Origin of the sequence: Caldimonas caldifontis (assembly GCF_002930615.1) — a bacterium.
GTDB lineage: Bacteria > Pseudomonadota > Gammaproteobacteria > Burkholderiales > Burkholderiaceae_C > Caldimonas > Caldimonas caldifontis.
On the sequence record NZ_PSNX01000008.1, the window covers coordinates 111,446 to 166,781 of the forward strand.

Annotated in this window: 53 protein-coding genes (1 of these 53 only partly in view); 31 read left to right on the top strand and 22 right to left on the bottom strand. The window is 68.5% G+C overall.

All coding sequences use genetic code 11. The features are described 5' to 3' along the window. Positions 1-93 precede the first annotated feature (93 nt). From C1704_RS10035 to C1704_RS10075, 9 genes are all read right to left on the bottom strand, one after another. Positions 94-1,104, bottom strand: a complete 1,011-nt coding sequence (locus tag C1704_RS10035; protein WP_104302587.1) for a branched-chain amino acid ABC transporter permease — start codon at positions 1,102-1,104, stop codon at positions 94-96. Between the two features lie 12 nt (positions 1,105-1,116). Next, positions 1,117-2,001, bottom strand: a complete 885-nt coding sequence (locus C1704_RS10040; protein ID WP_104302588.1) for a branched-chain amino acid ABC transporter permease — start codon at positions 1,999-2,001, stop codon at positions 1,117-1,119. 56 nt (positions 2,002-2,057) lie between these two features. Beyond that, positions 2,058-3,260, bottom strand: coding sequence for an ABC transporter substrate-binding protein (locus C1704_RS10045; RefSeq protein ID WP_104302589.1), 1,203 nt, complete (start codon positions 3,258-3,260; stop codon positions 2,058-2,060). Between the two features lie 58 nt (positions 3,261-3,318). Next, positions 3,319-4,077: an ABC transporter ATP-binding protein gene (locus C1704_RS10050; RefSeq protein ID WP_104302590.1), complete on the bottom strand. Its 759-nt coding sequence runs from the start codon at positions 4,075-4,077 to the stop codon at positions 3,319-3,321. Further along, the gene (locus C1704_RS10055) at positions 4,077-4,856 is read right to left on the bottom strand and encodes an ABC transporter ATP-binding protein (protein WP_104302591.1); all 780 of its coding nucleotides are present in this window, start codon (positions 4,854-4,856) and stop codon (positions 4,077-4,079) included. Before C1704_RS10055 ends, C1704_RS10050 begins: the two co-directional genes overlap by 1 nt. Before the next feature lie 38 nt (positions 4,857-4,894). Next, positions 4,895-6,037 carry an ABC transporter substrate-binding protein gene (locus tag C1704_RS10060; RefSeq protein ID WP_104302592.1) on the bottom strand — a complete coding sequence of 381 codons (1,143 nt, stop codon included), beginning with the start codon at positions 6,035-6,037 and terminating at the stop codon, positions 4,895-4,897. Positions 6,038-6,358: 321 nt separating this feature from the next. After that, positions 6,359-7,450: a M14 family metallopeptidase gene (locus tag C1704_RS10065; protein WP_104302593.1), complete on the bottom strand. Its 1,092-nt coding sequence runs from the start codon at positions 7,448-7,450 to the stop codon at positions 6,359-6,361. An 11-nt stretch (positions 7,451-7,461) separates the two neighbouring features. Beyond that, entirely contained in the window at positions 7,462-8,655 is a 1,194-nt protein-coding gene (locus C1704_RS10070; protein WP_104302594.1) for a M20 aminoacylase family protein, read from the bottom strand. 129 nt (positions 8,656-8,784) lie between these two features. After that, positions 8,785-9,921: an ABC transporter substrate-binding protein gene (locus C1704_RS10075; protein WP_104302595.1), complete on the bottom strand. Its 1,137-nt coding sequence runs from the start codon at positions 9,919-9,921 to the stop codon at positions 8,785-8,787. A 102-nt stretch (positions 9,922-10,023) separates the two neighbouring features. On the opposite strand from C1704_RS10075, the gene C1704_RS10080 reads away from it, so the two are divergent. From C1704_RS10080 to C1704_RS10090, 3 genes are read left to right on the top strand one after another with little or no spacing between them, the layout of a single operon-like run. Then, positions 10,024-12,060, top strand: a complete 2,037-nt coding sequence (locus C1704_RS10080; RefSeq protein WP_419186792.1) for a molybdopterin-containing oxidoreductase family protein — start codon at positions 10,024-10,026, stop codon at positions 12,058-12,060. Between the two features lie 29 nt (positions 12,061-12,089). After that, positions 12,090-13,190, top strand: a complete 1,101-nt coding sequence (locus C1704_RS10085; RefSeq protein ID WP_104302597.1) for an aminopeptidase — start codon at positions 12,090-12,092, stop codon at positions 13,188-13,190. Beyond that, a complete protein-coding gene (locus C1704_RS10090) occupies positions 13,187-13,552 on the top strand; it encodes a polyhydroxyalkanoic acid system family protein (RefSeq protein ID WP_104302598.1) in 366 nt (121 codons plus the stop codon). The genes C1704_RS10085 and C1704_RS10090 overlap by 4 nt, the downstream gene beginning before the upstream one ends. A 46-nt stretch (positions 13,553-13,598) precedes the next feature. Here the strand turns inward: C1704_RS10090 and C1704_RS10095 are convergent, their stop codons facing one another. Beyond that, positions 13,599-13,853 (bottom strand): acyl-CoA-binding protein, encoded by a 255-nt coding sequence (locus C1704_RS10095; RefSeq protein WP_104302599.1) that lies wholly within the window; start codon positions 13,851-13,853, stop codon positions 13,599-13,601. 115 nt (positions 13,854-13,968) lie between these two features. Between C1704_RS10095 and C1704_RS10100 the strand changes: the two genes are divergently transcribed. From C1704_RS10100 to C1704_RS10110, 3 genes are all read left to right on the top strand, one after another. Then, positions 13,969-15,387 carry a wax ester/triacylglycerol synthase family O-acyltransferase gene (locus C1704_RS10100; protein WP_245876444.1) on the top strand — a complete coding sequence of 473 codons (1,419 nt, stop codon included), beginning with the start codon at positions 13,969-13,971 and terminating at the stop codon, positions 15,385-15,387. Between the two features lie 163 nt (positions 15,388-15,550). Continuing rightward, positions 15,551-15,844 (top strand): BrnT family toxin, encoded by a 294-nt coding sequence (locus C1704_RS10105; RefSeq protein ID WP_104302601.1) that lies wholly within the window; start codon positions 15,551-15,553, stop codon positions 15,842-15,844. Then, complete coding sequence (locus C1704_RS10110; protein WP_104302602.1) at positions 15,831-16,166, top strand: hypothetical protein; 336 nt, start codon at positions 15,831-15,833, stop codon at positions 16,164-16,166. Before C1704_RS10105 ends, C1704_RS10110 begins: the two co-directional genes overlap by 14 nt. Positions 16,167-16,426: 260 nt before the next feature. On the opposite strand, the gene C1704_RS10115 is transcribed toward C1704_RS10110, so the two are convergent. Then, positions 16,427-18,148 (bottom strand): tannase/feruloyl esterase family alpha/beta hydrolase, encoded by a 1,722-nt coding sequence (locus tag C1704_RS10115; protein WP_104302603.1) that lies wholly within the window; start codon positions 18,146-18,148, stop codon positions 16,427-16,429. 177 nt (positions 18,149-18,325) lie between these two features. On the opposite strand from C1704_RS10115, the gene C1704_RS10120 reads away from it, so the two are divergent. Next, a complete protein-coding gene (locus C1704_RS10120; RefSeq protein WP_104302604.1) occupies positions 18,326-18,826 on the top strand; it encodes a MarR family winged helix-turn-helix transcriptional regulator in 501 nt (166 codons plus the stop codon). A 6-nt stretch (positions 18,827-18,832) separates the two neighbouring features. On the opposite strand, the gene C1704_RS10125 is transcribed toward C1704_RS10120, so the two are convergent. Then, complete coding sequence (locus C1704_RS10125) at positions 18,833-19,696, bottom strand: amidohydrolase family protein (protein ID WP_104302605.1); 864 nt, start codon at positions 19,694-19,696, stop codon at positions 18,833-18,835. A 238-nt stretch (positions 19,697-19,934) separates the two neighbouring features. On the opposite strand from C1704_RS10125, the gene C1704_RS10130 reads away from it, so the two are divergent. The 9 genes from C1704_RS10130 (at position 19,935) to C1704_RS10170 (ending at position 29,908) form a co-directional block, all read left to right on the top strand. Continuing rightward, positions 19,935-20,750 carry a crotonase/enoyl-CoA hydratase family protein gene (locus tag C1704_RS10130; RefSeq protein ID WP_104302659.1) on the top strand — a complete coding sequence of 272 codons (816 nt, stop codon included), beginning with the start codon at positions 19,935-19,937 and terminating at the stop codon, positions 20,748-20,750. Beyond that, entirely contained in the window at positions 20,747-22,624 is a 1,878-nt protein-coding gene (locus C1704_RS10135) for a feruloyl-CoA synthase (protein ID WP_104302606.1), read from the top strand. The genes C1704_RS10130 and C1704_RS10135 overlap by 4 nt, the downstream gene beginning before the upstream one ends. Positions 22,625-22,635: 11 nt before the next feature. Next, a complete protein-coding gene (locus tag C1704_RS10140) occupies positions 22,636-23,400 on the top strand; it encodes an SDR family NAD(P)-dependent oxidoreductase (protein WP_104302607.1) in 765 nt (254 codons plus the stop codon). 48 nt (positions 23,401-23,448) lie between these two features. Then, positions 23,449-24,435, top strand: a complete 987-nt coding sequence (locus tag C1704_RS10145) for a Bug family tripartite tricarboxylate transporter substrate binding protein (protein WP_104302608.1) — start codon at positions 23,449-23,451, stop codon at positions 24,433-24,435. Positions 24,436-24,565: 130 nt separating this feature from the next. Further along, positions 24,566-26,353: an acyl-CoA dehydrogenase gene (locus tag C1704_RS10150; RefSeq protein WP_104302609.1), complete on the top strand. Its 1,788-nt coding sequence runs from the start codon at positions 24,566-24,568 to the stop codon at positions 26,351-26,353. Between the two features lie 47 nt (positions 26,354-26,400). After that, a complete protein-coding gene (locus tag C1704_RS10155; protein WP_245876445.1) occupies positions 26,401-26,874 on the top strand; it encodes a MarR family winged helix-turn-helix transcriptional regulator in 474 nt (157 codons plus the stop codon). A gap of 102 nt (positions 26,875-26,976) precedes the next feature. Then, entirely contained in the window at positions 26,977-27,741 is a 765-nt protein-coding gene (locus tag C1704_RS10160; protein ID WP_104302610.1) for an endonuclease/exonuclease/phosphatase family protein, read from the top strand. Beyond that, positions 27,738-28,934 (top strand): cardiolipin synthase ClsB, encoded by a 1,197-nt coding sequence (gene clsB / locus C1704_RS10165; protein WP_104302611.1) that lies wholly within the window; start codon positions 27,738-27,740, stop codon positions 28,932-28,934. Before C1704_RS10160 ends, clsB begins: the two co-directional genes overlap by 4 nt. Further along, positions 28,931-29,908 (top strand): lysylphosphatidylglycerol synthase domain-containing protein, encoded by a 978-nt coding sequence (locus tag C1704_RS10170; RefSeq protein ID WP_104302612.1) that lies wholly within the window; start codon positions 28,931-28,933, stop codon positions 29,906-29,908. The genes clsB and C1704_RS10170 overlap by 4 nt, the downstream gene beginning before the upstream one ends. On the opposite strand, the gene pcaQ is transcribed toward C1704_RS10170, so the two are convergent. Next, positions 29,905-30,855, bottom strand: coding sequence for a pca operon transcription factor PcaQ (gene pcaQ, locus C1704_RS10175; RefSeq protein ID WP_104302613.1), 951 nt, complete (start codon positions 30,853-30,855; stop codon positions 29,905-29,907). The genes C1704_RS10170 and pcaQ overlap by 4 nt on opposite strands. 101 nt (positions 30,856-30,956) lie before the next feature. Between pcaQ and pcaH the strand changes: the two genes are divergently transcribed. The 4 genes from pcaH to C1704_RS10195 are packed head-to-tail and all read left to right on the top strand — an operon-like array spanning position 30,957 to position 34,287. Next, complete coding sequence (pcaH, locus tag C1704_RS10180; RefSeq protein WP_104302614.1) at positions 30,957-31,670, top strand: protocatechuate 3,4-dioxygenase subunit beta; 714 nt, start codon at positions 30,957-30,959, stop codon at positions 31,668-31,670. Further along, the gene (pcaG, locus tag C1704_RS10185; RefSeq protein ID WP_104302615.1) at positions 31,667-32,257 is read left to right on the top strand and encodes a protocatechuate 3,4-dioxygenase subunit alpha; all 591 of its coding nucleotides are present in this window, start codon (positions 31,667-31,669) and stop codon (positions 32,255-32,257) included. The genes pcaH and pcaG overlap by 4 nt, the downstream gene beginning before the upstream one ends. Positions 32,258-32,284: 27 nt before the next feature. Further along, entirely contained in the window at positions 32,285-33,016 is a 732-nt protein-coding gene (locus C1704_RS10190) for a c-type cytochrome (RefSeq protein WP_104302616.1), read from the top strand. Beyond that, positions 33,013-34,287: a c-type cytochrome gene (locus tag C1704_RS10195; RefSeq protein WP_104302617.1), complete on the top strand. Its 1,275-nt coding sequence runs from the start codon at positions 33,013-33,015 to the stop codon at positions 34,285-34,287. Before C1704_RS10190 ends, C1704_RS10195 begins: the two co-directional genes overlap by 4 nt. Here the strand turns inward: C1704_RS10195 and C1704_RS10200 are convergent. Beyond that, on the bottom strand, positions 34,284-36,020 hold the full coding sequence (locus tag C1704_RS10200) for a sensor domain-containing diguanylate cyclase (RefSeq protein ID WP_104302618.1): 1,737 nt from the start codon (positions 36,018-36,020) through the stop codon (positions 34,284-34,286). The genes C1704_RS10195 and C1704_RS10200 overlap by 4 nt on opposite strands. Positions 36,021-36,107: 87 nt before the next feature. Here C1704_RS10200 and C1704_RS10205 point away from each other — a divergent pair, with 87 nt between their 5' ends. Further along, complete coding sequence (locus C1704_RS10205) at positions 36,108-36,323, top strand: hypothetical protein (RefSeq protein WP_104302619.1); 216 nt, start codon at positions 36,108-36,110, stop codon at positions 36,321-36,323. A gap of 12 nt (positions 36,324-36,335) precedes the next feature. Here the strand turns inward: C1704_RS10205 and C1704_RS10210 are convergent, their stop codons facing one another. Beyond that, entirely contained in the window at positions 36,336-37,508 is a 1,173-nt protein-coding gene (locus C1704_RS10210) for an MFS transporter (protein WP_170064674.1), read from the bottom strand. A 98-nt stretch (positions 37,509-37,606) separates the two neighbouring features. On the opposite strand from C1704_RS10210, the gene C1704_RS10215 reads away from it, so the two are divergent. Further along, on the top strand, positions 37,607-37,966 hold the full coding sequence (locus C1704_RS10215) for an ArsR/SmtB family transcription factor (RefSeq protein ID WP_104302621.1): 360 nt from the start codon (positions 37,607-37,609) through the stop codon (positions 37,964-37,966). A gap of 29 nt (positions 37,967-37,995) precedes the next feature. Next, the gene (gene arsH / locus C1704_RS10220) at positions 37,996-38,736 is read left to right on the top strand and encodes an arsenical resistance protein ArsH (protein WP_104302622.1); all 741 of its coding nucleotides are present in this window, start codon (positions 37,996-37,998) and stop codon (positions 38,734-38,736) included. Between the two features lie 6 nt (positions 38,737-38,742). Here arsH and C1704_RS10225 read toward each other — a convergent pair whose 3' ends face one another. The 4 genes from C1704_RS10225 to murU are packed head-to-tail and all read right to left on the bottom strand — an operon-like array spanning position 38,743 to position 43,073. Further along, on the bottom strand, positions 38,743-40,209 hold the full coding sequence (locus tag C1704_RS10225) for a sensor domain-containing diguanylate cyclase (protein ID WP_245876446.1): 1,467 nt from the start codon (positions 40,207-40,209) through the stop codon (positions 38,743-38,745). Continuing rightward, positions 40,206-41,624, bottom strand: a complete 1,419-nt coding sequence (locus tag C1704_RS10230; protein ID WP_104302623.1) for an aminopeptidase P N-terminal domain-containing protein — start codon at positions 41,622-41,624, stop codon at positions 40,206-40,208. The genes C1704_RS10225 and C1704_RS10230 overlap by 4 nt, the downstream gene beginning before the upstream one ends. Before the next feature lie 43 nt (positions 41,625-41,667). Next, positions 41,668-42,369, bottom strand: coding sequence for a PH domain-containing protein (locus tag C1704_RS10235; RefSeq protein WP_104302624.1), 702 nt, complete (start codon positions 42,367-42,369; stop codon positions 41,668-41,670). Next, positions 42,366-43,073, bottom strand: coding sequence for an N-acetylmuramate alpha-1-phosphate uridylyltransferase MurU (murU, locus tag C1704_RS10240; protein ID WP_104302625.1), 708 nt, complete (start codon positions 43,071-43,073; stop codon positions 42,366-42,368). The genes C1704_RS10235 and murU overlap by 4 nt, the downstream gene beginning before the upstream one ends. Positions 43,074-43,217: 144 nt before the next feature. Here murU and tkt point away from each other — a divergent pair, with 144 nt between their 5' ends. Then, positions 43,218-45,272: a transketolase gene (gene tkt, locus C1704_RS10245; RefSeq protein WP_211286920.1), complete on the top strand. Its 2,055-nt coding sequence runs from the start codon at positions 43,218-43,220 to the stop codon at positions 45,270-45,272. A 42-nt stretch (positions 45,273-45,314) separates the two neighbouring features. Beyond that, a complete protein-coding gene (gene gap / locus C1704_RS10250; RefSeq protein WP_104302627.1) occupies positions 45,315-46,316 on the top strand; it encodes a type I glyceraldehyde-3-phosphate dehydrogenase in 1,002 nt (333 codons plus the stop codon). A 55-nt stretch (positions 46,317-46,371) separates the two neighbouring features. Here the strand turns inward: gap and C1704_RS10255 are convergent, their stop codons facing one another. Genes C1704_RS10255 through C1704_RS10265 form a run of 3 tightly spaced genes read right to left on the bottom strand, consistent with a single transcriptional unit; the run spans position 46,372 to position 48,397 of the window. After that, complete coding sequence (locus tag C1704_RS10255; RefSeq protein WP_104302628.1) at positions 46,372-47,112, bottom strand: SPOR domain-containing protein; 741 nt, start codon at positions 47,110-47,112, stop codon at positions 46,372-46,374. Next, positions 47,106-47,891, bottom strand: coding sequence for a biotin--[acetyl-CoA-carboxylase] ligase (locus C1704_RS10260; protein ID WP_104302662.1), 786 nt, complete (start codon positions 47,889-47,891; stop codon positions 47,106-47,108). Before C1704_RS10260 ends, C1704_RS10255 begins: the two co-directional genes overlap by 7 nt. Next, positions 47,888-48,397 carry an SET domain-containing protein gene (locus C1704_RS10265; protein ID WP_104302629.1) on the bottom strand — a complete coding sequence of 170 codons (510 nt, stop codon included), beginning with the start codon at positions 48,395-48,397 and terminating at the stop codon, positions 47,888-47,890. Before C1704_RS10265 ends, C1704_RS10260 begins: the two co-directional genes overlap by 4 nt. Positions 48,398-48,543: 146 nt before the next feature. On the opposite strand from C1704_RS10265, the gene C1704_RS10270 reads away from it, so the two are divergent. The 6 genes from C1704_RS10270 to C1704_RS17780 all read left to right on the top strand — a co-directional run. Next, positions 48,544-51,150 (top strand): DNA topoisomerase III, encoded by a 2,607-nt coding sequence (locus C1704_RS10270; protein WP_104302630.1) that lies wholly within the window; start codon positions 48,544-48,546, stop codon positions 51,148-51,150. Continuing rightward, a complete protein-coding gene (locus C1704_RS10275; RefSeq protein ID WP_104302631.1) occupies positions 51,147-52,121 on the top strand; it encodes an AEC family transporter in 975 nt (324 codons plus the stop codon). The genes C1704_RS10270 and C1704_RS10275 overlap by 4 nt, the downstream gene beginning before the upstream one ends. Before the next feature lie 66 nt (positions 52,122-52,187). Continuing rightward, positions 52,188-53,441 carry a glutamate-5-semialdehyde dehydrogenase gene (locus tag C1704_RS10280; RefSeq protein WP_419186793.1) on the top strand — a complete coding sequence of 418 codons (1,254 nt, stop codon included), beginning with the start codon at positions 52,188-52,190 and terminating at the stop codon, positions 53,439-53,441. After that, the gene (gene queC / locus C1704_RS10285) at positions 53,434-54,138 is read left to right on the top strand and encodes a 7-cyano-7-deazaguanine synthase QueC (protein ID WP_104302633.1); all 705 of its coding nucleotides are present in this window, start codon (positions 53,434-53,436) and stop codon (positions 54,136-54,138) included. Before C1704_RS10280 ends, queC begins: the two co-directional genes overlap by 8 nt. A gap of 111 nt (positions 54,139-54,249) precedes the next feature. Beyond that, positions 54,250-54,843, top strand: coding sequence for a LemA family protein (locus C1704_RS10290; protein WP_104302634.1), 594 nt, complete (start codon positions 54,250-54,252; stop codon positions 54,841-54,843). Positions 54,844-54,872: 29 nt separating this feature from the next. Further along, a protein-coding gene (locus C1704_RS17780) for a M48 family metallopeptidase (RefSeq protein WP_245876448.1) crosses the window boundary here: on the top strand, positions 54,873-55,336 show its beginning. The gene runs 1,471 nt beyond the window's last position; only the first 464 of its 1,935 coding nucleotides appear in the window; it begins with the start codon at positions 54,873-54,875; its stop codon lies off the right edge, out of view.

The following is a 55,336-nucleotide window of genomic DNA, read 5'->3' on the forward strand; positions in this document are numbered from 1 at the left end:
GTCCAGGTGAACCTCCAGATCCCAGGAAGAAACTGAGGCGTCATTCATACATACATCGACCGGTGCGGCAATCCGTAGGGCTGCGTAATGCGCTCAGCTGGCATTCAGCGTTTTGGTGGAGCGGGGGCGGGGCGCGCGCCAGGTGGGCAGGCGGTGGATCAGCTCGCCCATGATGCCGCGCCGGAAAGCGAGCACGCACACCACGAAGATGGCGCCAGTCACGGTGGTCACCGATTCGCCCAGGGCTGCGAAAGCCTCGATGCCTGTCCAGGAGGCCAGGGTGTGACCGATTTCACCGAGCTTGTTTTCCAGCGTGATGATGACCAGGGCACCGATCGCGGGCCCGATGAGGGTGCCCAGTCCGCCCACCAGCGTCATCAGGATCACGAGACCTGACATGGTCCAGTGCACGTCGGTGAGGGTTTCGAAGCCCATCACCAGCACCTTGAGCGAGCCGGCCAGGCCGGCGAGCGCAGCCGACAGCACGAAGGCCAGCAGCTTGAAGCGCTTGGTGTCGTAGCCCAGCGAAATGGCACGCGGTTCGTTCTCGCGGATGGCTCGCAGGATCTGCCCGAAGGGGGAGTGCACGATGCGCGCGATGAAGGCGTAGGCCAGGACCACGATCACCAGGGCTACGTAATACAGCACCATGTCGTCGGCCAGGCTCAGCACGCCGAACAGCTCGCCACGCGGGACGCCTTGCAGGCCGTCCTCGCCGCCGGTGAAGGGGGCTTGCAGGCAGAAGAAGAACAGCATCTGCGCCAGGGCCAGCGTGATCATCGAGAAATAGATGCCTTCGCGGCGGATCGCCAGCGCCCCCATGCCCAGGCCCAGCAAGGCGCCGGCGCCCGTGCCCAGCAGCAGGCCGATCTCGGGCGTCACGCCCCACACCTTCAGGGCGTGGCCGGTGACGTAGCCTGCCCCGCCAAAGAAGGCTGCGTGCCCGAAGGACAGCAGGCCTGTGAAGCCGATCAGGAGATTGAAGGCACAGGCAAACAGCGCAAAGCACAGCACCTTGAGCACAAAGACGGGATAGGCACCGGCCAGCGGGGCCAGGACCAGGGCGGCGAGCAGCGCGCCGTACAGCAGTCGGGTCGGTTGCATTGCAGGTTTCCTTCAGCGCTGCTTGCCGAACAGGCCCGCGGGGCGCAGCAGCAGGACGATCACCATGATCACGAACACCACTGTGGTGGAGGCCTCGGGGTAGAACACCTTGGTCAGACCCTCGATCACACCCAGGCCCAGGCCGGTGACGATGGAGCCCATGATCGAGCCCATCCCACCGATGACCACGACGGCGAACACCACGATGATCAGGTTCTGTCCCATCAAGGGCGTGATCTGCATCACCGGCGCGGCCAGCACCCCGGCGAAGGCGGCGAGCGCCACGCCGAAGCCATAGGTGAGCGTGACCATCAGCGGCACGTTGACCCCGAAGGCCTCGACGAGCTTGGGGTTCTCGGTGCCGGCGCGCAGGTAGGCGCCCAGCTTGGTCTTCTCGATCATGTACCAGGTGCCGAAACACACGGCGAGGGCGGCCACCACCACCCAGGCGCGGTAGATGGGCAGCATCATGAAGCCGGTGTCGATGGCACCGGTGAGCAGTTCAGGCGCGGAATAAGACTGGCCCGAGACGCCATAGATGGAGCGGAAGACACCTTCGATGACGAGCGTGATGCCCAGCGTGAGCAACAAGCCATAGAGGTGGTCGAGCTTGTAGATCCAGCGCAGCAGCCCGCGCTCGATGGCCACGCCCAGCGCACCCACCAGCAGCGGCGCGGCGACGAGCATGACCCAGTAGCTCAGACCCAGGTAGTGGGCACCCATCCACGCGGTCAGCGCGCCCAGCATGAACAGGGCCCCGTGGGCGAAGTTGATGACGTTGAGCAGCCCGAAGATCACCGCCAGGCCCAGGCTCAGCACGGCATAGAAGGAGCCGTTGACGAGGCCCAGCAGCAACTGGCTCAGCATGGCCGGCAGGGGAATACCAAAGATGTCCATCTCGAAACCTTAGAGGGCTGCCCCTGCATCAGGGGCAGCCGCAGTCCACGGGGGAATTACTTCATCAGGGAGCACTTGGACTCGGCGGGCGTGGTGAACGCCTGGTCGCCAGGGATGGTGGCCACGACTTTCAGCAGATCCCACGGGCCCTTGGACTCGCTGGGGGCCTTGGCCTGGAGCAGGTACATGTCATGCACATAGCGGCCGTCCTTGCGGATGGTGCCCTTGGCATAGAAGTCGTTGAGCGGCGTGCTCTTGAGCTTGGCCATGACCTTGTCGGCGTCGTCGGTGCCAGCGGCCTTGACGGCGTTGAGGTAGGCCATCGTGGCCGAGTAGTCGGCGGCCTGCAGGCTGCTGGGCATGCGCTTGGTGCGCTCGAAGAAGCGCTGGGCGAACTTGCGCGTCTCGTCGTTCTGGTCCCAGTACCAGCTGTCGGTCATGAGCAGGCCCTGGGTGTTCTGCAGGCCCAGGCTGTGCACGTCGTTCAGGAACACCAGCAGGCCGGCCATCTTCATGGTCTTGCCGATGCCGAACTCGCGCGCGGCCTTGATGGCGTTCACGAAGTCACCGCCGGCGTTGGCCAGGCCGAGGATCTGGGCCTTGGAGGCCTGCGCCTGCAGCAGGAAGGACGAGAAGTCCGAAGCGTTGAGCGGGTGACGCACCGTGCCCACCACCGTGCCGCCCTTGGACTTCACGACGTTGGCGGTGTCGCTTTCGAGCGAATGGCCGAAGGCGTAGTCGGCGGTCAGGAAGAACCAGGATTTGCCCCCCTGATCGAGAATGGCCGAGCCCGTGCCGCGCGACAGGGCTACGGTGTCGTAGGCGTAGTGGACGGTGTAGGGGTTGCAGGCCTCGTTGGTCAGGCGGGCCGTGCCGGCGCCCACGTTGATGTACACACGCTTCTTCTCGGCGGCCAGGCCCGAGACGGCCAGCGCCGTGCCCGAGTTGGTGCCACCCAGGATCATGTCGACGTCGTTCTGATCGAACCATTCGCGTGCCTTGGACGCCGCGATGTCGGCCTTGTTCTGGTGGTCGGCGAAGACCAGGTCGATCTTCTTGCCCAGCACCGTGCCACCGAAGTCCTCGATGGCCATGCGGATGGCTTCCACGCCGTTGCGGCCGTCGATGTCGGCGTAGAGGCTGGACATGTCGGTCACGAAGCCGATGCGCACGACATCGCCCGAGACCTGGGACAGGGCCGGGGTGGCACTCAGGCCCAGGGTCAGTGCGGCTGCAGCGGCCAGCAGGGTTTGTCTCATGCTTGGTTCTCCTCTGGAATGAGGCGGCTCTGTGCCGCCGGTTGGGTGAAAGGTGGGGTCAGACCCCGAGAAGCTCGTGCAGGACGGGCAGCTTGTCCTGCAATTGACCGGCATCGAAGGCCTCGACGATGGAGCCGTGTTCCATCACATAGAGTCGGTCGGCCAGGGGGGCGGCGAAGCGGAAGTTCTGCTCCACCATTACCACGGTGTAGCCCTTGGCCTTGAGGGTGCGGATCATGCGGGCCAGGGCCTGCACGATCACGGGCGCCAGCCCCTCGGAGATCTCGTCGAGCAGCAGCAGCTTCGCGCCGGTGCGCAGGATGCGCGCGACGGCCAGCATCTGCTGCTCGCCGCCCGACAGCCGCGTGCCCTGGCTGTGGCGCCGCTCGAGCAGGTTGGGGAACATCTCGTAGATCTCGTCGAGCGACATGCCCGGGCCCTGGCCGTTCAGGCGCGGGGGCAGCAGCAGGTTCTCCTCGCACGAGAGGCTGGCGAAGATGCCGCGCTCCTCGGGGCAGTAGCCGACGCCGTGGTGGGCGATGCGATGGGTGGGCGCGGCGATGACTTCTGCGCCGTTCACACGGATGGATCCCGTGCGCGCGCCTGTCAGGCCCATGATGGCGCGCAGGGTGGTGGTGCGCCCCGCGCCGTTGCGGCCCAGCAGCGTCACCACCTCGCCCGGGTTCACCGTGAGGTTCACGCCGTGCAGGATGTGTGACTCGCCGTACCAGGCGTGCAGATCACGGATTTCGAGCGCCGGCGTGGCGGTGGTGGCGCGTGCCGCTGCGGGGCGCTCGGTGGTCGTCGTGGCGCTCATCAATGGGCCCCCTGGAGTTCAACCTCGGCGCTGCCCATGTAGGCCTCGATCACGAGGGGATTGGCCGAGACCTCGGCATAGGGCCCTTCGGCCAGGATGCTGCCGCGCTGCAGCACGGTGATGGTGTCGGCGATGGACGACACCACGTTCATGTTGTGCTCCACCATCAGGATGGTGCGGCCGGCGCTCACCTTCTTGATGAGCTGGGTGACGCGATCCACGTCCTCGTGGCCCATGCCCTGCGTGGGTTCGTCCAGCAGCATCAGCTCGGGCTCCATCGCCAGCGTGGTGGCGATCTCCAGGGCGCGCTTGCGGCCGTAGGGCAGGTTCACCGTCTGCTCGTGGGCGAAGTCGGCCAGGCCCACTTCGTCGAGCAGCGCCATGGCGCGCGGGTCGAGTGGCGAGAGCGTGTCCACGCTCTTCCAGAAGTGCATCGCGGTGCCCAGCTTGCGCTGCAGGGCGATGCGCACGTTCTCCAGCACCGTGAGGTGGGGGAAGACTGCCGAGATCTGGAACGAACGGATGATGCCGCGCCGCGCGATGTGGGCGGGCGACTCCCTTGTGATGTCGTGCCCGTTGTAGACGATGCTGCCCGAGGTCGGCTCCAGGAACTTCGTGAGCAGGTTGAAGCAAGTCGTCTTGCCGGCGCCATTGGGGCCGATGAGGGCGTGGATGCTGCCGCGGCGCACCGTGAGGTTCACGTCGCTGACGGCGGCAAAGCCCTTGAATTCCTTGGTCAGGCCTCGCACGACGAGGATGGGGGAGGTGGGATCCTTCATGGTTCCTGCAGGTCGGTGGGAAAGGGGCAGCGGGGCGTTCATTTCAGGAGCTTTCCGCTGCTGCTGATCACGGTGACTTCGACATAGCGCGAGCCGATGCGGTTGTCGGGCGAAAAGCTCACGGTGATGCCGCCCAGGTCGAAGGACTTCATCGACTCGAGCGCACGGATCACGCCGGCACGGGTGGGGCGGGGGCCCGCGCGTCGCAGGGCCTCCACCAGCACCTTGGCGCCGAGGTACTCCTCGAAGTTCGTGTAGTTGACCTCGGCACCGGGCGCGAACTGGCGCAGCCGCTGGTGGAATTCGCGCACCACCGGCAGCAAGGGCTGGTAAGGGAAGGGCACGACCTGGCTGATGCCCAGGCCACGCACATGCTGCAGGCCAGCCAGGCGCACCAGCTCGGCCGGATCCACGACCGAGATGTTGAAAAGCTGTCCGCCGCCGCCGGCCTCACGGTACTGCTTCACGAAGGCCGCGGCGGGGCGGTTCACCGCGATCATGATGACGGCCTGGGCCTGCGCCGCCAGCACCTGCTTCACTGCGGCGGCCACGTTGTCGGTGTTGCGCTCGTAGGGGGCCGCGGTGGCGACCTTGAGCTGCCGCCGCGCGAGGGCCGCTTCCACGCCGGCCAGGCCCGCCTGTCCGAAGGCATCGTCCTGGTAGAGCACGGCCACGCGTTCGACGCCTTGCGTGACGAGCTGCTTGATCATGTGCTCGGCCTCGTCGGCATAGCCGGCGCGCACATGGAAGATCCACGGGTTGAAGGGGGTGCGCAGCGGCTCGCCGCCGGTGTAAGGCGCCACCAGCGCAATGCCGGCGTCCTCCAGCACCTTGTCCTGCAGCAACTTGCTGATGTTGGCGGTGCCGGCAAAGCCGAAGAGCGCGACGATCTTCGGGTCGGCCACGAGCTCCCGGGTCAGGCGCACGGTCTCGTCCACCTTGTAGCCGTCATCGACCACCACGGTGCGGATGGGGGCACCGTGGATGCCGCCGTTCGCATTGACCCAGTCGAAGTAGACCTTGCCGCCCAGCACCATCTGCGCGCCGGTGGAAGCCAGCACGCCCGACAGCGGGGCGACCTGGCCGATGACGACCTCGGCGCGTGCCGGCGTCCACGCCAGCAGCACGGCCAGCAAGGCAGAGGTCGCCCAACGAATGCAACTGCTCAGCAGCGGGACCATCGATGTCTCCTTCTTGTGTACTGCACCGTCCGGCATCGAGGCCGGCGGTGCACCACGAAGCGCAAGGCCTGTGCCACGCGGTGGCATGCAGATCAAGTGCTTGTCAGAAAAGGAGAAAAGTCCCAGTCGCGGGTTGTCCCGCATGTCTCGCATGCGGGAAACTGTCCGCTTCAGAGTCAGTGTTTCCCCGAGGCGGTTGTCTCGTGGTCGAACACGGGCGCACCGCCGCCCTCAAAGGGGGGCGTGCAGACGCTGAACACCCACTGAGTGGGTGCTGAGAGCAGGCTGAAAAAGCCTGGGGCGAGGCTGAAAACCGGGGGCTCAGCGAGCGCCGTGCAGCCCCCGCAGGGCCTGGAGGCCGGCCTCCAGCGCCTGCGCCACGAGCTGCTCCTTCCAGGCGTCGGTATCGACGTAGAAGGCATCGCGCAGCTGTTGCTTGATGGCGGCGCGGCGCTCGTCGTCCACCTCGGGGTGGTTCTCGAGCCAGTGCTCGGCCCGCAGGGCGTTGAGCACGTCCAGCACCGGTCGCGTGCCGTACTCCAGCGCAATGCCGGTGTAGCGGGCCTGCGGGCATTCGTCGAAGATGGACAGCCACATCATGCCGGTGAGCTCGGCTGAACTGGACGAGCCATCGTAGATGGATGTGACGTCCGGCCCCCACCACTGCCGTGCGCGTTCGAGTTCGACCGCGTCGTTGCGCGAGGCGAAGATGCGCTCGCCGTGACCGCAGGGGCCCAGGCCGGTGTGCAGGTCGATCCAGGCGATGTCGGTGGCCTGACGGCCGTGATCGCGCAGCACCTGGCGCAACGTGACGTTGCTCCAGGTGGGGTTGCGCCCGCCGTAGTAGAGGCCGTCCTCGTGCGTGTGCTGGCCTTGCGAGACAGCGGCCTGGAAGGCCATCGGGCCGTGGCGCTCGATGTAGCCCTGGATGGCCGCCTCCACCTCGGGAGAAGGAGGCCAGTCCCGCGGCAGCACCCAGGTGTGGATCTCATCGTAGGCGTCGTTGCGGGGCAGGGGCCTGGAGAAGTCATGGAAATTGCGGTTGAGGTCCACGTTCTCCTGCGTCACGCGCCGCCACCACGAGAAGCCGTAGGGGTTGAGCGCATGGATGTAGAGCACGGCCACCCCCGACGCTTCCACGGCCTCGCGCCAGCGCGCATCGTTCAGCAGCGCGATCTGGATGCCCGAGCCGGCAAAGCCCTCCACACCATGGCAGGCGCTGGACAGGATGAGCAGCCGCTTGGCGTCACGCGGACCCTGGCGCACCACGTCCATCGAGAGCGTCTCCCCGTCGCGGCCCAGCAGGGGGTGGAGGTGGTGCTCCACGTCCAGGCCCAGGGCATCACAGGTGGCGAGGAACTTGGTGCGGGCTTCGGCGTAGCTCTGCGAAAAGGCGCTGGGGATGCGGCTCATGCGTGGGATCCTCAGGCGGTGGGCTTGAGCCAGGCTTCGGCCAGACGCACCCACAGCGTGGCACCCAGGGGGATGAGGTCGTCGTTGAAGTCGTAGGTGGGGTTGTGCAGCACGCAAGGCCCCAGGCCATGGCCGCCCTCGCGGTGCGTGCCGTCGCCATTGCCGATGAGGAAGTAGGCGCCAGGCTTGTGCTGCAGGAAGTAGCTGAAGTCCTCGGCGCCCATGGTGGGCTCGAACTCGAGCACGTTCTCGGGGCCCACCACCTCGCCCATCACGCGGCGCACGAAGGCCGTTTCCTCGGGGTGGTTGATCGTGGGGGGGTAGTTGCGGTGGAACTCGAACTCGACCTCGCAGCCGTAGGCGGCCGCGGTGTGGCGGGCGATCTCGGCCATGCGCTGTTCGATGAGGTCGAGCACCTCCAGCGTGAAGGTGCGCACCGTGCCCTGGATCTCGCAGGCGTCGGGCACCACGTTGGTGGCCTCGCCGGTGTGGATCATCGTCACCGAGATCACGCCGGCGTCGATCGGGCGCTTGTTGCGGGTGATGATGGTCTGGAAGCCCTGCACCATCTGGCAGGCCACCGGCACCGGATCGACCGTGTTGTGCGGCAGTGCCGCATGACCACCCTTGCCGCGGATGACGATGCGGAACTCGTTGCTCGACGCGAAGATGGGCCCGTTCTTCACGGCGAACTGGCCCACCTGCATGCCGGGCCAGTTGTGCATGCCGAAGATGGCTTCCATCGGGAACTGTTCGAACAACCCATCCTTGATCATTTCGCGCGCGCCGCCGCCCCCTTCCTCGGCGGGCTGGAAGACCAGGTAGACGGTGCCGTCGAAGTTGCGGTGCCGGGCAAGGTGCTTGGCTGCGGCCAGCAGCATGGCGGTGTGGCCATCGTGGCCGCAGGCGTGCATCTTGCCCGGGTGCCGGCTGGCATGCGCGAACTGGTTCTTCTCGGTCATGGGCAGCGCGTCGATGTCGGCACGCAAGCCGAGGGCCCGCGGGCTGCTCCCGTTCTTCACGATGCCCACCACGCCGGTGGTGCCCAGACCGCGGTGCACCGGAATGCCCCAGTCGGTCAGCGTGCGCGCAATCACATCGGCCGTGCGGACTTCCTCGAAGCACAGCTCGGGGTGGGCATGGATGTCGCGCCGGATGGCGGTGATGGCTGCAGCGTCAGCCAGGATGGAGTCGATGAGCTTCATGACGGGGAAGGCCCTGGACGGGCGGCGTGAAGATCGGATGATTCAGTGTAGCCCTGGGCAGCGGCTGGTGTCAGCCCCAACGAAAAGCCCCGCTCGGGGCGGGGCTGGCGAGGGAGGGGGCGGACCGTGTCAGCGCCGCACGCGCCCGTCGCCGGTGAGCATCGACAGCTCCACGAAACTCGAACCCGTGTGCTTGCGAGGCCCGAAAGCGACATTGAAGCCACCGAAAGACTGGTTGATGCTTTCCAGCCCGGCGATGAGTCCGTCCTGCGTGAGGCGCGCCGCGCGACGCAGGCCTTCGACCATCACCTTGGCGGCGATGTAGCCCTCCATGCTGGAGTAGTTCGGCTGGGCCTTCCCGCCGGCCTGCCGGATGGCTTCGTTGTACTCGCGGGCGATGGCGGTGGCGGTGGAATAGGGGTAGGGCACGACCTGGCTGATCATCACGCCCTGGCCGTCCTTGCCGAGTTCATCGGCCAGTGCCTGCGTGCCCACGAAGGACACGTTGAAGAAGGTGCCGCCGAAGCCGGCCTTGCGCGCCTCGCGGATGAAGGCGGCACAGCTCTTGTAGGCACTGATCTGCACGATGGCCTGGGGCTGGGCCGGCAGGATGGATTGCACCGCGCCGGCCACGTCCACGGTGTTGCGCTGCACCGTGCCCAGCGACACCGGCTTCAGGCTGATCGCCGCCAGCGCGCGCTGCACACCCGTGAGGCCCGCCATCCCGTAGCTGTCGTCCTGGTAGAACACGGCGATGCGGTTCAGGCCCAGGGAGGTGAGGTTCTTCACGATCAGCGCGGTCTCGTCGTAGTAGGACGCGCGGACATGGAAAACGTAGCGGCTGAAGGGTTCGCGCAGCACCTCGGCCCCCGTGAAGGGCCCCAGGAAGGGGGTGCGCGACTCATTGATCACGGGCAGGGCCGCCGCGCTCGTGGGCGTGCCCACGTAACCGAAGAGCGCAAAGACGCCGTCGCTGACAAACTTCTCCGTGTTGGCCTTGCAGCGATCCGGCTCGTAGCCGTCGTCCAGCGTGCGCAGCTCGATCTGACGCCCGCCGATGCCGCCGCTGGCGTTGACCTGATCGAAGACCAGGCGGGCGCCCTGGTTCATCTGCAGGCCCAGTTCAGCCGCCGGGCCCGAGAAGGCGGCCGACTGACCGAGCACGATGCGTTCGGATTGCGCCCAGGCGGGCAGACTCAGCGCCACGCCGGCGGCTGCGGCTTGCCGGATCAGGCTGCGCCGCGTGAGGGGAGAATGGGGGGTCATCAGGACGGTCTTGTTGTGCTTTGTGAGGGGGTGCCGGCCAGTTCCGGGCCCCCTGGGGATCGTGTGCCAATTATGAACAGTTCAGTCGATGCGCGCAGTGCAATGGATCACGCTGCCCCCCGGATCGTGCGGGGCGCGTGCCCGCACGACTGCCCCGACACCTGCGCCATGCAAGTGGTGGTCGAGGCGGGGCGGGCCGTGCGGGTGCAAGGTCATCCCGAACACCCGTCCACCCACGGGGCGCTGTGCCGCAAGGTGTCGCGCTATGTGGAGCGCAGCTACCACCCGGAACGGGTGCTGCACCCGCTCAAGCGTGTCGGGCCCAAAGGGGCCGGACAGTTCGAGCGCGTGAGCTGGGACGAGGCACTGGAGGGCATTGCGCAGCGACTGGGTGCGATTGCCGCGCGCGACCCCGAGGCCATCCTGCCCTACAGCTACGCCGGCACCATGGGACTGGTGCAGGGCGAAAGCATGGCCGCCCGCTTCTTCCATCGTCTGGGCGCCTCGTTGCTGGACCGTACCATCTGCGCCAGCGCCGGGGCCGAGGCGCTGACGGCCACCTACGGCGGCAAGGTGGGCATGCATGTCGAGCACTTCGCCGAGAGCCGCCTCATCCTCATCTGGGGCAGCAACTCCATCGCGTCGAACCTGCACTTCTGGAGCGTGGCCCAGGAGGCCAAGCGGCGCGGCGCGCGGCTGGTGTGCATCGACCCCCGCCGCACCGAAACGGCCGACAAGTGCCACCAGCACATCGCCCTGCGCCCGGGCACCGACGGGGCGCTGGCGCTGGGACTGATGCACGAGTTGATCGTGAACGGCTGGCTGGATGACGACTACATCGAGCGTCACACCCTGGGCTGGCCGGCCCTGCATGAGCGGGCCCTGCAATGGCCGCCCGAGCGCGTGGCGGCCGAATGCGGCCTGGATGCGCAGGGGGTGCGCGACCTGGCACGCGACTACGCGACGATGACGCCCGCCGCCATCCGTCTGAACTACGGCATGCAGCGGGCCCGCGGTGGCGGCAATGCGGTGCGGCTGATCGCCATCCTGCCCTGCCTGACCGGCGCCTGGCGCCACCGAGGGGGCGGGATGCTGCTGTCCAGCTCGGGCTGGTTCCCGGTGGACCGCGCCGCCTTGCAGCGGCCCGACCTGCTGGGGCATCGCCGCCCGCGCACGATCAACATGAGCACCATCGGCGACGACCTGCTGCGCGAGGCCTCGCCCGGCTTCGGTCCGAAGATCGAGGCCTTGGTGGTCTACAACAGCAACCCGGTGGCGGTGGCTCCCGAGTCGCCGAAGGTGGTGCAGGGCTTTGCCCGCGAGGACCTTTTCACCGTCGTGCTGGAGCACTTCCTCACCGACACCGCCGACCACGCCGACTATGTGCTGCCGGCCACCACCCAGCTGGAGCACCTGGATGTGCACACCAGCTACGGCCACACCGACGTGCTGATCAACGAGCCGGCCATCGACCCCGTGGGCGAGGCCCGGCCCAACACGCAGATCTTTCGCGACCTCGCTGCACGCATGGGCTACACCGAGCCTTGCTTTGCCGAGACGGATGAAGAGATCGCCGCCCAGGCCTTTGGCGGGCGCATCACGCTGGCGCAACTGCGCGAGCGCGGCTGGGTGAAGCTGCCGCTGCCCGAGGCGCCCTTTGCCAGTGGTGGCTTCCCCTCGGCCAGCGGTCGCTGCGAGATCGACTCGCCCCGCCACGGGGTGCCCGACTACCTGCCCAACCACGAATCCGCCACATCCACGCCCGGGCTGGCGGCGCGCTACCCGCTGGCCATGATTTCGCCGCCGGCGCGCAACTTCCTGAATTCCAGCTTCGTGAACGTGAAGAGCCTGCGCGACATCGAGGGCGAGCCGCTGCTGGAGATTCACCCGGAGGATGCGGCCTCGCGCGGCATCGCGGACGGGGGCGTGGTGCGCGTGTTCAACGACCGCGGCGAGTACTGGTGCACGGCCCGTGTGAGCGACCGGGCCCGCCCTGGCGTTGTCAACGGCCTGGGCATCTGGTGGCGCAAGCTGGGCCTGCGGGGCAGCAACGTGAACGAGCTCACACACCAGCACCTGACCGATCTGGGACGTGCGCCCTGCTTCTACGACGTGCTGGTCGAGGTGGCTGCGGCGTAGACTGCGCGGCGGAGGTCACGGTGGCAACGATGCGCAGGCGAGGTCTGTGGACGGTGATGGGCGTGGGCGCCCTGGCCCTGGGCGGGGGGCTGCTCGTGGCCGGCTGCGGCACCGTGGGCTACCTGGCCCAGTCGGTGCAGGGGCACCTCAGCCTGGTGCATCAGGCCCGGCCGGTAGACCAGTGGCTTGCAGACGAGACCACGCCCGAGCCGCTGCGTGAGCGCCTGGCGCTGAGTCAGCGCATCCGCGATTTCGCGGTGGCCGAACTGGCCCTGCCCGACAACCGCAGCTACCGGGGCTATGCCGACCTGGGCCGCCCGGCAGCGGTGTGGAACGTGGTGGCCGTGCCCGAGCTGAGCCTCACGCTCAAGACCTGGTGCTTCCCGGTGGTGGGCTGCGTGGGCTACCGCGGCTACTACGACCGTGCCCAGGCCGAGGCCTTTGCTGAAGGCTTGCGCCAGCAGGGCTACGAGGTGCGCGTCTATGGTGTGCCGGCGTACTCCACCCTGGGACGGCTCGACTGGCTGGGCGGCGACCCCCTGCTCAACACCTTCATCCGCTACCCCGAGGGCGAGCTGGCGCGGCTCATCTTTCACGAACTGGCGCACCAGATCGTCTATGTGAAGGACGACACCACCTTCAACGAATCCTTCGCCACGGCCGTGGAGCGTCTGGGGGTGCAACGCTGGCTGGATCTGCACGCCACGTCCGCGGCGCGGGAGGAGTATGAACGCTTCGACGCCCGCCGGCGCGACTTCCAGGCCCTGGTGCTGCGCTACCGTGACCGCCTGGCGCAGGTCTATGCCGGCGCCGGGGACGACGACGACAAGCGCCGCGGCAAGGCCGAGGTGCTGGCTGCCATGCGTGCCGAACACGCGCGCCTGAAGGCTGGGCCCTGGGAGGGCTTTGCCGGCTACGACCGCTGGTTCGAAGAAGCCAACGGCGCCTCGCTGGCCGTGCTGGCCAGCTACACCGAGCTCGTGCCGGGCTTCGAGCAGCTCTTCGTCGCCCGCGGCCAGAGCTTCCCGCAGTTTTATGATGCCGTGCGCGAGCTGGCGCGTCAGCCCCGCGACGAGCGCCGCCAGGCCCTCACTTCCCCCACGATTGCCGAAAAGGACCCTGCTCGATGAGCGAGATTGCCATCCACCGTGAACACGCCCTGGGCCTGGCGCGGGCCCGCGAGATCGCCTGGCAATGGGCCGAGGACGCCGAGGAGAAGTTCGGCATGGAGTGCACGGTGGAAGAGGGCGAGGACGGCGACGTCGTGCACTTCACGCGCGCCGGCGTGAACGGCACACTGACCGTGGCCCCCGATCACTTCGACCTGCAGGCCAGGCTCGGCTTCCTGCTGGGCGCCTTTGCCAAGACCATCGAGGCCGAGATCCAGAAGAACCTGGACACCTTGCTGGCCTTGGAGGCACGCAAGGCAACACCCGCCAGGAAAGCCAAGACGGCCGCCCCCGCGAAGAAGGCCGCCGCCCGGAAGAAGTGATGTGCTCCGGAAGTGAGCTGGAGGCGGCCGCACGGGCCGCAGCCGCTCACTTCAGGGATTCGATCAGGTCGATGTAGGACTGCTTGGCCTCGTCGGCGCTCTGGCCCTTCAGGGCATTCCAGGCATCCCACTTGGCGCGGCCCACCATGTCGGTGAAGCCCGGGCGCGAGCCTTCCACGTCGCCCACCGTGGCCTGCTTGTACAGCGCGTAGATCTTCAGCAGGGTCATGTTGTCCGGCTTCTCGGGCAGGGTCTTGGACTCGGCGACAGCCTTCTCGAAGGCGGCTTGCAGGTCGGCCATGGGGTGCTCCTCAAGGGTTGGTGGAAACGTCGATTGACGCGCAATGCTGCGGTGCAGATGCTAGTGCGCATCTTGCCGCAAGAATAGAGCAGCCTCCTCAAGGAAAGAACAACGCATGCCCGCAACGACGCAGCGCATGGCCCGGGTCGACACCGCCTGGCTGCGCATGGACACCGAGGCCAACCTGATGCTCATCGTGGGCATGTGGCGGCTCTTCCCCGGCATCACGCTTCAGGCCCTGCGCGATCGCATCGAGCAGCGCCTGCTGAAGTACCGGCGCTTCCGCCAGAAGGTGGTCGAGGACGCCATGGGCGCAAGCTGGGTGATCGACCCCGACTTCGACATCGCCCGCCACGTGCGCGCCGAAACCCTCAGGCCCCGGCGCGGCCAGTCGCCGATGCAGGCCCTGCAGGCGCGCATCGCCGAACTCGCCACCACGCCGCTGGACCCCGCCCACCCGCTGTGGGAGATGCGCCTGGTCGAACACTTCGACGGCGGCAGCGTCCTGATCGCGCGCATCCACCACTGCATCGCCGACGGCATCGCGCTCATCACCGTCATGCTCTCGCTCACCGACGGCGGCACCCTGCCCAAGCTGCGCGAGCCGCGGCCCGATGACGAACGCGACTGGCTCACCGATGCCGTGCTCAAGCCCTTGACCGACGTCACGGTGAAGGCCATCGGCCTGACCGGCCAGGGCATGGCCAAGTCGATGGAGATGATGGCCCACCCCGGCATGCCGCTGCAGGGCTCGATCGACCTCGCGCGCATGGGCGTGCAGGTGGTCAGCGACGCCGCTGCGATTGCGCTGATGAGCGACGACTCGCCCACGCGCCTGAAAGGCACCCCCGGTCCGTCCAAGCGCGTGGCCTGGGGCGAGCCCGTGCCGCTGGACGAAGTGAAGGCCATCGGCAAGGCCCTGGGCTGCTCGGTGAACGACGTGGTGCTGGCCTGCGCGGCCGGCGCCATCGGCGACTACCTGCGAGCGCACGGTGAAGACCCGACCGGCAAGGAGATCCGCGCCATGGTGCCGGTGAACCTGCGGCCCATGGCCGAAGCGCATCAACTCGGCAACCGTTTCGGCCTGGTGCCGCTGGTGCTGCCCATCGGCATCGCCAACCCCATCGAACGTGTGTTTGCCGTGCGCGCGCGCATGGCCGAACTCAAGGGCAGCTACCAGCCCCTGCTGGCCTTTGCCGTGCTGGCGATGGCGGGCCTTTTGATCAAGCCCGTGCAGCACACCCTGCTGAACTACTTCGCCCGCAAGGCCACGGCCGTGATGACCAACGTGCCCGGGCCGCGCGAGCCGCTGAAGTTCTGCGGCTCCACGCTCGAGCAGGTGATGTTCTGGGTGCCCCAGTCCGGCGACATCGGCATGGGCCTGAGCATCCTCTCCTACGGTGGCGGCGTGCAGTTCGGCCTCATCACCGATGCCAAGCTCTGCCCCGACCCCCAGACCATCACCGCCAAGTTCCGGCAGGAGTTCGAGTCGCTGCTGATGGTGACCTTGATGCTGCCGTGGGGGGAGGGGTAGGGGGCATGTCGCCGATTTACATTGAGCTTCTGAAGGGGTTCTTTACCCTTGCGGCGGTTGCCCTGGGTGGCAGTCAATCGTTTCACGCCTGCGAGCGGCGTTCTCAGAAACCGAAAGAACACCAACTGAAGACAAACGGCACACGCTCGACTAAGATCGCTGTGTGAAACCCTTCCGCTGGAACCCAGACAAAAACCTCGAGCTCCTGACCGAACGTGGAGTGACGTGCGAGCAGGTGGTGGTGGCCATCGAAGCAGGTGGTCTCTTGGATGTGCTGGCGCATCCCAACGCCAGGAAATACCCCAACCAACGACTGCTGGTTGTTGCCTGGGACGGCTATGCCTACCTGGTGCCCTACGTCGAAGAGCCGGAGTACTACTTCCTCAAGACGGTCATCCCCAGCCGCAAGGCCACACGCGACTATCTGAAGACTGGAGATCCAGATGATGCAGCCTGACCCCTTTGAACTCGAAATGCTCGAAGCCTATGAGTCGGGCAAGCTGAAGTCTGTGGCCTCCAAGACCGAGCTGAATCGGCTCAAGGCAGCCGCCCGGGCCACCGCGATCAAGGATCGGCGGGTCAATATCCGGTTGTCTGCGGGCGACCTGCACGACATTCAGGTCAAGGCGCTGGAAGAGGGCATGCCCTACCAGACGCTGATTGCCAGCATCCTGCACAAATACGTGACGGGCCGGCTGGAGGAGCGCAAGCCGCGTGGAGCGGCCGCAGTGCCGAAATCCAAGGCGACGGGGCGCCGCACCACGCGCGGCAGCGCCTGAGGCTTCATCGCAGAAAAGACGTCGGCCCCCATATGGGGGCCGACGGGTGTTGGCGGGCAAGATCGACTGCTGGCGTACTGCGTTGCAACCGGATGAGCGGGTGGTTGAGGGCCACCGGCTTTCCACACTCAGGTGGACTTGCCCGATGCCAGTATCTCGCTTTGTGGGTTGCGATGGAGCCCCGAAGTGCGGGGTGTTACGGCAGGAAATCACAGGATCGGCCCCCTTGTTTGCGGGAGGGGGCCGACCCTGACATCTGCTCACTCGCAGACGAAGCTGTCGGCGCTTTCCAGGCTGCCCGAGCCGCTGTAGCGCGCCACCCGCGGGTAGGGGCACAGCGGGCGGGTGCGGTCGGCGGCCCAGTCGCCGGGCACTTCGGGGTTCACGCCGCCCGGGTTGCCGGCGCCGCGGGCGCTGGCCACGATGCGGTCGGGGGCCACTCCTTGTTCCACCCATTGCACCAGCGGCGTGATCACGTCGAACTGGTCGGTGGAGGGGCCGCCCGAGCAGTGGTCCATGCCCGGCACGCGGAAGACACGCGCGAAGTTGGAGGCATCGCCGCCGTGGTGGGCGCTCAGTGCGTCATACCAGCGGGTGGTGTCGTCCACCGAGAAGATGGCGTCCGACACGCCGTGGTACACGAGCATCTTCCCGCCGCGGTTGCGCAGCGTGGACAGGTTGCTGGCGTTGGGCGGGGTCATGAAGCTCATGGCCGATTCGGTGTAGCTCAGCGAGGTGCTGTGGATGTACTCGTAGAGCGTGTCCACCGGCGTGTTCAGCGCAAAGGCCGGGCCGTTGAAGCCCACGGGGTTTTCGGGCGGCGCCTTGAAGACGATGCCCACGGCGCCGGAGTCAAGGAAGAGCGGGGCGATGAAGTCCCAGAAGCCCACGCCGCCAGCGCGCAGGCCGGGGTCGAAGGGGAAGCTCGCGTAGAAGCGCGTGCCGCCGCTGGTGGTGGCACCCGCGAACACCGAGCTGATCACGGTCTTCTGGTCCGCGGTGAGGCAGGTGCCGTCGCGCGCGCCGGTGCAGGTGGGCACGTCGCGGTCCAGATCGAAGGCGGCCTGGCAGGCGGTGGTGTCCTGAACGAGACCGTCTTCGGCGCCATCGAGGGCATCGCAACGCTCGAGCACGGCCTGGGAGACGAGCTGGCGTTCGGCGGGCGTGAAGGCGGTGGACAGGTCGGCCGGATTGGTCGCCACGGTGGCATAACGCTGGGCGCTCCAGATGTTGGCCACGGCGGCCAGCGGCAGGTTGAAGCCGGGCGCGCCGGCGAGGATGCCGTCGTAATCCTGCGCGTAGCGGGCCGCCGCCACCATGGCGTGGCGCCCGCCGTTGGAGCAGCCGCCGAAGTAGGACCGATCGGGTGCCTTGCCATAGACGCGGCGGATGGCTTCCTTGGCCATGGGGGTGAGCTTGCCCACAGCCTGGTAGCCGTAGTCGAGCCGGGCCTGGGGGTCGAGGCCGAAGGCGGGCGTGCCGCCGGCATGCCCGGCGTCGGAGCTGAGCACGGCAAAGCCCTGGTGCAGCGCATGGGTGCGCGGCCCGCCACCGAAGCTGCCGGTGGCCGTCACCACGCTGCCGTCGAGGCCGCCATTGCCCTGGTGGAAGAAGCGGCCGTTCCAGGCCTTGGGCAGGCGCAGCTCGAAGCCGATGGCGTAGGTCGCTCCGTCGATGGGCCCGGTGCGCTCGAACATGCGGCCCGTGACCCGGCAGTGTTCGGCCACGGCCTCTCCACCCACGGTGAGGGTGCCGGCATCCACGGTGGTGGCCGATGTGATGGTGGTGTCGGGCAGACTGGCCAGGACAGTGGCCAGGGCGTCGCACTCACCGGTGTAGTTCGCCGGTGTGGCGGCGGTGAGCTGGGGGATGCCGGACGAGGGCGGATCGTTGCTGCTACCGCCTCCGCAAGCGGCCAGTGCGAGGGTGACTGCGGTCAAGGTGCACGCCGCCGCAGGGCGGCGGGAGGAAGGCTGGCGCATGGTTTGTCTCCTGCTTGATCTCTGAGGTGAACCGCCTGACAGCTTGCTGCCAGACAATTAGTTAAGTTAATTAATGATGATCAAGTCGTTAGAGCGTGATAACCCTAGATAAGCGGCTTCAACTATTCATGCGCTGCACCATTTTCGGGGGTTCGACACGGTGGGCACAATGCAGGCATGGCTTCCAAGCGTCTTTCCCGCAGCGACACCACCCCGGCTGGCCGGCTTGACGAAGCCCGGCTGCACGATGTGCTGGGCTACCAGATGGCTCAGGCAACGATCGTGAGCAATGCCGTGTTTGCAGAGCAGGTCGGCCGGCCCTTTGATCTGAGGCCGGTGGAATACACCGTGCTCACGCTCATCGTCGAGAACCCCGGGGGCTCACAGGCGCGGCTGGCAAGGGCTTTGGCCGTCACCGCGCCGAACATCACCATGTGGATCGACCGGCTGGAATCACGCGGCCTGGTGCGCCGCGAGCAAAGTGCACGCGACCGGCGCTCCCAGGTGCTGCATGCCACTCAAGAGGGGATCGCGCTCGCGCGTGCGGCGACACAGCGCATTCTGGATGCCGAGCGCCAAGCCCTCGCAGCGCATCTCTCGGCCGCAGAGCACGCGATCCTGCTCGAGCTGCTGCACAAGGTCGCCTGCGCCCGCGGCGAGCGCTCGGGGGGTGGCTGAGCGCCTTCAGCCCAGGCCCAGCAGCCGCTGCGCGTTGGCCTTGAGGATGAGCGGCTTGACCTCGTCACGGAAGCCCGCTTCCTCGAAGTCCTTCATCCAGCGGTCGGGTGTGATCAGCGGGTAGTCGCTGCCAAAGAGCACGCGGTCCTTCAGCAGGGTGTTGGCGTACTGCACCAGCTGGGCCGGGAAGTACTTGGGGCTCCAGCCCGAGAGGTCGATCCAGACGTTGGGCTTGTGCATGGCCACGCTCAGGGCCTCGTCCTGCCAGGGCCAGGACGGGTGGGCGATGACGATCTGCATGTCGGGGAAGTTGATCGCCACGTCGTCCAGGTGCATGGGGTTGGAGTACTCCAGCCGCAGCCCGCCGCCGCAACGCATGCCCGAGCCGATGCCGGAGTGGCCACTGTGGAAGATGGCCGGCATCTTGTGCTCGGCAATCACTTCATAAAGGGGCCAGGCCATGCGGTCGTAGGGGTGGAAGCCCTGCACCGTGGGGTGGAACTTGAAGCCCTTGACGCCGTGCTCTTCGATCAGCTTGCGCGCCTCGCGCGCGCCCATCTTGCCCTTGTGCGGGTCCACGGAGGCGAAGGCGATCATGATGTCGCTGTTCTTCCGGGCGGCCTCGGCAATCTCCTCATTGGGGATGCGACGGCGGCCGAGCTGGGCCTCGGCATCGACCATGAACATCACCAGGCCGATGTTGCGCTCGCGGTAGTAGGCGATGCTCTCGTCGATGGTGGGGCGCCGGCTGGAGCGGAAGTATTTGTCGGCGGCGCGGTCGTACTCCTCGCCGTAGCTGTCGTAGGGGTTCCAGCAAGACACCTCGGCATGGGTGTGGATGTCGATGGCGATGAGGTTCTCGGTCTTCACGGACGGGCTCCAGGCAGGGGCTGGAATAATTATAGTCATTAACTACTTTGGGGAGCCTGTTGATCGTACGGCCGGGCGGCCTTGCCAGCCGGTGAAACCCCGCCGCTCACCCGGAAATGCCTGGGAAATCCCTGATACCTGAGCCGTAGTTCCTCACCTCCAGGCTTCATTCTGAGGGTAAACCCTTGATCCCCGAACAGGGTAATTGATTATTCTTCTTAACCAATTGATCGACATCATGCCCATGCCTTCCGAGACTTCCTCCAACGCCGTGCTGGCCGCCCTCGATCTGCTCAAGATCGAGCACGACGGCCCGGTGACCCATGTGCGCCTGAACCGCCCGGCCAAGCGCAATGCCATCAGCGACACCCTGGTGGCCCAGCTCCATACCTGCTTCATCCACCTGCCCGACAGCACGCGCGCCGTGGTGCTCAGCGCAGAAGGTGAGCACTTCTGCGCCGGGCTGGACCTGTCCGAGCTGTCCGAGCGCAGCGTGGCCGAAGGCGTCGAGCATTCGCGCGGCTGGCACGCGGCCTTCGAGCAGATCCAGTTCGGCCGGGTGCCGGTGGTGGCGGTCCTGCACGGTGCGGTGGTGGGCGGAGGCCTGGAGCTGGCCAGCGCGGCCCACATCCGGGTGGCGGAGGACTCCGCCTTCTACGGTCTGCCCGAGGGGCAACGGGGTCTGTTCGTGGGCGGGGGCGGCTCTGCGCGCGTGCCGCGGCTGATCGGCTTCTCGCGCATGACCGACATGATGCTCACCGGCCGCGTGCTCGACGCCGACGAGGGGCAGGAGATCGGTCTGTCGCACTACCGCGTGGGGCCGGGTCAGGGGGTGGCCAAGGCGATGGAGCTGGCACGCAAGATCGCCAGCAATGCGCCGCTGTCGAACTTCGCGGTGATGCACGCCCTGCCGCGCATCGCCGAGATGTCGCAGGCCCAGGGGCTCTTCGTCGAGTCGCTCACCGCGGCCATCGCCCAGGGCGATCCGGCGGCCAAGGATCGCATGCGGGCCTTCCTGGAAGGCAAGGCAGGCAAGGTGGGCAAGTCGTCATGACACGCTATCGCGCCACGCCCGTGGGGGGCTGTGTGTCGGCCACCCTGGAGCAACGTCCCGACGGGAGCATCGTGCTGCGCTCGACGGAGGCTTTGCAACCCTATCCGGCCCGCCTGACCGACCGCCTGGAGCATTGGGCCCGTGTGGCGCCCGACCGCACCCTGGTGGCCCAGCGCGAGCGGCTGCCCGATGGCGCCCGCGGCGCATGGCGTCACATCAGCTATGACCAGATGCTGGCGCGTGTGCAGTCGGTGGGTCAGGCCCTGGTGGAGCGGGGACTGTCGCCCGAGCGACCCGTGGCCATCCTGTCCGACAACGACCTGGAGCACCTCACCCTCGCGCTGGGCGCAATGTGGGTGGGCATTCCTTACACGCCGATCTCGCCGGCCTACTCGCTGGTCTCCCAGGACTTCGGCAAGCTGCGTCACATCTTCCAGACCACCACCCCTGGGCTGGTGTTCGCCTCTGATGCGCGCTATGGCCGTGCCATCGAGGCCGTGGCCGGTCCGGACGTGGAGGTGGTTCTCACGGAGGGCGGTCTCGATGGCCGGCGTGTCACGCCCTTTGCCGCGCTCGTCGACACCGCACCCGGCGCCGAGGCCGAGGCGGCACATGCCCAGGTCGGCCCCGACACGATCGTGAAGTTCCTCTTCACCTCGGGCTCGACCAAGGCCCCCAAGGGGGTGGTCAACACCCAGCGCATGATCTGCGCCAACCAGCAGATGAAGCGTCAGGCCTTCCCGTTCCTGGCCGACGAGCCGCCGGTCTTCGTGGACTGGCTGCCCTGGAACCACACCTTCGGCGGCAACCACAACACGGGGCTCACGATCTACAACGGCGGCACGCTTTACATTGACGAAGGCAAGCCCACGGCGGCCGGCATCGCCGAGACGCTGCGCAACCTGCGCGAGATCTCACCGACGATGTACTTCAACGTGCCCAAGGGCTTCGAGGAGATCGCCGCGGCGATGGAGGACGATGCGGTGCTGCGCGAGTCGCTGTTCCGCAAGGTCAAGGCCTTCATGTTCGCCGGCGCCGGACTCAGTCAGGCGGTGTGGGACCAGCTCGACCGTCTGGGCGAGCGCACCGTGGGCGAACGCATCCCGATGTTCACCGGCCTGGGCATGACCGAGACCGCGCCCTCATGCACCTTTGCGCTCAAGGCGGGCGAGGTGCGCTCGGGCCACATCGGGCTGCCTTGCCCCGGCGTGGAGGTGAAGCTGGTGCCCGATGGCGATGCCCGCTATGGCAAGACCGAGATCCGTTTCCGTGGGCCCAACGTGATGCCCGGGTACTGGCGCCAGCCGGGGTTGAGTGCCGAGGCTTTCGATGAGGAAGGCTACTACCGCACCGGCGATGCCGTGAAGTGGGTGGACCCGCACGACCCGCAGAAGGGACTGCTCTTCGACGGACGCATCGCCGAGGACTTCAAGCTCTCCACCGGCACCTTCGTGAGCGTGGGTCCGCTGCGCGCGAAGATCATCGCGCTGGGCGCCCCCTGTGTGCAGGACGCGGTGATCACCGGCCTGAACCGCGACGAGGTCGGCATGCTGGTGTTCCCTCGCGTGGACGAGTGCCGCAAGCTGGCCGGACTGGGCGCACACGTGCCGGCACCGGAGGTGCTGCACCACCCGGCGGTGCGCGAGTTCTTCCAGACACTGACCGATCGTCTGTGGCGGGACGGCACCGGCAGTGCGAACCGGGTGGCGCGTGCGCACGTGCTGGTCGAGCCGCCTTCCATCGACAAGGGCGAGATCACCGACAAGGGCTCGATCAACCAGCGTGCCGTGCTCAGCTGCCGCGAGGCGCTGGTCGAGGCGCTGTACCGCGGCGAGGCCGCCGACCCCTACGTGATCCTTCCCCGCAAGGACTGACAGGACCGACGATGAAGATTTCCGCAATGGCTGCACTGGTGACGGGTGGAGGCTCGGGCCTGGGCGCCGAGACAGCCCGAGAACTCGCCCGCCAGGGGGCGAAGGTGGCGGTGCTCGACATCAACGAGGCTGCGGCAAAGGCCGTGGCGGCCGAGATCGGCGGCCTGGCCCTGCGTTGCGACATCACCGATACCGCGAGCGTGAATGCGGCGCTGGACGCTGCGAGCGAGGCCCATGGCCCGGCGCGCGTGCTGATGAACGTCGCGGGCATCGGCGGAGCGCGGCGGCTCGTCGGCAAGGACGGCACGCCCATGCCCATCGAGGACTTCCAGCGCATCGTGAACGTCAACCTGGTGGGCACCTTCAATGTGATCCGCCTGACGGCCGCCCGGATGCTCAAGCTCGACCCGATGGACGATGGGGAGCGTGGCGTGATCGTGAACACCGCCTCCGTCGCGGCCTACGATGGCCAGGTGGGCCAGGAGGCCTACGCGGCGTCCAAGGGCGGCATCGTCTCCCTCACGCTGCCGCTGGCGCGCGACCTGGCGCAGTTCGGCGTGCGCGTGTGCACCATCGCGCCGGGGCTTTTCCTCACGCCGCTGCTGCATGAACTGCCCCAGGAGGTGCAGCAATCGCTGGCCGCCTCCATCCCGTTCCCGAAGCGCCTGGGCAAGCCCGAGGAGTTCGCCCAGCTTGCTTCGCACATCGTGACCAACGCCTCGCTCAACGGCGAGGTCATCCGTCTGGACGGCGCCCTGCGCCTGCCACCGCGCTGAGGGCAGCCGCCCTTCCCTGATCGACCCCACCCACAGAGGAGACACATCATGATCGATCGCAGACAGTTCCTGGCCTATGGCGGCGCCGCGGCGGCCGCTGGCTTCGGTCTGGCGCCCGGCCTGAGCCTGGCCCAGGCCATCGACACCGCACGCGTGCTGTGCGGCTTCCCGGCTGGCGGCACCACCGATGCCGTGTCGCGTCGCGTGGCCGACAAGCTGCGCGGCAGCTACGCCCGTGTGGCCGTGGTCGAGAACAAGCCGGGCGCCGGTGGCCGCATCGCCGTGGAGGAGTTGCGCCGCAGCCCCAACGACGGCGCCCATTTGCTGCTCACGCCAGCGGCCATGATCACGTTGTACCCCCACATCTATCGTTCGCTGCCCTACAAGCCCGAGGATGTGACCCCGGTGTGCACCGCGGGCACCATCGTCTTCGGCTTTGGCGTGGGCCCGGCCGTGCCCGAGTCCGTCAAGGACATCAAGAGTTACCTGGAATGGGCCAAGGCCAACCCGACCGGGGCCAACTACGGCTCGCCGGGCGCAGGGTCGCCGCCGCACTTCCTGGGGGCCCTGCTGTCCAAGGAGAGCGGCGTGGCGCTCAACCATGTGCCCTACCGCGGCTCGGCGCCTGGCATCCAGGACTTGCTGGGGGGCCAGGTGGCCTCCTTCTCGTCCCCCGTGGGCGACTACCTGCCCCATCTGGGCACGGGCCGCCTGCGCCTGCTCGCCACCTCGGGCGCCACGCGCTCTCGCTTTGCGCCCAACGTGCCCACCTACACCGAGCAGGGCTTCAAGGCGCTGGAGATGAGCGAGTGGTACGGCTTCTTCCTGCCGGGCCAGGCCTCGGCAGAAGTGACGCAGCGTGCGGCCCAGGCCATCAAGGCGGCGGTGAGTGCGCCCGATGTGATCGAAGCTTTCGCTCAACTGGGCGTGGAGGCCGGCGCCAACACCCCGGCCGAGCTGGCCGCCGCCGTCAAGCGCGAGAACGCGGCCTGGGGGCCGATCGTCACGCGTGTGGGCTTCACACCGGAGGCCTGAGGGCCCACGGACCACCCCCGACGCGCTTCGCGCGCCCCCTTCGAGGGGGCGACACCCGCGGACCGGCGAAGCCGGATCCGCGGTGTCTGCTGGCAAGAAGCGCCCAAGCATTTCGAGAATCCTGTTACCGATGTGGTCATACAGTCCACCGCTGCGTGAGCTCCAGTTCGTCCTGGAGGACCTTCTGGATGCTCCCGCGCGGTGGGCGAGTCTGCCGCCCTATGCCGAGGCCGATGCGGCCACGGCGCGGCAGGTGCTGGAAGAGGCTGGCCGCTTCTCGGCCGAGGTGCTTGCGCCGCTGAACGCGGTCGGCGACCGGGAGGGTTGCACCTGGGACGGTGGCGAGGTGGCCACACCTCCCGGTTTCCGCGAGGCCTACCGGGCCTACGTGGAGGCCGGGTGGCCGGCGTTGGCGTGCAGCCCCGACTGGGGGGGGCAGGGCCTGCCCACGGGCCTGCAGCTGGCGCTGCACGAGATGCTGCACAGCGCCAACCATGCCTGGGCCATGTACCCGGGGCTGGCGCACGGGGCCTACGAGTGTCTGCGCGCCCACGGTACCCCGGAGCTGCAGCAGCGCTACCTGCCGCGCATCGTCAGCGGCGAGTGGCTGGCCACGATGTGCCTGACCGAAGCCCAGGCCGGCTCCGACCTTGCCCTGGTGCGTACACGGGCTGAACCCGTGGGGGTGGCGGCCGACGCCCTCGAGTCGGGTGGCGAGGTGAGGGTGAGCGGCAGCAAGATCTTCATCTCCGGTGGTGAACACGACCTGGCCGACAACATCGTTCACCTGGTGCTGGTGCGGCTGCCCGACGCACCGCCGGGCAGCCGCGGCCTGTCGCTGGTCCTCGTGCCGAAGATCCTGCCCGCTGGCGCTCGCAACGCCGTACACTGCGACGGCATCGAGCACAAGATGGGCATTCGCGGCAGCGCCACCTGTGTGCTGCGCTTCGAGGGGGCGACGGGCTGGCTGGTGGGCGAGCCGCACCGCGGCCTGGCCGCGATGTTCGTGATGATGAATGCCGCCCGCCTGCTGGTGGGGGTGCAGGGGCTGGGCCACCTGGAGATGGCGCGCCAGAACGCCTGGCGCTACGCCCGGGAGCGCCACCAGTCGCGGGCACCCGGTCATCGCGAGGGCCCCAGCCCGATCGCCGAGCATCCCGCCGTGCGTCGCACGCTGTGGCGCCTGGAGGCGCTGGCACAGGGTCAGCGCCTGCTGGCCATGGCCACGGCGCTCTGGCTGGACGAGGCCGAGCACCACGTCGAGCCGGCCCTGCGGGGACGGGCCCGGCGCCTGCTGGAGTTGCTCACCCCGGTGGTCAAGGCTTTCCTCACCGACACCGCGCACCACGCCGTCAACGCGGCGCTGCAGGTCTGGGGGGGGCACGGCTACCTGCGCGACCATGGCATCGAGCAGGCCGTGCGCGACAGCCGCATCGCAATGATCTACGAGGGCAGCAACGAGATCCAGGCCATCGACCTGTTGCAGCGCAAGCTCTTCGAGGACGGCTGCCATCGCTTTGCCGAGGCGATGGGCGTGGTCGACCAGGAGCTGGAGGCGGCCCGAGCCGAGCCGGTGCTGGCCGACTGCCCCGAACTGAAACCGCTGGTGCATGGCCTGCAGCTGCAGGTCGATGCCTTGCGCGAAGCCACGGCCCGTCTCTACGTGGGCCGGCAGGACGACCCGACCTGGGCCTACCGTGTGGCCGACGACTACCTGCAGGCCTTCGGCTGGGTGCTGATGGGCTGGGCCTGGCTGCGCACCGCACGCTTTGCGGCCCCGCGCAGGACCGACCCGTGGTATGCCGCGCAGTTCGACGCGGCACGCTACGGCCTGGAATGGCTGCTGCCCGAAGCCGGCTGGCGGCTGCAGCAGGTGGGCCGGCGCGATGCCATCCTGCCTGCCCCCTGGCAAGGGTGAAGACCATGGTCGGGGACGAGCGCGGCGCCCCCTACACTGGCGTTGCCATGACGTCCGCGCCCGCCAACGACCCCATCCACCACGGTCTCGACGCCACCTGCCTGCGCCATGTGCTGGGCTACCAGCTCGCGCAGGCCGAGGTGCCCACGCGCAAGATCTTCTTCAAGCACATCGGCGAGCCCCTTCAGCTGCGCCCGGTGGAGTTCACCATCCTGATGCTGGTGCTGCACAACGCCGACGTCACGCAGAAGCAGCTTGCCCAGGCGCTGGCGGTGTCGGCGCCCAACACCACCATCCTGCTCGACCGGCTGGAGGAGCGCGAGCTCATCACCCGCGTGCGCAGCGAGGCCGACCGCCGCGCCCAGCACGTGCGGCTCACCCGCAAGGGCCAGGCCCTCGCCAAGAAGGCCCATGAGGTGTCGCTCACGATGGAGCAGGACCTGCTGCGCCACCTCAGCGAGGCCGAACGTGCCATCCTGATCGAGCTGCTGCAGAAGGTCGCCCGCCACCGTCGCGTCTGACCTGCTGTCGGCGGATTCCGACAGGGGTGTCGGTGAAGCGGGAGTGGTGGGGACGCGGCGGCATCCCTAGCATGGGTCTCATCGCGCCATGAGACCCAGACCATGCACAACCAGGACTCATCGGCTGCGCCCCTGAGGGTGTTGACGGTCAACGTCCACAAGGGCTTCAGCCCGCTCAATCGCCACTTCATCCTGCCCGACTTGCGTGACGCCGTGCGCACCACCGGCGCCGACGTCGTCTTCCTGCAGGAGGTGCACGGCACGCACCGCCGGCACGCCCGGCGCCATGCGCAGTGGCCCGTCGTCCCTCAGTACGAATACCTGGCCGACACGCTCTGGCAGCAATATGCCTACGGCCGCAACGCCGTGTATCCCGACGGCGACCACGGCAATGCGGTGCTGTCCCGATTCCCCATCGTGCATGCGCACAACCACGATGTCTCGATGCCCGGCCCCGAGCAACGCGGGTTGCTGCATTGTGTGCTGCACCTGCCGCGGGCGGGTCGCAAGGTGCATGCCGTGTGCGTGCATCTGGGCCTGCGCGAGGGGCATCGCAGGCAGCAGGTGCAGCGCCTGTGCGAGCTGGTGCGCCGGGAGGTGCCCGCCGATGCGCCGCTGCTGGTGGCGGGCGACTTCAACGACTGGCGGCTGCGCGCGCACGAGATGCTCGCACGGGCCGGCCTGCGGGAGGTGCACGCAAGCGGCCTGGGTTTCCTGCCACGTACCTTCCCTGCGCGCTGGCCGCTGCTGCGCCTGGACCGCATCTACGTGCGCGGCGTGCGTGCCCACCGGCCCGTGGCCCTGGCGCGTCGCCCCTGGGCCCACCTGTCCGACCACGCCCCCCTGGCCGCGGAGGTGACGCCATGAAGACCCGCTGGACCCAGGGCAATGCCCTGACGCTGCTGGAGAACGGCGAAGCCTTCTACCCGGCCGTTTTCGGGGCCATCCGCCAGGCGCGCCGCGAGGTGCTGCTGGAGACCTTCATCTGGTTCGACGACAAGGTGGGACGCGAGCTGCGTGCCGTGCTGATCGCCGCGGCCCGTCGTGGCGTGCAGGTGGACGTCACCATCGACGGCTACGGCTCGCCCGACCTGTCGGACGAGTTCGTCGCCGGCCTTGCCGAGGCCGGCGTGCGGCTGCACGTCTTCGACCCCTGCCTGCGCGTGATGGGGGTGCGCCTGCAGGTGCTGCGCCGCATGCACCGCAAGATCGTCGTCATCGACGGTGAACGCGCCTTCGTGGGCGGCATCAACTACTCGGCCGATCACCTCGCCGACTTCGGGCCCCAGGCCAAGCAGGACTATGCCGTCGAAGTGCGCGGCCCGGTCGTGGAGGACATCCATCGCTTCGCGCACCAGGCCTTGCAGCAGCCGGCCCGCTGGCGTCCACGCTGGTGGCCTCGACGCCGGGCGCCGGCCGCGCGGGGCGAGCTTGCCGAGGCCGGCTCGGCCGAAGCGCTCTTTGTCGTGCGCGACAACGATGAGCACCCGCAGGACATCGAGCGCCACTACCGCGCCGCACTGCGCACCGCACAGCGCGAAGTCATCATCGCCAACGCCTACTTCTTCCCCGGCTATCGCCTGCTGCGCGAGTTGCGCCGGGCCGCGAAGCGCGGCGTGCGCGTGAGCCTCATCCTGCAGGGCGAGCCCGACATGGCCATCGTGACGCTGGCCGCGCGACTGCTCTACCCGCCGCTGCTGAAGGCCGGCGTCGAGATCTACGAGTACTGCGAGCGGCCCCTGCACGGCAAGGTGGCCCTGGTCGATGATCGCTGGGCCACGGTGGGCTCCAGCAACCTCGACCCGCTGAGCCTGGCGCTCAACCTGGAGGCCAACCTCGTCATCCGCGACACGGCCTTCAATGCCACTTTGCGCGAGCGGCTGGACGAGTTGCGTCAGCGCCGGTGCCAGCGCATCGTCAGCGATCCGATGGGGGCGCGCACCTGGTGGCGCCCGCTGGTGAGCGGCCTCGTCTACCACCTGGTGCGCCACTTTCCAGGCTGGGCCCGCTGGCTGCCGGCTCACAAGCCGCTGCTGGTGCCGGCCAAGGAGCTGTCATGAGTGCGGGCCTGGCACCAGCGGCGCCGGCTCCCGAGGACGGCGAGCCCACGGGGCGCCTGGCCCGTCTGTGGGCCTTCGCACGTCGGCCGCTCATCGTGCTGTTCTTCCTGGGGGTGGCGGCACTGCTGGTGTCGCAGGCGCGCCAGATCGACTGGGCCGAGGTGAGTCAGGCCCTGCGCCGCTTGCCCACCTTCACGCTCGCGGCGGCCCTTGCCCTGGCGGCGGTCAGCTACCTCACCTACACCAGCTATGACCTGCTGGGCCGTGCGTGGACACGCCACACCTTGCCCAGGCGACAGACCCTGGGCGTCGCCTTCATCAGCTATGCCTTCAACCTCAACCTCGGCGCCCTGGTGGGCGGCATGGCCTTCCGCCTGCGGCTCTACACCCGGCTGGGCCTGTCGCAGGCACGCACCCTGAAGGTCCTGGCCTTGAGCATGACCACCAACTGGCTGGGCTATGCCGCCCTGGCGGGGGCGCTGCTGCTGGCCGACGTGGTGCGCCTGCCGACGCGATGGTCGATGGGGCCGCTGGCCCTGCAACTGCTGGGGGCCGCCTTGATCAGCGTGGTGCTCGCCTACGGGCTGGCCTGCGCCTTCTCGCGCCGCCGCCGCTTCACCGTGCGCGGCCATACGCTGGAGCTGCCGTCGGCGCGGCTGGCGGGGCTGCAGTTGCTGCTGTCGATGGGCAACTGGTTGCTCATGGGGCTGCTCGTCCATGTGCTGCTGCAGCAGCGCCTGCCCTGGGCCGAGGTGCAGGGCGCCCTGCTGATGGCGGCCGTGGCCGGTGTCGTCACGCACGTGCCAGCAGGCCTGGGCGTGCTCGAAGCCGTCTTCATCGCGCTGCTGGGGCGGCAGTTGCCGCATGGCGAGATCCTGGCGGCCCTGCTGGCCTACCGGGTGATCTACTACCTCGCGCCCTTGGGCCTGGCCACCGCGTGGCACCTGCGCCTGGAGGCCCAGGCGCGCCGCTAGCGGGGGCCTGACCAGCGTCGCTGTCGCCGCTGTGCCTGCTCACGCACCGCCGCGCGCACCGCCTGCAGGGCCGGCGAGGGCTGCGCGTCGCTGCGCATCAGCCAGCCCACCGGCTCCTCGGTGCCGGACAGCGCCAGTGGCAAGGCCACCAGCACACCGCGCTCGAGGTCGGCTTCGGCCGCGCCCAACGGCGTGAACCACAGCGCATCGCCCGTGGCGGCGAGTTCCCGGCCCAGCGACACCGACAGGGTCTCGATCACCGCTCCCTGGGGCAGCACACCGTGGCCCTGCAGCCAGCTGTCGGCGTTGTGGCGGATCATCGTGTCGGCCAGCGGCAGGATCCAGTCATGGGGCGCCAGTTGCGCCGGACTCGGCCTGCGCTTGTCCAGCAGCGGATGGCCGGGCCGCACCGCCACGATCAGCGGCTCGGCATACAGGTGCTCGAAGGTCAGGCCCTGCAGTCGCTCGGGTTCCGACAGCCGGCCCACCACCGCATCGAGTTCGCCCCGCTGGAGACGGGCCAGCAGTTCCCGGTTCGCCCCGGTCTCGACGCGCACCGTGGTGCCGCTGGGCAGGCCCAGCGAGCGCACGCCGGCCGCCACGATGGCGTTCACGACGGTGGGCAGCGCCCCCAGGCGCAGCACCGTGGGCGCCTGGCCGGGCGCCACGCTCTCCAGTGCCTGGTCCAGCGCGGCCATCACCTGGCTGGCGTGGCGCAGGAAGCCCTGGCCGGCCGGCGTGAGCCGCGCCCCCCGCCGGCCGCGCTCGAACAAGCGCAGGCCCAGCAGGTCTTCCAGGTCGGCCAGGGTCTTGGTCACCGCCGGCTGGCTGATGGCCAGCGCCTCGGCCGCGCGCCCCAGGTGGCCCAGCCGCGCCACGGCCAGGAAGCAGTGCAGGTGGCGCAACTGCAGCCGGTGAATGTGCGAGGCCCTGAATTCATAACTCACGGGAATGAATTATCGAACAAGACTTCAATTTACATAACTGAAGGTGATGCTTAGAGTCTTGACATCCGTCACCCTGGCGGCCCCACGAGGAGACTTCCCCCATGAGCGACACCGTGACGCTGCGCCCCCGAGACTGGGACAGCCACCCCCCCTACATCCACCCCGAGTACAAGTCCACCGTACTGCGCGGCCCCACGAAGCCGCTCTTGCCGATGAAGGACAAGCTGCGCCAGCTGCGGGCTCCCGTGTACGGCCACGATGCCATCGGCGCGCTCGATCACGACCTCACGCGCAACGCCGCGAAGAACGGCGCGCCGCTGGGCGAGCGCATCGTCGTCACCGGCCGTGTGCTCGATGAGCGCGGCCGCCCGGTGCGCAACACCCTGGTCGAGATCTGGCAGGCCAACGCCGCCGGCCGCTACGTGCACAAGGTCGACCAGCACGACGCGCCGCTCGACCCCAACTTCCTGGGCGCCGGCCGCACGCTCACCGACAGCGAGGGCCGCTACAAGTTCTACACCGTCAAGCCCGGGGCCTACCCCTGGGGCAACCATCCCAACGCCTGGCGGCCCAACCACATCCACTTCTCGCTCTTCGGCGAGTACTTCGCCAGCCGCCTGGTCACGCAGATGTACTTCCCCGGCGACCCGCTGCTCGCACTCGACCCCATCTTCCAGGGCACGCCCGAGCGCGCACGCGATCGCCTGATCTCGCAGTTCACGCTCGACGTGACCGAACCCGACTTTGCGCTGGGCTATGTCTTCGACATCGTCCTGCGCGGCCCGAACGAAACGCCGATGGAGACGCCGCGATGAGCCGCCTGCTTGGACAGACCCCTTCCCAGACCGTCGGCCCCTACTTCGCCTACGGCCTGACGCCGCGCCAGTACTTCTACGACCACGGCAGCGCCTACACCCCCGTGCTGGTCCAGCCGCAGGCCGCAGGCGAGCACATCACCGTGACGGGCCGCGTGTTCGACGGAGCGGGCCAGCCGGTGAACGACGCGATGATCGAGATCGCCCAGCTCGATGCGCAGGGCCGCGAGGTCACCAGCGCCGAACAGGCGAAGGAGCGCGGCTTCACCGGCTTCGGCCGTTGTGGCACCGGCACCGACGCGCAACTGCGCTTTGCCTTCACCACCGTGAAGCCCGGCGCCGCCGCCGGCGAAGCGCCGCACATCGACGTCATCGTCTTCATGCGCGGCATGCTCAGTCACGCCTTCACGCGCCTCTACTTTGACGACGAGGCCGCAGCCAATGCCCAGGATGCCGTGCTGCAATCGGTGCCCGCCGATCGACGTGCCACGCTGGTTGCGCGCCGTGAGGTGCAGCCCGGCGGCGTGGTCTATCACTTCGACATCCACATGCAGGGCGAGCGGGAAACGGTGTTCTTCGACCTGTGATCGCAGGGCAGGGGCTAGACTTGGCCCATGCCCGGATCTCTTCCTCTCCCGTGGGCCCTGGTGGCCTGGTGTTTCCTCTGCGGGACCCTGGCCCACGCCCAAGCTTCGATCGACCGCCCCGACCCCACCTCGATGGCCGCCCGCGTGCAGGCCTGTGTGGCCTGCCACGGAGCAGAAGGGCGGGCCACGCGCGAGGGCTACTTCCCGCGCATTGCGGGCAAGCCGGCGCTCTACCAGTACCACCAGCTGCTTCACTTCCGTGATGGGCGCCGGCGCTATGGGGCGATGAGCGAGTTGCTGCAGCACCTCACCGACGACTACCTGCGCGAGATCGCCGGTCACTTCGCCGCGCTGGATCTGCCGCACCCTCCCACACCTTCCATCACCTTGACGCCTGCGCAGCGCGAGCGGGGTGAGCAGCTGGTGCGTGTGGGTGACGCGGCCCGCGGCATCCCCGCGTGCGCCAGTTGCCATGGGCAGGCCTTGCTGGGCATTGCGCCTGCCTTGCCCGGCCTGCTGGGTCTGCCACGCGACTACCTCAATGCGCAGCTCGGCGCCTGGCGCGTGGGCACGCGCCGCGCTTTCGAACCCGACTGCATGGCGCGCATCGCCAAGGCTCTGGATGACGAGGACATCAGCGCCGTCTCGGGCTGGCTGGCCCACCAGCCCATGCCGGCATCGACCCTGCCCGAGCCGGCCCTGACGCAGGCCCTGCCCATGGACTGCGGGGGGGTGCCGGCCGCGGAGACCCGCCGATGAAGCGCCTGCTCGTGTCGCTGGGCAGCCTGCTCACCGTGGGGTTGTTGCTGCTGGCGCTGGTCATCGGCCTGAACCTGCGCGGCGAAGAACCGATCCGCCAGACCGAGCCCCCCGCCGTGCTCGATGCGGCCCTGGTCGAACGAGGCCGCTACCTCGCCCTGGCCGGCAACTGCGCGAGCTGCCACACCGAGCGCGGCGGCGCACCCTTTGCCGGCGGGCATGGCATCCCCACACCGTTTGGCACCGTCTTTGCCGGCAACCTCACACCCGATGAGGCCACCGGCCTCGGGCGCTGGAGCGCCGACCATTTCTGGCGGGCGATGCGCAACGGCCGCTCACGCGACGGCCGCCTGCTCTACCCGGCCTTCCCGTACGCACACTACACGCTGCTCACGCGCGAAGACAGCGATGCACTCTATGCCTGGCTGCGCAGCCTGCCGCCGGTGGTGCAGGAGAACAAGCCGCATGAGCTGCGCTTTCCGGTCAACACCCAGGCGGCGCTGGCCGTGTGGCGTGCGCTCTTCTTCAGCCCGGAGCGCTTCGAGCCCGACCCCTCACGCGATGCGGCCTGGAACCGTGGCGCCTACCTCGTGCGCGGATTGGGCCATTGCGCAGCCTGCCATGCCGAGCGCAACGTGCTGGGCGCACCGACGGGGCGCTTCGAGTTCGGCGGCGGGCTCATGCCGGTCCAGAACTGGTACGCGCCCTCCCTGTCGCAGGCCGATGAAGCCAGTGTGGCCGACTGGCCGGTGGAGGACATCGTGGCCCTGCTGCGCGATGGCGTCTCGCCGAGAGGATCGGTGCTGGGCCCCATGGCGGAGGTGGTCTTTCGCAGCACGCAGCATCTGAGCGAGCCCGACCTGGCGGCGATGGCCGCCTATCTGCGCAGCCTGCCCCAGCGGCCCGCGCAGGAGCCGGCACCCGCGCAAAGCACCGCCGCGGCCTCACCCGCCCGGGCCCTGGGCCAGCGTCTGTACGAACAGCACTGCGTGCAGTGCCATGGCGAACAGGGCGAAGGTGTGCCGGGCGCGTGGCCCGCGCTGGCCGGCAACCGCACCGTCACGATGGCCTCGCCCGCCAACCTGGTGCGCATCCTGCGCCATGGCGGCTACCTGCCAGCCACGGCCGGCAACCCGCGCCCTCACGGCATGCCGCCTTTCGGCCACGTGTTCAACGACGAGGAGATGGCCGCCGTGGCCACCTACCTGCGCAGTGCCTGGGGCCACCAGGCCGCGCCGGTGAGTGCACTGGAGGTGTTCCGCTACCGCTAGGCGTCTTCCAGCGGGAGGAAGCCGCTGACCGGCGCCGCCTGGGGCGGCTGGCCTTCATAGGCGCAGACCCGGTTGCGGCCTTCGGCCTTGGCTTGATACAGGGCCTGGTCGGCTGCGCTCAGGGCCTCCTCCATGGTGGCGAAGTATTGGGCCGGGGACACCACACCGAAGCTCATCGTGACGGGAACCGGCCCGTCCAGGGCCTGCACGCGCTCGCGCAGTTTCTCGCAGGCCACGCGGGCACCGGCAAGGTCAGTGTCGGGCATCAGCAGCAGGAACTCCTCGCCGCCGAAGCGACCCACCAGGTCGGTGACGCGACACCCGCCCACAAGCGCCTGGGCAACGGCTCGCAGGACCTCGTCGCCCGTTGCGTGACCATAGGTGTCGTTGACCTGCTTGAAATGATCCACGTCGGCCAGGACCAGTGCCAGTGCCTGGCCGCTGCGCCGGTGGCGCCGCACCTCGGCGTGCAGCGAATCGGTCAGGCTGCGTCGGTTGGGCAGGCCGGTGAGCGAATCCCGGCTGGCCAGCTGTTCCAGCCGGGCATTGGCCCGACGCAGCGACTCGGTGGCCTGGGTCAATTCGGCCGTGCGTTCGGCCACGCGTTGTTCCAGCTCGCGGTTGGCCACGGCCAGCTCACGTTCGTGCCGGACGAGGCTGGATGTCATCTCGGCCAAGGCCTGGGACAGTTCGCGCACCTCGCTCGGACCGTCCACCACGGGCATGGGCGTGTCGAGTTCGCCCTGACGCAGGGCCCGCGCGGCGCGCGCAATGCGCTGCAGGGGATGGGTGAGGCGGCCCACCACCCACCAGGCCAGCAAGGCCACCAGTGCGGCCGTGACCGACCCGGCCACGGCGGCCGCATGCTGGGCTTCCCGAGCCCCTGCGCGGGCCAGGTTGACGGGTTGGCGCACGACCACGGTCCAGCCCAGGTCGGTGGCCGCGTTGCGGGCCACCACCCGCACCGCTGCGGTGAGGTAATCGCGGCCGTCATCCCAGGTCTGGATCGACGGCAGGCGCACCAGCGGGGCCAGCTCGATCGGCCGCTCCTGGACGGTCACGTCCTCGGGCCGGTGGATGACCCGACCCTCCCGATCGAACACGAAAACGCGCACCCCCTGCTGCCTTGCCAGAGGGCTGCGCAGGCTGTCGACGATGTGCTGGGGCCAGTCCCAGTTCACGTGCATGCCCAGCACGGCCACGACCTGGCGGTTTTCGTCGCGCAAGGGGGCGGCAAAGTCGATGAAGCGCAGCGGTTCGCCACGGGGGGAGGCCGGCAGCAGCCTGGCCAGCAGCTGGGCGGTGTGCACGTCACCCGTGTGCGGGCCTTGCAGTGCCGCCTGGAACCAGGGCCGCGCAGCGACGTTCTGCCCCACCAGCATCCCGCCGGAGGCCGCAATCACGCGCCCCTGCGCATCGGTGAGACCCACCCAGCTCACGTGGCTGCGGGTGCGCCGGAGGATCTCCAGCGTCTCGGGCCAGTGGCCTTCTTGCCAGCGCCCCGATTGCGCCAGCAGTTCCACTTCGCGCAGCCGTTCGGCCAGGCCGTCGGCCAGCATCACGCTGGTGCTGCGCGCAAGCGTCTGCAGGGTGTCGGCCTGATCATGCAAGGCCCGTTCCCCAGCCACGTGACCCTGGACCACGGCCAGCACGCCAACGAGCGTGGCCAGGCCCAGCGCATAGGCTGCTGCCAGCTGGAAGCGAAAGGACCGGACAAAGGCAGGCCAGATCATGCGCGCAGTCTAGTGCGGGAAAGCCGCCTTGATGCGAGTGTGCAACGTAGGCGGGCACTCACACCATGATCTGGTAATAATTCACACATGACCATCTTCTACTGGGTGATGGGCGTGCTCATCATCGGCACGCTCATCCCGTCGGCCCTGTTCATGCTGCTCTATGCCGTCACGGGCAACGACGTGCTGGCCCGCCGCGCGAGCACGCTGTGGGGCTTCACACGCACCTTCGCGCTGTTGGGGTTCAACGTCCTGGTGTGGGGCCACGTGCTGGTGGCTCTGTGGAGGATCTGGTTCCCTTGAGGGGGTTGGGGCTCAGCGCGCCGCACGCAAGGCCATCAGGGCGCCCCAGCCCAGCAGGCACAGCCCGGCCGACCCCCACAGCGCAGCCACGCCATAGCGATCCAGCCCGAGCCCGAACACCCACGGGGCCAGCGCCTGGGCGATGCGCGCCGGCACCATCAGCCAGCCCTGCCGGGCCCCATAGCCCGACGCACCGAAGATCACCAGCGGCAGCGTGCCTTTGGCGATGGTGAGAATGCCGTTGCCGGCCCCATGCAACAGCGCAAAGGCGGTGGCCGCCGGGGCGCCAACCACCAGGAAGGCGGCCGCACCGGCCGCATGGGTGATGCCGGCCAGGCGGGCCGAGATCAGCGGATGCACGCGGCGCAGCAGGCCGAACTCGAGCACCCGTCCGGCCACCTGGGCCGGGCCCACGAGGGCAGCCACCGCGACGGCGCCTGCCAGGCTCACCCCGCCGGCCTGCAGCAGGCGCGGCAGGTGGGCCGCCATGGCCGTGCTGATGAACCAGGTGATCGCAAAGCTGAAGGCCAGCAAGGTGCTGGTCCAGGCCAGGCGCGGCGGCCGGTCCTTGTTGGCCGCTGTGGCCGATCCGGGCGGCGCAGACACCGCCTCATGCTGGATCGCCGTGGCCCGTGGCAACAGGGCATTCAGGGGCAGGCCCAGCAGCAGATGCAGGCCCGCCCAGGCCAGGCAGGCGCCGCGCCAGCCCACGGTCACCTCCAGCCAGGCCGTCAGCGGCCAGCCCACCGTGCTGGCAAAACCGGCCAGCAGGGTGATGCCGGTGATGGCGCTGCGCGCGCCCTGGCCATGCAGCCGCACCAGGGTGGCAAAGGCCGCCTCGTAGAGCCCGCTGCCCATGGCCAGGCCGAGCAGGGCCCAGGCCGCGAAGAGGCCGATCGGCCCCTGGACGCAGGCCAGGGCCACCAGGCCTGCCGCAAACAAGCCGCTGGTGGCCATCAGCACCGGCCGCCCGCCGTGTCGGTCGATGGCACGGCCGGCGGACGGGCCCACCACCGCCGACACCAGCAGGGCTCCAGAAAACGCGGCAAAGACCCAGGGCGTGCTGACACCGAGGTCGCGCGCCATGGGCTGGGCCAACAGGGCCGGCAGGTAGTAGGACGAGGCCCAGGCCAGGGTCTGGGCGGTGCCCAGGCGCAACACGGTCGCTGGGGTGGCTGAAGGCAGCGGACTCATGGGCTCAGGGGCGCGCGGTGGGCACAGGATCCTTGGGGGATTGAGAGCATCGGCTTGAGCGGCCAAATTATATCTATTATTCTGGATATATGGATTCAATTGCTGCCGTCACCACCCTGGGGGCGCTGGCCCAGTCCACGCGACTGGAAGCCTTCCGCCTGCTGGTGCATCACGAGCCGAACGGCCTGCCGGCCGGTGCGGCGGCCCGCCTGCTGGGCGTTCCGCAGAACACGCTGTCGGCGCATCTGAACGTGCTGGCACAGGCCGGCCTGGTGGTGTCGCATCGAGACGGCCGCCAGGTCATCTACCGTGCCGCGCTCGGCCGCCTGCGCGAGCTCACGCTCTTTCTGCTGCAGGACTGCTGCGGCGGCCGGCGCGAGCTGGCCGAGCCGCTGATGGCCGAGCTGTCGGCACTGACCTGTTCTTCGTCCTCCACCGCCTGCCGGTGAGTGGCCACCGCTTGATCCCGGGAGTCTCCATGCAACGCCTCCGATCCCTGCCCGACCCTGACCACCTGCCGGCCCTCGATCCGGCGTATGCGCAGACCCGACCGGCCAAGGGGCTGGGCGATGGCACGCCGCCGCGCATCCTGCTGCTCTACGGTTCGCTGCGCCCGCGTTCCTACTCGCGCCTGGCGGTGGAAGAGGCGGCGCGATTGCTGCGTCACTTCGGGGCCGAGCCCCGCATCTTCGATCCCAGCGACCTGCCACTGCCCGACCAGGTGGCCGGGGATGACCATCCGGCCGTGCGCGAGCTGCGGGAGCTGTCGCAGTGGTCTGAAGGCCAGGTGTGGTGCAGCCCCGAACGCCACGGCCAGATCACCGGTGTGATGAAGGCGCAGATCGACCACCTGCCGCTGCAGTCCGGTGCCGTTCGCCCCACCCAGGGCCGCACGCTGGCGGTGATGCAGGTCTCGGGGGGGTCGCAGTCCTTCAATGCCGTCAATACCTTGCGCCTGCTGGGCCGCTGGATGCGCATGTTCACCATCCCCAACCAGTCGAGCGTGGCCAAGGCCTGGCAGGAGTTCGACGAGGCGGGGCGCATGCGGCCCTCGGCCTACTATGACCGTATCGTCGATGTCATGGAAGAACTGGTGCGCTACACCGTGCTGCTGCGCCCGCACGTGGCGCAGCTCACCGATCGCTACTCCGAACGCAAGGAGGCTGCGAGGCCGGTCGAGGCGCAGTCTGCGCTGTCCCTTGCTGCCACGACCCGGTGATCGACATCAACTGCGCCGGCGGTCACGGCCGCTGGCGGCGTAGTAGGCTTTCTTCGCTTCGTACATCCGCTGGTCGGCCTGGTGCACGGCCGACTCGAGCCGTTCGCCCGCTTCGCAGGCGGCCAGGCCGATCGAGAAGCTGAGCGCCGCACCGGGATAGAACTGGTTGTTCAGGTCCACCAGCGAGTGGATGCGCTCGATGATTTGTTCGCCACCGCGTTCGTCGGTACCGGGCAGCAGCACTGCAAACTCGTCGCCGCCGATGCGCGCGGCGCTGGCGGGCTTGTCCACTGCCTTGGCCAGCACCTCGCCGGCGCGGCGCAGCAGGCTGTCGCCGCCGGCATGGCCCTCCTGGTCGTTGATGATCTTCAGGCCGTTGAGGTCGGCCACGATCACGGTCACCGGCCAGGGGCCCTTGCGTTCCAGGCGGTTGAGTTCGTCCACGAAGTAGGAGCGGTTGCGCAGCTTGGTCAGCACGTCGTGCTTGCCCAGGTACTCGAGGTAGGCCTCGGCCTTCTTGCGGGCGGTGATGTCGGTGAGCGAGACCAGCACGAGGCTCCAGTCAGCCTCGTGGCCGGGCAGCACCGAGAACTGCATGTACACGTTCACCGGCTCGCCGTCGAGGCCGTAGTTGATGGTCTCGCGCTGCTGGAAGAGCTTGCCGTCCCACAGCTCGATCAGCTGCTCGGCGAAATGCTCGCGCATGTCGTCGCGAAAGACCTCGTGCAGGCGGCGCATCAGCGCGCCCTTGTCGGTGGCGCCGAACATCGTCAAGGTCTGCCGGTTGACGTCGATGACGCGGATCTCCTGCATGCAGCGCTCGACGAACTCGGGATGCACGTCGAGGAAGGTGCGCAGGTCGCGGATGCCCTGGGCGCGCACGCCGTCGATCAGGAACTTCACGTTGCTGAAGTCCTCCACCCACAGCGACACAGGCGAATGTTCGAACAGCCCGAGTGCGTACTGCTCGCTGCGTTTCAGGGCCCGTTCGGCCCGGGTGCGTTCGGTGGTGTCCTCGATGGCGATGAGCACGCGATCCCAGGTGTCTTCATGCCCGGGCAGCACGGTGGCGCGCAAGGAGATGTCGAGCCGGCGCCCGGTGAGGCTGTAGTTCACCGTGGGGCCGCCAAAGCCCCCTTGCCCTTCCCACAGGGCGTTCAGCTCCTCGACATGCTGCTCGAACATGTCGTCGCGAAACACATGGCCGAGGTTGGCGGCCAGGTGCTCCAGGCTGTCGGCCTCGAAAAGTTCGAGCGTGCGCCGGTTCACGCTCAGCAGGCGGATGCGTTGCGAGCATTCGGCCACCCGGCTGCGGTCGGCCCGCAGATGCGCGCGCAGGTCGTGCACGCCTTTGCGGCGCCATTGCTCGAACAAGGCCCGCAAGTCGCTGTAGTCCTCGAGCCAGAGCGACACCGGCGCCAGCTCGAACATGTCGGCGTAGGCCTGGGCGTCCAGAGGGTTGGAAGGGGTCATGCGCTTCGTCCTCCCATGAGCGCCTCGATCTCGTCCGGATCGACGGGCGCATCGCGCGTGAGCAGTTCGCAGCCGAAGGGTGTGATCACGGCGTCGTCCTCGATGCGGATGCCGATGTGCCAGTAGCGCTCGGGCACCCCTTCGCCAGGTCGCACGTACAGGCCGGGCTCTACCGTGGCCACCATGCCGGGCTGCAGGATGCGCGAAGGCTTCTTCACCACGCGCCCGCCCAGCCCGTCGGGCTGCTCGATGGGCGCCTCGTCCTCCTGGAGATAGCTGCCCACGTCGTGCACGTCGCGGCCCAGCCAGTGGCCGGTGCCATGCATGTAGAAGGGCCGGTAGGCGGCCGTGCCGATCACCTCGTCGAGGTCGCCATGGCGGTCGCGGCTGAGCAGGCCGGTGTCGAGCAGGCCCTGGCACAGCACACGCAGCGCCGCATCGTGGGCGTCGCGCAAGCGCGCGCCGGGGCGCATCGCCTCGATCGCTGCGGCCTGGGCAGCGAGCACGATCTCGTAGAGCTCGCGCTGCGCGGCGGTGAAGCGGCCGTTGACGGGAAAAGTGCGGGTGATGTCGCCCGCGTAGCCCAGGTACTCGCAGCCGGCGTCGATGAGGCAGAGCTCCCCGGCCTTCAGCGGCGCGTTGCCGGCCGGGTAGTGCAGCACGCAGGCATTCGCCCCGGCGGCCACGATGCTGGGGTAAGCCGGGCCCGTGGCGCCATGGCGGCGAAACTCGTGCAGCAGCTCGGCCTCGAGGTGGTATTCGCGCCGGGGCTCGCCGCCTTCTCGGGCCCAGCGTGCGCTCTGTTCCATGGCCCGCACATGCGCCAGGGCCGAGATCGTGCCGGCGCGACGCATGAGCTGCAGTTCGTGTGCGTCCTTCACCAGGCGCATCTCGTCCAGCACGCTGCACAGATCGCGCAGCTGAGCGGGGCACTGCACGCCTTGACGTTCGCGGCCGCGCACGGTCGCGAGCCAGCGCTCCACCTGGGCGCCCAGACCCTCGTGCACGCCGAAGGGAAACCACAGCGCGCCGTGTCCGCCGATCAGCTCGGGCATCACGCGGTCGAGGTCCTCCACGCTGTGCGCGGCGTCCACCCCCAACGCACCCGGCGCCGCTTCGGGGCCGAGCCGATAGCCGTCCCAGATCTCGCGCTCGGCGTGTCGCGGCCGGCACAGCAGGGTGGAGCGCCCGTGGCTGCTCAGCACCAACCAGGCCTCGGGCTCGTCGAAGCCGGTGAGGTAGTGAAAGTGGCTGTCGGGCCGGTAGGGGTGGTGGGTGTCGCGGTTGCGCACTCGCTCAGGCGCGGTGGGCAGCACGGCCACACCGCCGCCGGCGGCGCGCAGGGCCTCGATCAGCCGCGCGCGGCGCTGGCGGGGGGCCTCCGGGTCGGCGGCCAGGGGAGGGAGCAGACTCATTGGCACAGTCTAGCCGTGCCACCGCCACCTTGTCAGGCCAGGCTCAGGTGGGCGTTTCGGTCTTCTGCCCCTGCGCTCGCCGCAGTTCCACCAGCTTGCGCCGCAGTTCGCGCTCGACCGGATCCTTGGGTTCCTTGCGGGCCCGTTCACGCCGCTTCTCGTTGGCGCGGCGCTCGCGCATTTCCTGTACCTGCTGCATCTGCAGCCGGATGAAGTTGGCCACGTCTTCCACGCGGCCCAGCCCGCCCAGCGCCGCGGTGCGTGGCAGCTTCACGGCCTTGCCGTCGGCCAGGGTCAGGGCGATGTAGCACAGGCCCAGCGGGCCCAGCCCTGGCTTTTCCACCACATGCACCTCGTTCACCTGCGACACCGGCACCTGACGCGTGGAATGCTTCCAGCCACGCCGCCAGCTGACGTGCTTGACGCTGGCCGCAGCGCGCTCCCAGGTCCACAGGTCCCAGCCCAGCGCGGCCAGCCAGGCCAGCAGCGCGAGGGCATACAGCCAGCCCTGGCCCAAGGACCAGGCCAGGCCTGCGAGCAGGCCGGCGGCGATCAGCCCGGCCCACACGATGTAGAGGTCGCGCTCGGGCGTGAGCAGGGAGCGCTCGTAGACGAAGGAATCCATCGCTTCGCCCGACAGCGGCGAGGCCGACAACTGCACGGCGCGTATGGCTTTGGCCGTACCCACCTCCAGCATCGCGACGATCCCCACCGCCACCAGCGTTGCGACCAGCACTTCCATCATCGTGCGCCCTCCTCGGCCGACAAGGCCTCCCATTGTGCAGGGGTGCCCACGTTTTCCCACGCGCCTGTGTACATCTGGACACTGATTTGGCGCCGAAGCATCGCGGCATGCAAGAGGGGGCCCAGGGCGGCCTTTTCCCCCACCGGCAGGTGGCGGCACAGGTCGGCGCGCATCAGCGCCAGGTTGGCGTAGGTGTAGCGTGGGCCTTGTGCCGGCTCGCTCTGGCCCAGGCCGTCCGGGCCGATGCCGAAGTCGCCCTGCGGGTGGTAGGGCGGGTTGGGCACCAGCCACAGGTGGGCCAGCCGGTTGCTTTCGGCAAAAGCCCGGGCCTGAGCGGCGTCGAAGCGGAAGCCGGGCGCGAAGATGTCGCCCGAGACCACCCAGAAGCATTCGCCCAGCCAGGGCAGGGCCTTGGCGATCCCGCCGGCGGTTTCCAGGGCGCCGCCGTGGTCGCGGCCCTCCATCGAGTAGCGGATGCGCAGCCCGAAGCGCGAGCCATCGCCCAGCGTGGCCGGGAACTGCTCCTCCAGCCAGGCGGTGTTGACGACCACCTCGCGCACGCCGTCGCGCGCCAGGGCTTCGAGGTGCCACTCGATCAGCGGTTTGCCGCGCACGCGCAGCAGGGGCTTGGGGGTGCGGTCGGTCAGCGGGCGCATGCGTTCGCCGCGGCCGGCCGCCAGGATCAGGGCTTTCAGGGTGTCCATGCAGGGTGGAGGAGACCTCCCGGGGCGTCGATCGGGCCCATTATCGGCGCCGATTTACAATTCGAGGTTCTCCCATCCTACCCACCCATCCCCTTTCGGACGCCGTCCAGGCGCCGGAATGCAGCCGAAGCGGCAGGTTTCCTCATGGACATGAGCGCCCCCTCCACCCCCGTCGATACCTCCTTGATGGCCAATGCCATCCGTGCCCTGGCCATGGACGCCGTCCAGGCTGCCAATTCCGGCCACCCCGGCGCCCCGATGGGCATGGCCGAGATCTCGGTCGCGCTGTGGAGTCGCCATCTGCGCCACAACCCGGCGGATCCGCACTGGGCCGATCGCGACCGCTTCGTGCTGTCCAACGGTCATGGCTCGATGCTGATCTACGCGCTGCTGCACCTCACCGGCTATGACCTGCCCATCGGTGAACTCAAGGCCTTCCGCCAGCTGCACAGCAAGACGCCGGGCCATCCCGAGGTGGGCATCACCCCGGGCGTGGAAACCACCACCGGCCCGCTGGGCCAGGGCATCACCAACGCCGTGGGCCTGGCCCTGGCCGAAAAGCTGCTGGCCACCGAGTTCAACCGCGATGGGCACACCATCGTCGATCACCGCACCTATGTCTTCCTGGGCGACGGCTGCCTGATGGAAGGCATCAGCCACGAGGCCTGCGCCCTGGCCGGCGCCTGGAAGCTCAACAAGCTGATCGCGCTGTACGACGACAACGGCATTTCCATCGACGGCCAGGTCACGCCCTGGTTCATCGACAACACCGCGCTGCGCTTTGTGGCCTATGGCTGGAACGTCATCGGCCCGGTCGATGGGCATGACGTGGCCGCTGTCGATGAAGCCATTGCCAAGGCCAAGCAGTCGGCCGACAAGCCCTCGCTCATCATCTGCAAGACCACCATCGGCAAGGGCTCGCCCAACCGCGCCGGCACCGCCAAGGCCCACGGTGAAGCTCTGGGGGCCGAGGAGATCAAGCTCACGCGCGAAGCCCTGGGCTGGTCGCATGAGCCCTTCGTGATCCCGTCTGAAGCCTATGCCGCCTGGGACGCCAAGGCGGCCGGCGCCGCTGCGCAGGCCGAATGGCAGCAGCGCTTTGCCGCCTACGAGGCCGCCCACCCCGCGCTGGCGGCCGAGTTCAAGCGCCGCATGGCCGGCGCCCTGCCCAAGAACTTCGCCGAAGTGGCCGTGCAGGCCATCGTGGCCGCCCACGAGAAGGCCGAGACCGTGGCCAGCCGCAAGGCCAGCCAGCTCGCCCTGGAAGCCTTCACCGCGGCACTGCCCGAGTTGCTGGGCGGCAGCGCCGATCTCACCGGCTCCAACCTCACCAACACCAAGAGCACGCCGGCCCTGCGCTTTGGCCGTGAGGGCCAGGTGGTGACCACCGAGGACGGCAAGATCGGCCGCCACATCAACTACGGCGTGCGCGAGTTCGGCATGGCCGCCATCATGAACGGCGTGGCCCTGCACGGCGGCTACATCCCCTACGGGGGCACCTTCCTCACCTTCAGCGACTACAGCCGCAACGCCATCCGCATGGCCGCGCTGATGAAGCAGCGCGTGATCCACGTCTTCACGCACGACTCCATCGGCCTGGGCGAGGACGGCCCCACCCACCAGTCGGTCGAGCACGCCGCGTCGCTGCGCCTCATCCCCAACCTCGACGTCTGGCGTCCGGCCGACACGGCCGAAACCGTGGTGGCCTGGACCATGGCCATCGGCAACACCACGCGCCCCAGCGCCTTGCTGCTGAGCCGCCAGAACCTGCCCTATGCACCGAAGGCCACCTTCGACGACATCACCAAGGGCGCCTACGTGCTGGCCGATCCGGCCGAGGTGGGCCTGAAGAAGAAGCCCCAGGCCGTGATCATCGCCACCGGCTCCGAGGTGCAGCTCGCCCTGCACGCCCAGGCGGCGCTCGCCAAGGACGGCATCGCGGTGCGTGTGGTGTCCATGCCCTCGACGACGGTCTTCGACCGCCAGGACATGGCCTACAAGGCCGAGGTGCTGCCCGCCGGCCTGCCGCGCATCGCTGTGGAGGCTGGCGTCACCGATTACTGGTGGAAGTACGGCTGTGCCGCGGTGGTGGGCATCGACACCTATGGCGAATCGGCCCCGGCCGGCGTGCTGTTCAAGCACTTCGGCTTCACGCCCGAGAACGTGGCCGACACGGTGCGCGCCGTGCTTGGCCGCTGAGTTCCAGTTTCTTCCCGACTTTTCTTCCAGGAGAGAGCAGACATGACCATCAAGATCGGCATCAACGGCTTCGGGCGCATCGGGCGCATGGTGTTCCGCGCAGCGGTGAAGAACTTCAAGGACATCGAGGTGGTCGCGATCAACGACCTGCTCGAGCCCGACTACCTGGCCTACATGCTGCAGTACGACTCGGTGCACGGCCGCTTCGACGGCGAGGTGGCCGTCGAGGGCAACACCCTGATCGTCAATGGCAAGAAGATCCGCCTGACCGCCGTGAAGGACCCCGCCGAGCTGAAGTGGGGCGAGGTCGGCGCCGACATCGTGGTGGAATCGACCGGCCTGTTCCTCACCAAGGAAACCGCCGAGAAGCACCTGGCCGCCGGCGCCAAGAAAGTCATCATGTCGGCCCCCTCGAAGGACGACACCCCGATGTTCGTCTATGGTGTCAACCACGGCACCTACAAGGGCGAGGCCATCATCTCCAACGCCTCGTGCACCACCAACTGCCTGGCCCCGCTGGCCAAGGTGCTGAACGACAAGTGGGGCATCAAGCGCGGCCTCATGACCACCGTGCACGCTGCCACCGCCACGCAGAAGACCGTGGACGGCCCGTCGAACAAGGACTGGCGCGGCGGCCGCGGCATCCTCGAGAACATCATCCCCTCCAGCACGGGCGCGGCCAAGGCCGTTGGCGTGGTGATCCCCGAGCTGAACAAGAAGCTCACCGGCATGTCCTTCCGCGTGCCCACCTCCGACGTGTCGGTGGTCGACCTGACCGTCGAACTGGTCAAGGAAGCCAGCTACAAGGACATCTGCGCCGAGATGAAGGCCCAGAGCGAAGGCGCGCTCAAGGGCGTGCTGGGCTACACCGAGGACAAGGTGGTGGCCACCGACTTCCGTGGCGACGCCCGCACCTCCATCTTCGACGCCGAAGCCGGCATCGCGCTGGACAGCACCTTCGTCAAGCTGGTGGCCTGGTACGACAACGAGTGGGGCTACTCCAACAAGGTGCTGGAGATGGCTCGCGTGGTGGCGGCGAAGTAATCGTCGTCTGCCGCGGGCGCCGGGGCTCCTGTGGGAGCCCCTTTTTCATGGAGGCTCAGGTGCGCGCGGCTGCGTCCGCGCACGGGGCTGCCCGCCGCCCCTGCAGCCGCGGCGCCAGGGTCTCCAGGCGGCTTTGCAGTTCGGCGCTGGCCGCGGGGATGCGCACCTGCACGCGCACGGAGGACGGCGTGATGGTGATCACCCGCGCGGCCCGCACGCCACGGTTGGCCAGATCCAGGGCCCGGCTCTCGGCACTCTCGCGCGAGGTGAAGCGGCCGAGCGAGAGGCCGGGTTCGAGATCGGGCGAGCTGCGGATTTCCTCGCTGCGGATGCCCGCGCTGCGCAGTTCTTCCTGGCGGCGCAGCAGGGCGTCGCGGTTGGGGTACTTCCCCAGGTAGATCAGGAAGACGCCGCCCCGCTCCTCACGCCGCGCGGTCCAGTCGGTGCCCTTCAGCGCGTCGGTGAACACGGCTTGCACCCCCGTGTATTCGGCCTCGGTGTAGGGGCCGATCTCCACACAGGCGGCAGCGGCCGACCCGGCGACCACGGCGCTGGCGGGCGTGGCGCTCGGGTTCACAGCCGGTGTGGGGGGTGACGGCTGCGCCGGGGGCTGAGGGGATGGAGTCGCGGGCGGGTCTCCATTGAACTGCAGGACTTCCGGGCGCACCTGGCGCTCCAGCCGCTCGGGCTCGCGTTGGGTCGGCGAGGCCGGCACCAGCCCGCTCAGGTGGCCTGTGGTCCAGGCGTAGTAGCCCAGGTTGGCCAGCAGCAGCACGAGCACGACGAGCCTCAGCATGGGCGCACGCTCACTTCGCCGCTGTCCAGGCGATGCTGGCCGCGCGAATCGCGCAGCAGCAGGGCGCCGTCCTCATCGACGCCCTGGGCACGGGCCTCGGGCAGGTCGGGCCGGGTGGTGACGACGGCCCGGTTGCGCAACAGGTCGCGCGCCTCGAAGCGCCGCGCGAAGGCCGCAAAGCCGCGCAGCTCGAAGAGCTTGAGGGCGCCCACCAGGGCGGTGGCGGCCAGGGTCAGTGTCGCAGGGGCGGTGGCTGCGTCGTCGAGCTGGCGCAGCCAGGCCACCGGGTTGCGCGGGTCGGGCAGGGCGGGGGGCGCCTCGATGTTCAGCCCCACGCCCACCACCACGTGACGGCTGGGGCCCGCATGGCCCTGGGTCTCGATCAGGATGCCGCCCAGCTTGCCGGCCGGCGCGCCATGGGCATCGACCGTCCAGAGGTCGTTGGGCCACTTGATGCGAAGCTGCGGGTGCAGCGCCTCGGCCAGGGCCACGCCCACGGCCAGCGACAGCCCGCCCCAGCGCTGCGGCGCCATCGGCAGGCCCAGCGAGAAGGTGAGCGAGGCGCCGGGCGCCGACTGCCAGGGGCGTCCCTGGCGGCCCCGGCCGGCGTTCTGCCGCTCGGCCACCAGCAGGCAGGGAGTGGCGTCGCCCTGACGGGCCCGCTCCAGCAGCCGGGTGTTGGTGGAATCGACCTCGGCCAGCACCTCCACGCTCAAGCCCGGCAACTGGGGCTCGAGCCGTTCCCAGAGGTCTTCGGCGGGCCAGGCGAGGGGGGTCATCGTTTCGGGGCGAGCATCGTGCGGCGGCAGTTCGGCGCACCGCAGCGGCACTCGTACTCCTTCTTGAGCTTCGGGGTGTAGCGCTCGTCGATGATGAGGCCGTAGTCGTAGAAGAGCTCTTCGCCCGGTGCGATGTCGCGCAGCGCTTTGATGAAGACCCGGCCGTCCACCTCGTCGGCCTCGCAGTTGGGATTGCAGGCGTGATTGATCCAGCGCGCCGCATTGCCGCCGTACTTCGCATCGATCACATGGCCGTCGTCGATGTGGAAGTAGAAGGTGTGGTGAGGGTCGGTGGGGTCGTGCGGGTGCCGGCGCAGGGCCTCGGCCCAGGTGATGACCTCGCCCTTGTACTCGATCACGCGCTCGCCGGCCCGGATGGGGGCCAGTGCGAACACGCCCTTGCCATGCACGCCGGAACGGCGCACCTGGATGCGCCGGCCGCCGGCCGACTCGGCAGCAGGGCCCCTGGCGGCGCCGGGGGAACGGGAGGCACGTGCTTGCGTCATGGTCGAGTTTGGGTACATTGAAATTGAGCGCGCGCGTGTGCGTGCGCGCACGCGCGTGAGAGAGCGGCATTGTAGGGGCCGCCGCGAGCGTGCCCATGACACCCGGTGAAGCCGAGCTTCACCCCGACCCTGGATCCACCGAGCCCATGAGCAAAGCCCTGGTCATCGCCGAGAAGCCGTCCGTCGCGCAGGACATCGTGCGCGCCCTGACGCCGTCGAGCGGCAAATTCGAAAAGCATGATGAGTATTTCGAGAACGAGCACTACGTCGTCAGTTCCGCCGTGGGTCACCTCGTCGAGATCAAGGCGCCCGAGGAATACGACGTCAAGCGTGGCAAGTGGAGCTTTGCCAACCTCCCGGTGATCCCACCGCATTTCGAGCTTCACCCCATCGACAAGAGCAAGGGCCGCCTCAATGCCCTCGTCAAGCTCATCCGCCGCAAGGACGTGACGGAACTCATCAACGCCTGTGACGCGGGGCGCGAGGGGGAGCTGATCTTCCGTCTCATCGTGCAGTACGCCGGCACGGCCAAGGCAGCGGTCAACAAGCCGGTGAAGCGTCTGTGGTTGCAGAGCATGACGCCCCAGGCCATCCGCGAGGGTTTCGAACGCCTGCGCGGCGATGATGAGATGCGCGGTCTTTCGGAGGCCGCGCGCAGCCGCAGCGAGGCCGACTGGCTGGTGGGTATCAACGGCACGCGGGCCATGACGGCCTTCAACTCGCGTGACGGCGGCTTCTTTCTCACCACCGTGGGTCGGGTGCAGACGCCCACGCTGTCCATCGTGGTCGAGCGTGAGGAAAAGATCCGCAAGTTCGTGCCGCGAGACTACTGGGAGGTGCGCGCCACCTTTGGCGCACAGGCGGGCGAGTACGAGGGCAAGTGGTTCGACCCGGCCTGGAAGAAGAACGAGGCCGACCCCGAACTGCGGGCTGACCGCCTGTGGACGGCTGCCGAAGCCGACGCCATCGCCGAGGCCGTGCGTGGACAGGCCGGCACTGTCACCGAAGAAGCCAAGCCCAGCACCCAGAGCAGCCCGCTGCTGTATGACCTGACGACCTTGCAGCGCGAAGCCAACTCGCGCTTTGGCTTCTCGGCCAAGACGACGCTCGCCCTGGCCCAGGCGTTGTACGAGAAGCACAAGGTGCTGACCTACCCCCGGACCGACTCGCGTGCCCTGCCCGAGGACTACCTCGGCGTGGTCAAGAAAACCATGGAGATGATCGCCAGCGAGGACCTGCCGGGCCCGCTGCGCGAGCTGGCGCCACATGCGGCCCAGGCGTTGAAAGAGGGCTACCTTCCCACCAAAGAACGGCCCAACAAGCGCGTCTTCGACAACGCCAAGGTGTCGGATCACTTCGCCATCATCCCCACGCTGCAGGCCCCCAAGAGCCTCACCGAGGCCGAGGCGAAGCTGTATGACATGGTGGTCAAGCGGTTCCTGGCCGTGTTCTACCCTGCGGCGGAGTACCTGGTCACCACGCGCATCACCACCGTGAAGGCAAAGGGCAAGGCCCACAGCTTCCAGACCAACGGCAAGGTGCTGGTCAAGCCGGGCTGGCTGGCGGTGTACGGCAAGGAGGCCCAGGAGGACGACGCCAACCTCGTGGCGGTGACACCGGGCGAGACCGTGCGCACCGAGGACGTGGCGATCAACGCCACCAAGACCCGCCCGCCGGCGCGCTACACCGAAGCCACGCTGCTGTCGGCCATGGAGGGCGCCGGCAAGCTCGTGGACGATGAGGAACTCAAGGCCGCGATGCAGGAGAAGGGCCTGGGCACGCCGGCCACGCGGGCGGCCATCATCGAAGGCCTCATCCTGGAAAAATACATCGTGCGCGAGGGGCGTGAGCTCATTCCCACCGCCAAGGCCTTCCAGCTCATGACCTTGCTGCGTGGCCTGGACGTGGAGGACCTCACCAAGCCTGAACTCACCGGCAACTGGGAGTTCCAGCTCGCACAGATGGAAAAGGGCAAGCTCTCGCGCGACGCCTTCATGGCCGAGATCGCCGCGATGACGCAGCGCATCGTGCAAAAGGCCAAGGAGTACGACCGCGACACCATTCCCGGCGACTACGCCACGCTCAAGACCCCGTGCCCCAACTGCGGCGGTGTGGTGAAGGAGAACTACCGCCGCTTCACCTGCACCGGCAAGACCGGGGAGGAGGAAGGCTGTGGCTTCTCGATCAGCAAGATCCCCGGTGGCCGCAGCTTCGAGCTCCATGAGGTCGAGGACTTCATCGCCCACAAGAGGATTGGCCCCCTGGAAGGCTTCCGCTCCAAGGCGGGCTGGCCTTTCACGGCCGAGCTCAAGCTCACCTTCGACGACGAGATCAACAACTACAAGCTCGAGTTCGACTTCGGCGACGACGCCAAGAAGGCCGAGGACGGCGAGCCGGTGGACTTCAGCGGCCAGGAATCGCTGGGTGTCTGCCCGAAGTGCAAGGGCCATGTCTACGAGCACGGCACCAGCTATGTCTGTGAACACGCCGTGGGCTCGCACATCACCTGTGACTTCAAGAGCGGCAAGATCATCCTGCAGCAGCCCGTGGCACGCGAGCAGATGAGCAAGCTGCTGGCCACCGGCAAGACCGACCTGCTGGAGAACTTCGTCTCCAACAAGACGCGCCGCAAGTTCAAGGCCTTCCTGGTCTGGGACAAGAAGGAAGGCAAGGTCGGCTTCGAATTCGAACCGCGTGCACCCAAGGCCGCCGCCAAGAAGGCCCCGGCGAAGAAGGCGGCCGCCAAGGAATGACCCCCGCCGTCTTCCTCAAGCTCCTCGCCATCTTTGCCGTCGTCACGATCGGCTGGCTGGCCGGGCGGGCGAAGTTTTTCGGGGGCGGCGAGACGGCGCGGGCGCTCTCGAACGCCGCCTTCTACCTGTTCGCGCCAGCGCTGCTGTTCCGTACCACCGCGCGCATCGACTTCGCCACCCTGCCCTGGGCGGTGATCGTGGCCTATTTCGTCCCGGTGGTGGGCTTGCTGCTGGGCATCTATGTGTGGCGGCGCCGGCAGGGGCGTCTGGCCGAGGGCTCGCCGGCCGAACCCAGCGTGCGGGCCATCACCGCCACCTTCAGCAACACGGTGCAGCTGGGCATCCCGATCGCGCTGGCACTGTTCGGCGAAGCGGGCCTGTCCATCCACCTGGCCATCGTCAGCCTGCACGCGCTGATCCTGCTGAGCCTGCTCACGGTGCTGGTGGAGCTCGATCTGGCGCGAGCCGCCTCGCGCACCGAGGCTGGCCGGCCCCGCCTGGCCGCCACGCTGAAGCTCACGGTGCGCAACACCCTGATCCACCCGGTGGTGCTGCCGGTGCTGGTCGGCATGGGCTGGAACGTGGCCGGCCTGCCGATCCCGTCTGCGGCCGACGAGATCCTGTCCATGCTGGGCCAGGCCGTGGTGCCGGTGTGCCTGGTGGCCATCGGCATGTCGCTGGCCCATTACGGCCTGGCGGGCTCGCTGCGTGGGGCCGGCTGGCTCACGGCGGCCAAGCTCGTGGCCCAGCCGGCCCTGGTCCTGGCCGTGGGGCACTTCGTGTTCGGGCTGTCCGGCCTGCCACTCACGGTGATCGTGATGTGCGCGGCGCTGCCCTCGGGCACCAATGCGCTGATGTTCTCGCAGCGGTATCGCAGCCAGGAGGCCGAGACCACGGCCACGCTGGTGCTGTCCACGCTGGTCTTCGTCCTCACGGCGCCGCTGTGGCTGGCCCTGGTGTCACGGCTCTGACCGGAGCGGATGACGCCCGGATTTGAGACAATCCGCGGCATGACCGCCACTGACCTCCAGGCTTACATGGACCACGTGGGCGCCGCCGCCCGCGCGGCCGCCACGCGCATGGCCGCGGCCTCCACGGCCGCCAAGAACGACGCGCTGCGCCGCCTGGCCGCGCTGATCCGCACCGAAGGCCCGCGCATGCAGGCCGAGAACGCCAAGGACCTGGCGGCCGCCGAAGCCCGCGGCCTGGCCGCGCCGATGGTCGATCGCCTGCGCATCACCGACAAGGTCGTGGCCCAGATGGCCGAGAACTGCGAGCAGGTGGCCGCGCTTCCCGACCCGGTGGGCGAGATGAGCAACCTGCGCCGCCGCCCCACCGGCATCACCGTGGGCCAGATGCGCGTGCCCATCGGCGTGTTCGGCATGATCTACGAGAGCCGTCCCAACGTCACCATCGAGGCCGGCTCGCTGGGCATCAAGAGCGGCAACGCCTGCGTGCTGCGCGGCGGCTCCGAGGCCATCCATTCCAACCTGGCGCTGTGGAAGCTCGTGCAGCAGGCCCTGCAGGCCGCCGGCCTGCCCCCCGAGGGCGTGCAGCTCATCGAGACCACCGACCGCGAGGCCGTGGGCCGGCTGATCGCCATGCCCGAGTATGTGGACGTCATCATCCCGCGCGGCGGCAAGTCGCTGATCGAGCGCATCAGCCGCGAGGCCACGGTGCCGGTGATCAAGCACCTGGATGGCAATTGCCACGTCTTCGTCGATGCATCGGCCGATCTCGACCTCGCCGTCACCGTCACCGACAACGCCAAGACGCAGAAGTACAGCCCCTGCAATGCGGCCGAGTCGCTGCTCGTGCACGAGGCCATTGCCCCGGCCTTCCTGCCGCGCATTGGCGCGATCTTTGCCGCCAAGGGCGTGGAGATGCGCTGCGACGCCGGCGCGAAGGCGCTGCTCGCGGCCGTGCCGGGTGCAAAGCTGGCCAATGCCACCGAACAGGACTGGGCTGAGGAATACCTGGCCCCCATCATCAGCATCAAGCTGGTGAAGGACGTGGACGAGGCCATCGCCCACATCAACCGCTACGGCTCGCACCACACCGACGCCATCCTCACCGAGCATCACCCCAACGCGATGCGCTTCCTGCGCGAGGTCGATTCGGCCAGCGTGATGGTCAATGCCAGCACGCGCTTTGCCGATGGCTTCGAGTACGGCCTGGGCGCCGAGATCGGCATCTCCACCGACAAGTTCCATGCCCGCGGACCCGTGGGGCTGGAGGGGCTGACGTCCCTCAAGTACATCGTCCTGGGGCAGGGCGAGGTTCGTGGCTGACCCTCGCACGGCCCTCGTCCTCTTCAGCGGCGGTCAGGACTCCACCGTCTGTCTGGCCTGGGCGCTGTCGCGTTTCCAGCGCGTCGAGACGATCGGCTTCGACTATGGGCAGCGCCACCGCATCGAGCTGGACTGCCGGCTCACCGTGCGCGATGCCTTGTGCCGGGCCTTCCCGGCGTGGGCCGCCCGCCTGGGTGACGACCATGTGCTCGACCTGGCGCTGCTGGGCCAGCTCAGCGATACGGCACTCACCGAGGCGCGGGCCATCGAGATGCAGGCCAACGGCCTGCCCAACACCTTCGTGCCCGGTCGCAACCTGCTCTTCCTGACCTTCGCCGCGACGCTGGCCTACCGCCGTGGCGCCAGCGTGCTGGTGGGGGGCATGTGCGAAACCGACTACTCCGGCTACCCCGACTGCCGCGACAACACGCTCAAGGCCCTGCAGGTGGCGCTCAGCCTCGGCATGGACACGCCGATGACGGTGGAGACGCCGCTGATGTGGCTGAACAAAGCGCAGACCTGGGCCCTGGCCCAGGCCCTGGGCGGGGCCGCCCTGGTGGACCTCATCGTCGAGCACACCCACACCTGCTACCTGGGAGACCGTTCCTCGCGGCATGCCTGGGGCTGGGGCTGCGGGCACTGCCCGGCCTGCGAGTTGCGTGCACGGGGGCATGCCGACTTCCTGGCCGGGGCCTGAGTCGCACGACGCCCCACACCGGAAAGCGACAGCCCTCGCCCGGACGGCTTGGTGGGCCGCGGCGGCTGTCGTAGAGTCGCGGAGCGAGAAACTCAACGGGGGATTCCGGGGATGAACACGACTTCCATCGTCAGCTGGGCCATCCTTGCGGTGCTGGTCTTCTGGGCCGTGGGCGCCTACAACCGCCTGGTGCGCCTGCGCAACAGCATCGGCAATGCCTTTGCCCAGATCGACGTGCAGCTCAAGCGGCGCTACGACCTCATCCCCAACCTGGTCGAGGCGGCCAAGAAGTACATCGCCCATGAACGCGAAACCCTGGAGGCCGTGATCGCCGCACGCAACCAGGCCCGCACGGCGGCCGACCACGTGCGCGCCAGGCCCACCAATGCCGGTTCGGTGGGGGCGCTGGCCATCGCCGAGCAGGCCCTGGAAGGCACGCTCGCGCGGCTGATGGCCGTGGTCGAGAACTATCCCGAGCTCAAGGCCGACCAGACCCTGCGCGAGCTGTCCGAGGAGCTCACCAGCACCGAGAACAAGGTGGCCTTCGCGCGCCAGGCCTTCAATGATGCGGCACTCGACTACAACAATGCCGCGCAGCAGTTCCCCACCAACCTCATCGCCCGTCTCTTCGGCTTCAAGGAGGCTGGCATGTTGCAGTCCACCACCAGCGACGAGGAGCGCAAGACGCTGCGTGTCCAGTTCTGACACCCCCCGTGCAGTGAGGCGCTGACCCTATGGCCATGCGCTTTCGGCAACACCAGGACGCGGCGCACACGGCCTCGCGGCGGCTGCTGCTGCTTTTCCTGGGCGTGCTGGTGCTGCTGGTGCTGGCGGTCAACGGGGCCCTGGCGCTGGTGTATCGCCTCACCTTCCCCTGGGCCGAAGGCTATCCGCGGCTCTTCTTCGAAACCAATACCGCGCTGACCCTGCTCTTCGTGCTGGGTGGCTGCTGGTTCGAGATGCTGCGCCTGCGACAGGGGGGCGCTCACGTGGCCCGGCTGGCCGGGGGCAGGCCCATCGATCCGCCGGACGGCCAGCCACGCGACCTCTACGAGAAGCGGCTGCGCAACGTGGTGGACGAGGTGGCCATCGCGGCCAGCATGAAGCCGCCGCCGGTCTATGTGCTTGAACGGGAAGAGGCGATCAATGCCTTCGCCGCGGGGTGGGACCGCGACGATGCGGTGATCGCCGTGACCCG

Bases quoted from the DNA above. Each gene is read 5' to 3' on its own strand.
- C1704_RS10035 (WP_104302587.1), bottom strand. From the start codon at position 1,104: ATGCAACCGACCCGACTGCTGTACGGCGCGCTGCTCGCCGCCCTGGTC.
- C1704_RS10040 (WP_104302588.1), bottom strand. From the start codon at position 2,001: ATGGACATCTTTGGTATTCCCCTGCCGGCCATGCTGAGCCAGTTGCTG.
- C1704_RS10045 (WP_104302589.1), bottom strand. From the start codon at position 3,260: ATGAGACAAACCCTGCTGGCCGCTGCAGCCGCACTGACCCTGGGCCTG.
- C1704_RS10050 (WP_104302590.1), bottom strand. From the start codon at position 4,077: ATGAGCGCCACGACGACCACCGAGCGCCCCGCAGCGGCACGCGCCACC.
- C1704_RS10055 (WP_104302591.1), bottom strand. From the start codon at position 4,856: ATGAAGGATCCCACCTCCCCCATCCTCGTCGTGCGAGGCCTGACCAAG.
- C1704_RS10060 (WP_104302592.1), bottom strand. From the start codon at position 6,037: ATGGTCCCGCTGCTGAGCAGTTGCATTCGTTGGGCGACCTCTGCCTTG.
- C1704_RS10065 (WP_104302593.1), bottom strand. From the start codon at position 7,450: ATGAGCCGCATCCCCAGCGCCTTTTCGCAGAGCTACGCCGAAGCCCGC.
- C1704_RS10070 (WP_104302594.1), bottom strand. From the start codon at position 8,655: ATGAAGCTCATCGACTCCATCCTGGCTGACGCTGCAGCCATCACCGCC.
- C1704_RS10075 (WP_104302595.1), bottom strand. From the start codon at position 9,921: ATGACCCCCCATTCTCCCCTCACGCGGCGCAGCCTGATCCGGCAAGCC.
- C1704_RS10080 (WP_419186792.1), top strand. From the start codon at position 10,024: ATGGATCACGCTGCCCCCCGGATCGTGCGGGGCGCGTGCCCGCACGAC.
- C1704_RS10085 (WP_104302597.1), top strand. From the start codon at position 12,090: ATGCGCAGGCGAGGTCTGTGGACGGTGATGGGCGTGGGCGCCCTGGCC.
- C1704_RS10090 (WP_104302598.1), top strand. From the start codon at position 13,187: ATGAGCGAGATTGCCATCCACCGTGAACACGCCCTGGGCCTGGCGCGG.
- C1704_RS10095 (WP_104302599.1), bottom strand. From the start codon at position 13,853: ATGGCCGACCTGCAAGCCGCCTTCGAGAAGGCTGTCGCCGAGTCCAAG.
- C1704_RS10100 (WP_245876444.1), top strand. From the start codon at position 13,969: ATGCCCGCAACGACGCAGCGCATGGCCCGGGTCGACACCGCCTGGCTG.
- C1704_RS10110 (WP_104302602.1), top strand. From the start codon at position 15,831: ATGATGCAGCCTGACCCCTTTGAACTCGAAATGCTCGAAGCCTATGAG.
- C1704_RS10115 (WP_104302603.1), bottom strand. From the start codon at position 18,148: ATGCGCCAGCCTTCCTCCCGCCGCCCTGCGGCGGCGTGCACCTTGACC.
- C1704_RS10120 (WP_104302604.1), top strand. From the start codon at position 18,326: ATGGCTTCCAAGCGTCTTTCCCGCAGCGACACCACCCCGGCTGGCCGG.
- C1704_RS10130 (WP_104302659.1), top strand. From the start codon at position 19,935: ATGCCCATGCCTTCCGAGACTTCCTCCAACGCCGTGCTGGCCGCCCTC.
- C1704_RS10135 (WP_104302606.1), top strand. From the start codon at position 20,747: ATGACACGCTATCGCGCCACGCCCGTGGGGGGCTGTGTGTCGGCCACC.
- C1704_RS10140 (WP_104302607.1), top strand. From the start codon at position 22,636: ATGAAGATTTCCGCAATGGCTGCACTGGTGACGGGTGGAGGCTCGGGC.
- C1704_RS10145 (WP_104302608.1), top strand. From the start codon at position 23,449: ATGATCGATCGCAGACAGTTCCTGGCCTATGGCGGCGCCGCGGCGGCC.
- C1704_RS10150 (WP_104302609.1), top strand. From the start codon at position 24,566: ATGTGGTCATACAGTCCACCGCTGCGTGAGCTCCAGTTCGTCCTGGAG.
- C1704_RS10155 (WP_245876445.1), top strand. From the start codon at position 26,401: ATGACGTCCGCGCCCGCCAACGACCCCATCCACCACGGTCTCGACGCC.
- C1704_RS10160 (WP_104302610.1), top strand. From the start codon at position 26,977: ATGCACAACCAGGACTCATCGGCTGCGCCCCTGAGGGTGTTGACGGTC.
- clsB (WP_104302611.1), top strand. From the start codon at position 27,738: ATGAAGACCCGCTGGACCCAGGGCAATGCCCTGACGCTGCTGGAGAAC.
- C1704_RS10170 (WP_104302612.1), top strand. From the start codon at position 28,931: ATGAGTGCGGGCCTGGCACCAGCGGCGCCGGCTCCCGAGGACGGCGAG.
- pcaH (WP_104302614.1), top strand. From the start codon at position 30,957: ATGAGCGACACCGTGACGCTGCGCCCCCGAGACTGGGACAGCCACCCC.
- pcaG (WP_104302615.1), top strand. From the start codon at position 31,667: ATGAGCCGCCTGCTTGGACAGACCCCTTCCCAGACCGTCGGCCCCTAC.
- C1704_RS10190 (WP_104302616.1), top strand. From the start codon at position 32,285: ATGCCCGGATCTCTTCCTCTCCCGTGGGCCCTGGTGGCCTGGTGTTTC.
- C1704_RS10195 (WP_104302617.1), top strand. From the start codon at position 33,013: ATGAAGCGCCTGCTCGTGTCGCTGGGCAGCCTGCTCACCGTGGGGTTG.
- C1704_RS10200 (WP_104302618.1), bottom strand. From the start codon at position 36,020: ATGATCTGGCCTGCCTTTGTCCGGTCCTTTCGCTTCCAGCTGGCAGCA.
- C1704_RS10205 (WP_104302619.1), top strand. From the start codon at position 36,108: ATGACCATCTTCTACTGGGTGATGGGCGTGCTCATCATCGGCACGCTC.
- C1704_RS10215 (WP_104302621.1), top strand. From the start codon at position 37,607: ATGGATTCAATTGCTGCCGTCACCACCCTGGGGGCGCTGGCCCAGTCC.
- arsH (WP_104302622.1), top strand. From the start codon at position 37,996: ATGCAACGCCTCCGATCCCTGCCCGACCCTGACCACCTGCCGGCCCTC.
- C1704_RS10225 (WP_245876446.1), bottom strand. From the start codon at position 40,209: ATGACCCCTTCCAACCCTCTGGACGCCCAGGCCTACGCCGACATGTTC.
- C1704_RS10230 (WP_104302623.1), bottom strand. From the start codon at position 41,624: ATGAGTCTGCTCCCTCCCCTGGCCGCCGACCCGGAGGCCCCCCGCCAG.
- C1704_RS10235 (WP_104302624.1), bottom strand. From the start codon at position 42,369: ATGATGGAAGTGCTGGTCGCAACGCTGGTGGCGGTGGGGATCGTCGCG.
- murU (WP_104302625.1), bottom strand. From the start codon at position 43,073: ATGGACACCCTGAAAGCCCTGATCCTGGCGGCCGGCCGCGGCGAACGC.
- tkt (WP_211286920.1), top strand. From the start codon at position 43,218: ATGGACATGAGCGCCCCCTCCACCCCCGTCGATACCTCCTTGATGGCC.
- gap (WP_104302627.1), top strand. From the start codon at position 45,315: ATGACCATCAAGATCGGCATCAACGGCTTCGGGCGCATCGGGCGCATG.
- C1704_RS10255 (WP_104302628.1), bottom strand. From the start codon at position 47,112: ATGCTGAGGCTCGTCGTGCTCGTGCTGCTGCTGGCCAACCTGGGCTAC.
- C1704_RS10260 (WP_104302662.1), bottom strand. From the start codon at position 47,891: ATGACCCCCCTCGCCTGGCCCGCCGAAGACCTCTGGGAACGGCTCGAG.
- C1704_RS10265 (WP_104302629.1), bottom strand. From the start codon at position 48,397: ATGACGCAAGCACGTGCCTCCCGTTCCCCCGGCGCCGCCAGGGGCCCT.
- C1704_RS10270 (WP_104302630.1), top strand. From the start codon at position 48,544: ATGAGCAAAGCCCTGGTCATCGCCGAGAAGCCGTCCGTCGCGCAGGAC.
- C1704_RS10275 (WP_104302631.1), top strand. From the start codon at position 51,147: ATGACCCCCGCCGTCTTCCTCAAGCTCCTCGCCATCTTTGCCGTCGTC.
- C1704_RS10280 (WP_419186793.1), top strand. From the start codon at position 52,188: ATGGACCACGTGGGCGCCGCCGCCCGCGCGGCCGCCACGCGCATGGCC.
- C1704_RS10290 (WP_104302634.1), top strand. From the start codon at position 54,250: ATGAACACGACTTCCATCGTCAGCTGGGCCATCCTTGCGGTGCTGGTC.